At 77.8% G+C, this 46,471-nt stretch carries 41 protein-coding genes, 2 tRNA genes, 1 other RNA gene and 1 pseudogene; 22 read left to right on the plus strand and 23 right to left on the minus strand.

Features of this window, described 5'->3' with window-relative positions; genetic code table 11:
• Positions 1 to 285, plus strand: a pseudogene (locus WDZ17_RS08895) (hypothetical protein); the annotation flags it as partial.
• Between the two features lie 350 nt (positions 286 to 635).
• On the opposite strand, the gene WDZ17_RS08900 reads toward WDZ17_RS08895, so the two are convergent.
• Genes WDZ17_RS08900 through ssd form a run of 4 tightly spaced genes read right to left on the minus strand, consistent with a single transcriptional unit; the run spans position 636 to position 4,703 of the window.
• On the minus strand, positions 636 to 1,253 hold the full coding sequence (locus WDZ17_RS08900) for a type II secretion system F family protein (protein ID WP_339574794.1): 618 nt from the start codon (positions 1,251 to 1,253) through the stop codon (positions 636 to 638).
• A gap of 5 nt (positions 1,254 to 1,258) precedes the next feature.
• The gene (locus WDZ17_RS08905) at positions 1,259 to 2,038 is read right to left on the minus strand and encodes a type II secretion system F family protein (RefSeq protein ID WP_339574795.1); all 780 of its coding nucleotides are present in this window, start codon (positions 2,036 to 2,038) and stop codon (positions 1,259 to 1,261) included.
• Complete coding sequence (locus WDZ17_RS08910) at positions 2,035 to 3,426, minus strand: TadA family conjugal transfer-associated ATPase (RefSeq protein WP_339574796.1); 1,392 nt, start codon at positions 3,424 to 3,426, stop codon at positions 2,035 to 2,037. Before WDZ17_RS08910 ends, WDZ17_RS08905 begins: the two co-directional genes overlap by 4 nt.
• Complete coding sequence (ssd, locus tag WDZ17_RS08915) at positions 3,423 to 4,703, minus strand: septum site-determining protein Ssd (RefSeq protein ID WP_339574797.1); 1,281 nt, start codon at positions 4,701 to 4,703, stop codon at positions 3,423 to 3,425. Before ssd ends, WDZ17_RS08910 begins: the two co-directional genes overlap by 4 nt.
• Before the next feature lie 261 nt (positions 4,704 to 4,964).
• On the opposite strand from ssd, the gene WDZ17_RS08920 reads away from it, so the two are divergent.
• Positions 4,965 to 6,077: a hypothetical protein gene (locus tag WDZ17_RS08920; protein WP_339574798.1), complete on the plus strand. Its 1,113-nt coding sequence runs from the start codon at positions 4,965 to 4,967 to the stop codon at positions 6,075 to 6,077.
• A complete protein-coding gene (locus tag WDZ17_RS08925) occupies positions 6,074 to 7,231 on the plus strand; it encodes an endonuclease/exonuclease/phosphatase family protein (protein ID WP_339574799.1) in 1,158 nt (385 codons plus the stop codon). Before WDZ17_RS08920 ends, WDZ17_RS08925 begins: the two co-directional genes overlap by 4 nt.
• A gap of 4 nt (positions 7,232 to 7,235) precedes the next feature.
• Here WDZ17_RS08925 and WDZ17_RS08930 read toward each other — a convergent pair whose 3' ends face one another.
• Together WDZ17_RS08930 and WDZ17_RS08935 are read right to left on the minus strand one after the other, a co-directional pair.
• Entirely contained in the window at positions 7,236 to 8,363 is a 1,128-nt protein-coding gene (locus tag WDZ17_RS08930; protein ID WP_339574800.1) for a serine/threonine-protein kinase, read from the minus strand.
• The gene (locus tag WDZ17_RS08935; RefSeq protein WP_339574801.1) at positions 8,360 to 8,860 is read right to left on the minus strand and encodes a hypothetical protein; all 501 of its coding nucleotides are present in this window, start codon (positions 8,858 to 8,860) and stop codon (positions 8,360 to 8,362) included. The genes WDZ17_RS08930 and WDZ17_RS08935 overlap by 4 nt, the downstream gene beginning before the upstream one ends.
• 288 nt (positions 8,861 to 9,148) lie before the next feature.
• Between WDZ17_RS08935 and WDZ17_RS08940 the strand changes: the two genes are divergently transcribed.
• From WDZ17_RS08940 to WDZ17_RS08960, 5 genes are all read left to right on the plus strand, one after another.
• Positions 9,149 to 9,457: a DUF485 domain-containing protein gene (locus WDZ17_RS08940; RefSeq protein ID WP_422631918.1), complete on the plus strand. Its 309-nt coding sequence runs from the start codon at positions 9,149 to 9,151 to the stop codon at positions 9,455 to 9,457.
• Between the two features lie 2 nt (positions 9,458 to 9,459).
• Positions 9,460 to 11,124, plus strand: coding sequence for a monocarboxylic acid transporter (locus WDZ17_RS08945; protein ID WP_422631919.1), 1,665 nt, complete (start codon positions 9,460 to 9,462; stop codon positions 11,122 to 11,124).
• A gap of 117 nt (positions 11,125 to 11,241) precedes the next feature.
• Positions 11,242 to 13,245 (plus strand): acetate--CoA ligase, encoded by a 2,004-nt coding sequence (gene acs, locus WDZ17_RS08950; protein WP_339574804.1) that lies wholly within the window; start codon positions 11,242 to 11,244, stop codon positions 13,243 to 13,245.
• Between the two features lie 200 nt (positions 13,246 to 13,445).
• Positions 13,446 to 13,823, plus strand: a complete 378-nt coding sequence (locus WDZ17_RS08955) for a phage holin family protein (protein WP_339574805.1) — start codon at positions 13,446 to 13,448, stop codon at positions 13,821 to 13,823.
• 53 nt (positions 13,824 to 13,876) lie between these two features.
• On the plus strand, positions 13,877 to 14,857 hold the full coding sequence (locus WDZ17_RS08960; RefSeq protein ID WP_339574806.1) for an alpha/beta fold hydrolase: 981 nt from the start codon (positions 13,877 to 13,879) through the stop codon (positions 14,855 to 14,857).
• A 43-nt stretch (positions 14,858 to 14,900) separates the two neighbouring features.
• On the opposite strand, the gene WDZ17_RS08965 is transcribed toward WDZ17_RS08960, so the two are convergent.
• Entirely contained in the window at positions 14,901 to 16,130 is a 1,230-nt protein-coding gene (locus WDZ17_RS08965) for a MarP family serine protease (RefSeq protein WP_339574807.1), read from the minus strand.
• A complete protein-coding gene (locus tag WDZ17_RS08970) occupies positions 16,127 to 17,056 on the minus strand; it encodes an NUDIX hydrolase (RefSeq protein WP_339574808.1) in 930 nt (309 codons plus the stop codon). The genes WDZ17_RS08965 and WDZ17_RS08970 overlap by 4 nt, the downstream gene beginning before the upstream one ends.
• A 236-nt stretch (positions 17,057 to 17,292) precedes the next feature.
• Between WDZ17_RS08970 and WDZ17_RS08975 the strand changes: the two genes are divergently transcribed.
• Positions 17,293 to 17,817 carry a hypothetical protein gene (locus WDZ17_RS08975; RefSeq protein ID WP_339574809.1) on the plus strand — a complete coding sequence of 175 codons (525 nt, stop codon included), beginning with the start codon at positions 17,293 to 17,295 and terminating at the stop codon, positions 17,815 to 17,817.
• Positions 17,818 to 17,863: 46 nt separating this feature from the next.
• Entirely contained in the window at positions 17,864 to 18,574 is a 711-nt protein-coding gene (locus WDZ17_RS08980) for a Crp/Fnr family transcriptional regulator (protein WP_339574810.1), read from the plus strand.
• On the opposite strand, the gene WDZ17_RS08985 is transcribed toward WDZ17_RS08980, so the two are convergent.
• The 6 genes from WDZ17_RS08985 to WDZ17_RS09010 form a co-directional block, all read right to left on the minus strand.
• Positions 18,571 to 19,416: an MBL fold metallo-hydrolase gene (locus WDZ17_RS08985; RefSeq protein WP_339574811.1), complete on the minus strand. Its 846-nt coding sequence runs from the start codon at positions 19,414 to 19,416 to the stop codon at positions 18,571 to 18,573. The two genes, WDZ17_RS08980 and WDZ17_RS08985, sit on opposite strands and share 4 nt — an antisense overlap.
• A gap of 98 nt (positions 19,417 to 19,514) precedes the next feature.
• On the minus strand, positions 19,515 to 20,399 hold the full coding sequence (locus tag WDZ17_RS08990) for an NUDIX hydrolase (protein ID WP_339574812.1): 885 nt from the start codon (positions 20,397 to 20,399) through the stop codon (positions 19,515 to 19,517).
• 59 nt (positions 20,400 to 20,458) lie between these two features.
• Complete coding sequence (locus WDZ17_RS08995) at positions 20,459 to 20,962, minus strand: RidA family protein (RefSeq protein ID WP_422631920.1); 504 nt, start codon at positions 20,960 to 20,962, stop codon at positions 20,459 to 20,461.
• On the minus strand, positions 20,959 to 21,114 hold the full coding sequence (gene sp36, locus WDZ17_RS09000) for a Sp36 family protein (RefSeq protein ID WP_339574814.1): 156 nt from the start codon (positions 21,112 to 21,114) through the stop codon (positions 20,959 to 20,961). Before sp36 ends, WDZ17_RS08995 begins: the two co-directional genes overlap by 4 nt.
• 77 nt (positions 21,115 to 21,191) lie before the next feature.
• The gene (locus WDZ17_RS09005; RefSeq protein ID WP_339574815.1) at positions 21,192 to 22,052 is read right to left on the minus strand and encodes a DNA-formamidopyrimidine glycosylase family protein; all 861 of its coding nucleotides are present in this window, start codon (positions 22,050 to 22,052) and stop codon (positions 21,192 to 21,194) included.
• Between the two features lie 446 nt (positions 22,053 to 22,498).
• Positions 22,499 to 24,322: a bifunctional metallophosphatase/5'-nucleotidase gene (locus WDZ17_RS09010; RefSeq protein ID WP_339574816.1), complete on the minus strand. Its 1,824-nt coding sequence runs from the start codon at positions 24,320 to 24,322 to the stop codon at positions 22,499 to 22,501.
• A 277-nt stretch (positions 24,323 to 24,599) separates the two neighbouring features.
• On the opposite strand from WDZ17_RS09010, the gene bagA reads away from it, so the two are divergent.
• Positions 24,600 to 25,676, plus strand: a complete 1,077-nt coding sequence (gene bagA / locus WDZ17_RS09015) for an ATPase BagA (protein WP_339574817.1) — start codon at positions 24,600 to 24,602, stop codon at positions 25,674 to 25,676.
• Positions 25,673 to 26,905 carry an ArsA family ATPase gene (bagB, locus tag WDZ17_RS09020; RefSeq protein ID WP_339574818.1) on the plus strand — a complete coding sequence of 411 codons (1,233 nt, stop codon included), beginning with the start codon at positions 25,673 to 25,675 and terminating at the stop codon, positions 26,903 to 26,905. Before bagA ends, bagB begins: the two co-directional genes overlap by 4 nt.
• Before the next feature lie 19 nt (positions 26,906 to 26,924).
• Here bagB and WDZ17_RS09025 read toward each other — a convergent pair whose 3' ends face one another.
• Complete coding sequence (locus WDZ17_RS09025; RefSeq protein ID WP_422631921.1) at positions 26,925 to 27,218, minus strand: WhiB family transcriptional regulator; 294 nt, start codon at positions 27,216 to 27,218, stop codon at positions 26,925 to 26,927.
• 534 nt (positions 27,219 to 27,752) lie between these two features.
• On the opposite strand from WDZ17_RS09025, the gene WDZ17_RS09030 reads away from it, so the two are divergent.
• Positions 27,753 to 30,071, plus strand: a complete 2,319-nt coding sequence (locus tag WDZ17_RS09030) for a transglycosylase domain-containing protein (RefSeq protein WP_339574820.1) — start codon at positions 27,753 to 27,755, stop codon at positions 30,069 to 30,071.
• A gap of 90 nt (positions 30,072 to 30,161) precedes the next feature.
• On the opposite strand, the gene WDZ17_RS09035 is transcribed toward WDZ17_RS09030, so the two are convergent.
• Complete coding sequence (locus WDZ17_RS09035; RefSeq protein ID WP_339574821.1) at positions 30,162 to 30,674, minus strand: GatB/YqeY domain-containing protein; 513 nt, start codon at positions 30,672 to 30,674, stop codon at positions 30,162 to 30,164.
• Between the two features lie 29 nt (positions 30,675 to 30,703).
• Here WDZ17_RS09035 and WDZ17_RS09040 point away from each other — a divergent pair, with 29 nt between their 5' ends.
• Positions 30,704 to 31,699 (plus strand): metallophosphoesterase, encoded by a 996-nt coding sequence (locus tag WDZ17_RS09040; protein ID WP_339574822.1) that lies wholly within the window; start codon positions 30,704 to 30,706, stop codon positions 31,697 to 31,699.
• A gap of 123 nt (positions 31,700 to 31,822) precedes the next feature.
• On the opposite strand, the gene WDZ17_RS09045 is transcribed toward WDZ17_RS09040, so the two are convergent.
• The 3 genes from WDZ17_RS09045 to WDZ17_RS09055 all read right to left on the minus strand — a co-directional run bounded on the left by WDZ17_RS09045 (position 31,823) and on the right by WDZ17_RS09055 (position 34,353).
• A tRNA-Pro gene (locus tag WDZ17_RS09045) sits at positions 31,823 to 31,899 on the minus strand.
• A 67-nt stretch (positions 31,900 to 31,966) separates the two neighbouring features.
• A complete protein-coding gene (locus WDZ17_RS09050; RefSeq protein ID WP_339574823.1) occupies positions 31,967 to 33,091 on the minus strand; it encodes an aspartate-semialdehyde dehydrogenase in 1,125 nt (374 codons plus the stop codon).
• On the minus strand, positions 33,088 to 34,353 hold the full coding sequence (locus WDZ17_RS09055; protein ID WP_339574824.1) for an aspartate kinase: 1,266 nt from the start codon (positions 34,351 to 34,353) through the stop codon (positions 33,088 to 33,090). The genes WDZ17_RS09050 and WDZ17_RS09055 overlap by 4 nt, the downstream gene beginning before the upstream one ends.
• 109 nt (positions 34,354 to 34,462) lie before the next feature.
• Here WDZ17_RS09055 and WDZ17_RS09060 point away from each other — a divergent pair, with 109 nt between their 5' ends.
• On the plus strand, positions 34,463 to 35,482 hold the full coding sequence (locus WDZ17_RS09060) for an ABC transporter ATP-binding protein (protein WP_339574825.1): 1,020 nt from the start codon (positions 34,463 to 34,465) through the stop codon (positions 35,480 to 35,482).
• Positions 35,479 to 36,609 carry an ABC transporter permease gene (locus WDZ17_RS09065; protein ID WP_339574826.1) on the plus strand — a complete coding sequence of 377 codons (1,131 nt, stop codon included), beginning with the start codon at positions 35,479 to 35,481 and terminating at the stop codon, positions 36,607 to 36,609. Before WDZ17_RS09060 ends, WDZ17_RS09065 begins: the two co-directional genes overlap by 4 nt.
• Positions 36,610 to 36,655: 46 nt before the next feature.
• On the opposite strand, the gene recR is transcribed toward WDZ17_RS09065, so the two are convergent.
• Together recR and WDZ17_RS09075 are read right to left on the minus strand one after the other, a co-directional pair.
• Positions 36,656 to 37,255 (minus strand): recombination mediator RecR, encoded by a 600-nt coding sequence (gene recR / locus WDZ17_RS09070; RefSeq protein WP_339574827.1) that lies wholly within the window; start codon positions 37,253 to 37,255, stop codon positions 36,656 to 36,658.
• Between the two features lie 53 nt (positions 37,256 to 37,308).
• On the minus strand, positions 37,309 to 40,194 hold the full coding sequence (locus WDZ17_RS09075; protein WP_339574828.1) for a DNA polymerase III subunit gamma and tau: 2,886 nt from the start codon (positions 40,192 to 40,194) through the stop codon (positions 37,309 to 37,311).
• A 100-nt stretch (positions 40,195 to 40,294) separates the two neighbouring features.
• On the opposite strand from WDZ17_RS09075, the gene WDZ17_RS09080 reads away from it, so the two are divergent.
• Entirely contained in the window at positions 40,295 to 42,190 is a 1,896-nt protein-coding gene (locus WDZ17_RS09080) for an ABC transporter ATP-binding protein (RefSeq protein WP_422631916.1), read from the plus strand.
• Positions 42,191 to 42,247: 57 nt separating this feature from the next.
• Here WDZ17_RS09080 and ffs read toward each other — a convergent pair.
• An RNA gene (gene ffs / locus WDZ17_RS09085) (signal recognition particle sRNA small type) lies at positions 42,248 to 42,344 on the minus strand.
• 120 nt (positions 42,345 to 42,464) lie between these two features.
• Here ffs and WDZ17_RS09090 point away from each other — a divergent pair.
• From WDZ17_RS09090 to WDZ17_RS09105, 4 genes are all read left to right on the plus strand, one after another.
• Positions 42,465 to 42,547, plus strand: a tRNA-Ser gene (locus tag WDZ17_RS09090).
• Between the two features lie 151 nt (positions 42,548 to 42,698).
• A complete protein-coding gene (locus tag WDZ17_RS09095; RefSeq protein WP_339574830.1) occupies positions 42,699 to 42,926 on the plus strand; it encodes a hypothetical protein in 228 nt (75 codons plus the stop codon).
• 129 nt (positions 42,927 to 43,055) lie between these two features.
• The gene (locus WDZ17_RS09100) at positions 43,056 to 43,724 is read left to right on the plus strand and encodes a LytR C-terminal domain-containing protein (RefSeq protein WP_339574831.1); all 669 of its coding nucleotides are present in this window, start codon (positions 43,056 to 43,058) and stop codon (positions 43,722 to 43,724) included.
• Positions 43,721 to 44,134 (plus strand): hypothetical protein, encoded by a 414-nt coding sequence (locus tag WDZ17_RS09105; protein ID WP_339574832.1) that lies wholly within the window; start codon positions 43,721 to 43,723, stop codon positions 44,132 to 44,134. Before WDZ17_RS09100 ends, WDZ17_RS09105 begins: the two co-directional genes overlap by 4 nt.
• An 89-nt stretch (positions 44,135 to 44,223) precedes the next feature.
• Here WDZ17_RS09105 and pdxR read toward each other — a convergent pair whose 3' ends face one another.
• Positions 44,224 to 45,612, minus strand: coding sequence for a MocR-like pyridoxine biosynthesis transcription factor PdxR (gene pdxR, locus WDZ17_RS09110; RefSeq protein ID WP_339574833.1), 1,389 nt, complete (start codon positions 45,610 to 45,612; stop codon positions 44,224 to 44,226).
• A gap of 91 nt (positions 45,613 to 45,703) precedes the next feature.
• Here pdxR and WDZ17_RS09115 point away from each other — a divergent pair, with 91 nt between their 5' ends.
• Positions 45,704 to 46,441: a pyridoxamine 5'-phosphate oxidase family protein gene (locus tag WDZ17_RS09115; protein ID WP_339574834.1), complete on the plus strand. Its 738-nt coding sequence runs from the start codon at positions 45,704 to 45,706 to the stop codon at positions 46,439 to 46,441.
• Positions 46,442 to 46,471 lie beyond the last annotated feature (30 nt).

Below are 46,471 nucleotides of genomic sequence, written 5' to 3' on the forward strand. Positions count from 1 at the left end.
CACACGACCAGCAGCCCCAGCAGCAGCAGCCCCGGCAGCAGCGACAGCCCCGGCGGTAGCGGCGGCAGCAGCGGGGAGAACCCCCCGGACGACGACACCGGCTACCCCGACCACGACACCGCCGCCACCGACACCACCTGGACCCGCCAGGCCACCGCACGCCACGACACCCCACCCGACGCGCCACGTCGCTCCGAGCACGGCGACGGCACGCAGCACCCCACCGACGGCCACGACGACCAGCCCCCCGACTCCTGGCGCGACGACCGACCACCCCCCTTCTGAGGTCGGGCGGTCGTCCAGCAGGTCGGTGCGATCTCCGCGAGCACCGCCGGCACGGGCCCGCTCGCCGGCCACGAGGTCGCCGGCGTCTCCCCGTACCGACCGCCGCCCCGTGGCACGGCGAGCCCTCGGGACACCGGCGCCCGACCTGTGGACGGACATCCACCTCGGTGCGCCCCGGTGAGGTGGTCCGACCCACGAGGCGTCCCGGCAGCATCGGCGACCAGGGGCGGCCCCCGACGGACGAGCGGTTCCTCCCCGGCGCGGGCCGGCCCAAGGAGCCTCCGCGCTCCTCCACGGGAGGCTCGGCCCAGCCCGACGGTGCCCGCGGACGAGGTGCGGTCGACGTGACGTCAGCCGCCGCTGGACACCACCTGCTGCGCCAGAGCCAGGACGACGGGGAGCACGCCGACGGCGGCGAAGGCCGGCAGGGCGCAGGCGCCGAGAGGGACGACGAGGCGGACGCCGAGCGCCTGCGCCCGGCGCTGCGACTCCCGGGCGCGGTGGCGCCGCAGCTCCGTCGCCGCGTCCCGGAGCAGGCCGGCGCCCGGGGCGCCCGCCCGCAGGGCCAGGGCGAGCGGCGCGCGGAGCGGGTCGAGCCCGGGCGACGCACCGGCCCACGCCTCCTCCCACGACGCCCCCAGCCGCAGCAGCGCGCACCGTCGCCGGAGCTCCGCGTCCTGGGCCGACGGCCACGCCCCCGCCATCGCGGCCGCCGACGCGCCGAGAGCCGTGGTGGGCGTCGCACCCGCCTCCAGCGCCGCACCGGTCAGGTCGAGCAGCAGGGGGGTGTCCAGGTCCGGCAGGCCTCGACGGTGCCGACCCGCAGGACCGTCGCCGCCCTCGCGACCGGAGGAGCCCTCGGGATCGGCGGGTCGCGCCGCACCACGCACGAGGCGGACCAGTCGCCCGGGCCCTGCGGCCGGCCGGCCCACGACGACGGCCGCCAGGAGGAGGAGACCGACGAGCATCCCGGTCACCGCTGCCGCCCGGCTCGTACGCCGCGGGCAGGACGGCCACGCTGCCCGCGTGGTCCGGTCTCCGCGCCTCGGACGAGGGCTCTGGACCACCACCAGCCCACGAGGCCGAGGGCCACACCCACGACGGCCGCGAGTCGACCGACGGCCGTGGTGGTCAGCACGACGAGCGGCTCCGCGCCGACCGCCTGGCCGAGCAGGACCCCCGCCACCGGCAGCCCCAGCAGGACCCGCGCGGTCGCCCGCGGCGCCGCCAGCGCGGCCTCCCGGGCGTCGCGGGCGTCGGCCTCGTCCCGGAGCGCCGAGGCGACACCGGTGAGCACCCGCGCGGCCGGGGCCCCCGTGTGCTCGCACAGGTCCATCGACGCCGTGGCCGCGGCGAGCGCGGCAGCCGCGCCCCCGCCCTCCGCCCGCGCCGCCGGTAGGCACGCCCGCAGCGCAGCGGCCACGGAGGCACCTTCCGCCGCCGCGACCGCCGCTCCTCGCCAGGCACCACCCGGCCCCGGACCGGCGACGTCCGTGAGGTGCTGCCACGCCGCGGCGGGTGCGAGGCCCGCACGCAGCAGGACGGCCAGCTGGGCGACCTGCGCCGCCGTGTCCGGCGCCGGTGACCGCGCGTCCCGCCGCACGTGCTCGTGCCACCACGACGGCGGCTGCCGCCGGGCGCCGTCCTGCGGGGACGCCCTCGCGAGCACCCGGACCAGGCGACCTCCGGCCGACGGCCCGACGAGCACCCCCGCGCCGCCGAGGACGAGCACGGCGACGACGAGGCCGGTCACCGGTCGGCCTCGTCGTCGGCCCGTGGCGTGGCGCCCGCCCGCAGCGCCGCGGGCAGCGCCGGCACCGCGGAGCCCGTGCTCGAGGACACGCCGTCGGACGGCGACCCGTCGCCGCCCGGGGCGGGCGGGCCGGCACCGGGCACGGGCGCCGCCCCCGGGTCCAGCCCGAGCCGCGCCGCGAGGTCCGGCCACCCCGGCCCCGTCCCGGCAGCCGTGAGAGCCGGGAGGACGACGAGCTCGTCGCCGCGCCGGCCGACGACCGCCACCTCCTCGAGCCTGCGACCGCGTCCGTCGCGGCGCAGGTGCAGGACGACGTCGAGCGCGCTCGCGGCCTGGGTGGTGACGGCGCGGGCGTCCAGGCCCCCGAGGGCGCCCAGGGCCTCGAGCCGTGCCGGGACGTCCGCAGCCGCGTTGGCGTGCACGGTGCCGCACCCGCCGTCGTGCCCGGTGTTGAGGGCCGTGAGCAGGTCCCGGACCTCCGCCCCGCGGCACTCCCCCACCACCACGCGGTCCGGCCGCATCCGCAGCGCGTGCCGCACGAGCTCGGAGAGGCCCACCTCGCCCGCACCCTCGACGTTGCCGTGGCGCGCCTCGAGGCGGACGACGTGCGGCAGCCGGGGACGCAGCTCACCGGAGTCCTCGACGAGCACCACGCGCTCGCGCGGGTCCGCGAGGCCCAGCAGGGTCGCGAGGACGGTCGTCTTGCCGGTGGACGTCCCCCCGCTGACGAGAAAAGCGAGGCGCCGCTCGACCACGCGCCGCAGCACACCCGTCCAGCCGGCGGGGACGGAGCCGCTCGCCACGAGCTCCTCCAGGGAGAAGCCCTCGCGAGCGGGCACCCTGAGGGAGACGAGGGTGCCCGACGGCGAGACCGGGGGCAGCACCGCGTGCAGGCGGACCCCGTCGGCCAGCCGGGCGTCGACGCACGGGCTGGCGTCGTCCAGGCGCCGTCCCGCAGCGGCCGCCAGCCGCACCGCCATCGCGCGCACGGCGGCCTCGTCGCCGAGGTCGAGGTGGGCCCGGCGCAGACCTCGACCACGGTCGACCCAGACCTCGCTCGGCCCGTTGACGAGGACGTCGCTCACGTGCGGCTCGTCGAGCAGCACCTGCAGCGGTCCCGCGCCGACGAGCGCGGCGCTGATGGCCGGCGCCGCGCCGAGCACACCCCCGGCCCCCAGCACCTCGCCGCTGGCCCGCAGCGCATCCGCGACGGCCAGGCGCGTGACCGCGGCAGCGCCCCCCTCGGCGGGAGGGCCGTCCGACCGGCCGGCGGGGCTGACAGGGCCGGGGGCGCTGAGCGCGGCTCGCACCCGCACCAGCAGGGCGGGGTCGACCACGTGCCCCCCCGGCGCGGGAGCCGACGCCGCCGGGCGGTCCTGCGTGCTCATCGACCCGTCCCCGCACCGGTCGTGACCGCACGAGCCCCCGGGCCGGGGCCCGGGGCCGGAGCGCCGGGGGGCCTCGACGGGCCGGCCCGAGGACGCCACCCGCGCCGACCCGGGAGGTCCCCGACGGCACCGGACGGGGCGGACGTCGGGACGGACGTCGGGACGCCGACGCCCGCGGGATCGGCGCGCGCCAGGTCGCCGAGGGCGCCCCGCGCCCACCGGACGAGGGCCCCGTCACGACCGGGGAAGGGCCGACCACGCAGCTCCGCGGCCGCGACGTGCGCGTCGTGCGGCACGACGCCGTCGAGCGGTCGGCCCAGCGCCCGCGCCACCTCCACGGGTCGTGGGCCCCCGCCGCGTCCGGCGGGGGCGCGGACGACGACGCGGACGTCCGTCCCCGGCGCGCAGCGGTCCACGTGCGCCAGCAGCCGACCGGCTGCGACGCCGGCCCGCACCTGACCGGGCACCACGAGCACCAACGGCCCGACCAGGGCGAGGAGGTGCTCGACGCCGCGCAGGCCGCGCGGCAGGTCCAGCACCACGAGACCGTGGCTGCGCCGCGCCGCGTCGACGACGGCCTCCGAGGCCGGCGGCGGCACCCTCCCCCCGCCCGCCGCCGGGGCGACCTCGGTGCCCGTCGCCGGCGCCAGCACGTCGACCCCCCAGCGGCGGGGCAGCGTCCCCTCGAGGACGTCCGGGCGCAGCGCGCCCCGCACACCCGCGAGGTCGGCCCAGCGCAGGCCGGCCGCGTCCTCCAGCCCCACCAGCACGTCAGCACCCCCGCCGAGGTCGTCCAGGTCCGCGAGCAGGACGCCGCCCCGCGCGCTGCCGGTGCCGGCGCGGGCCAGCGCGACCGCCAGGACGGAGGCGCCCGCACCGCCGCACGCCCCGGTGACGCCGACGACCGTGCCGTCGGCCCCGCGGTCGTCCGCGGCCGCGAGCAGGACGTCGACGAGCTCCGCCTCGCCCGTCGGCAGCTGCACGACCCCCCGGGCCCCGACCTCGAGCGCGGCGCGCCAGACCGCGTCCGGTGCCGCGTCGGCCGTGACGACCACCCTCGGCGTGGACGTCGGCGGTGGCCCTGCCGTGTGCTCGAGCGCGTCCGCCCCCCAGACCTCGAGGGCGGCCGCGGGCAGGGCGACCCCCGGGTCCGGGGGCGCGCGCAGCACCTCGACGGACGTGCCCGCCGCCGCGGCGCACGCGCGGACCCGCTCCTCCAGCCACGCCGACCCCGTGACGAGCACGACGCCCCGCGACGACGTCCCCCGGCTCAGCACACCCCGCACCACCTCCGCACCGCGCCGCCCCGGAGCGGGCGGACCGGTGCAGCACAGCGCGGCACGGACCGGTGCGGGCCCGCGGGCGGGAGCCTGTGGAGGACGCGCCGCGGCCGGGGCCTGTGGACGCGACCGGCAGGAGGGCGGGCGCAGCGCCGCGCAGCCCCGTCCCTACGGTGACGCCGTGGAGGTCACCGTCGCCCGGGCCCGGACCGGTCGTGCCCGCCTCCACGGCCGCCCCCAGGGAAGGGGGGTCCTCCCGTGAGCCGCGACGCCCTGGGGGCCCCCGACGCCCACGGCGCCTCTCCGGGGCCCGACCTCCCCGAGCCCACCTCGACCGGGCGCGTGGACGACCTCGACACCGTCGGCTCACCGGTCGACGACGGGGGCGCAGGGGGGTGGACCAGGAGGGCCCCGACCCGTCCGACCTCCGGCCGGGGCCGCCTGCGCGGCGTGGTCGCGCTGCTCGTCGCCGCCCTCGTCGGGGCCTCGGCCGCCCTGCTCGCCGAGCGGGGCGCCGACGACGGGCCGCCGCCGCTGACCCTGCTGCTCGCCTGGGGCGGCGGCTCCCCCACCGACGCCGAGGACGACGTGGTGGTGGAGCTCGTCGTCGCCAACAGCGGTCCGGAGGACCTCGTCCTCACCGCCGCGGGGACGGGCGGGCCGTCGCGGCGCCTGGAGGGAGAGCTCGAGCCCAGCGGCCTCGGCCTCGCGGGCCGCCGGACGGGCACGGACGCGACGCCGGGCTCCGAGGTGGTCGTGCCCGCGCGCAGCACGGCCGCGCTCGGCCTCCGGCTGGAGGTGTCGTGCACCGACCCACCCCCGTGGCGGCCCTGGGTGGAGGTGCGTTCCCCCAGCACGGCGACGGAGGTCGTCGACCTGCCCGCCGTCGACGACGTCCTCGGCAGCGGCGACGACGCGCTCCTGGACGCCTGCACCGCCTACTCCCCGCTGCTGCTCACGCCGTCCGTGGTCGGCCAGCGCACGGACCCGGACGGGCTCGTCCTGCAGGTGCGCAACGACACCGACGTGCCCTACCGGGTCGAGGTCGTCGACGGCGGGGTGGCCGGGCTCTCCCTCGCCGACGCCGGCGTGCGCCTGGCCCCCGCGGCGACGACCGACGTCGCCGTCCGCGTCGCCCCCGACGACTGCGCCGCCGCCCTCGACGCCCCGGACCTCCTCGCCGACGTGTCGGTCTCCGCGGTCCGCCTCGAGGACGGTCAGGGCCCCGCACGGGCGACGCTCGTCCTCGACCCCTTCGCCGCCGGCGCCCAGGTCGGCGTCGGCGTCGGTCGCGCCTGCGCGGGGACCGCCGCCGAGGAGGGGCCGGGAGGGACGTCGGACGACGGGTCCGAGGTCAGGCGGGTGCCGTGACGGGCGCCGAGGTGGCCGCCTGCACGGCGGTGCTGGTCGCCGCGGCCGCCCTCACCGCGTCCCGCTGGTGGGACGTCGACCCCGGCCGCCCGGGCGCCCCGCTGGTCGTCCGGGCCCAGGCGCTGGTCCCCGGGGCAGGGGGCGCGGCGCTCGTCGTGCTGGCCGCGGCGCTGCCGGCGGGCGCCGGCGCCCTCGCCGCCGCCGCCGCGCTCCTCGTGGCGGTCCACGCGGCGCTGGCGGCCCCCGGCTGGTCGGCCGGTGCCGCCCCGTCGGCATCCCCCGGCCCGGAGCAGGCGCCCACGGGGCCCCGCGTCCGGCTGCTGGCGCTGAACACCTGGTACGGGCGGGCGGACGCGCGCGCCGCCGCCGCCCTCCTGCAGCGGCTGCGGCCCGACGTGGTCGCCCTGGTCGAGCTCACGCCCGCCGGCCTGGACCGGCTCGAGAGCGCCGGGGCCCTGGAGCACCTGCCCCACCGCGCCGGGCGCGCGGCCGAGGGCGGGGTCGGCACGCTGCTCGCCGCGCGCTGGGCGCTCGAGGAGGTCCTCGCCGACGACGACCTCCCGCGGCGGGGCGCGGTGCCCGGCGTCCCCCCCGCCGAGCCGGCGAGCGACAACCCCGCCGCCGTCGTGCGGGTGCCGGGGGGGTCGGGGCTGCTCGTGCGCGCGGCGCACCCCTACTACCCGGCCCTCGGCGACGTCCGTCCGTGGCGGCACCAGCTGGCGGCGCTGGAGCGCTGGTGCCGACGGAGCACCGGGGAGGCCACGCCGCACCTCGGCGGGCAGCGCACCGCGGCCGCGGCGGCCGACGCCGTGGTCGTGCTCGGTGACCTCAACGCCACGACCGACCACCCGGCGCTCCGCCGCCTGCTCCTGCCCCGCGGCCCCATGCGGCTCGCCTCCCGCGCCGCCGGCCGGGGCCGGTCCCCCACGTGGCCGGTCGTCGCGCCGCTGCCCGGCCTGCGCGGCCTGGTGGCGCTGGACCACGTGCTGGTGCACGGCGCGCAGGTGCTGCGGGCGGGGACGGCCCCGCTGCGGGGTACCGACCACCGGGCGGTCTGGGCCGACGTGCTGCTGCCCGGCGGCGGGGACGACGTGGCCCGGGACGACGTGGCCCGGGGCGCCGGGCTCGACGACCCGTCCGGGCTCGACCGGTAGGAGGTCAGCCCCCGAGGCAGCGCTGCACGTCCGCGGCGCGGCGGCGCTCGGCCTCCGTGGTGGTCTCCTCCTGCGCCCGCGCCCGGACCTCGCGCTCCCGTCGCCGCGCGGTGCCGTAGTGGCCCGGCAGGTCCCAGGCGTCGGTCGCCGCGTCGGCCGTGACCATCTGCCCGACCCCGTCCTGCGCGACGTCGGCCCCCTCCCGGTGGCCGGGGACGCGCCGTCGACCGGCGCCACCGGACGTGCGCCCGGCGCGCCCCGCCCCGAGCAGCCCGACCGCGCCCTCGCCCACGCTGGTGAGCACCCCGACCGGGTCCTCGTCGACGAAGAGCTCGAGGTGCGCCGTCGCCAGCGCGCTCGTCGCCCCGGCGCCGACGCCCACGACGGCGGCCGCCGGGAGCGGGACGAGGGCGAGCAGAGAGGCGACGGCGCTGCCGTCGGCGTAGGCGTCGACCGCCTCGGCGTTCGCCCGCACCCACTCCCCGTAGCCGTCCTGCACGCCGTCGCGCCAGAGCCGCACGAGGAGGGGGCGGTCCGGCTCCTCGCGCAGGGCGCCCCCGGACCAGGGGGCACGGAGCCCGGCGTCGACGGCGGCAGCCATCGTCCGGGCGCGCACGAGCGCCGCCTCCGTGTAGGCGACGTGGAGCGTCTCGGCCTGGGCGGCCACGGACGCCGGGCTCACGAAGGAGGGGTCACGGACCGCCGCCAGGACCGTCGTGCCGGGACGGCGGCCGTGCAGGGTGTCCTCGAGGGTCGCGCCCCGCAGGTCCAGCAGCGCGTCGGGGACCACGACCGGGGCCGCGCGCGCCTCCCGCATCTGCCGCTCGAGGTCGTCCGCCCGCGCCTGCCAGCGGACGAGCTCGTCGGACCACTCCTCCACCACCCCGGACAGCCGGCGCACGGACCCGGCGACGCACCGCAGCGAGCGCGGGAGTGCCTCGACCCGGGCGCGGTGCTGCTCGGCCGCGGGCCCGGACCACGCCGGCGCGTCCGCGAGCGCCGTGCGGGCGGCGTCCTCGAGGCGTCCGCCGAGGGCCCTCAGGTCGTCGGCGAGCGCGCGCACGCCCGCCACGTCCCCGGGGCACGGGTCCCACCCGAGGGCCGGCAGGGCCCGTGCCGCGTCGGTCCTCACGGCTGCCCGGACGGTGCCGCCGGGTCGCCGGCCCGCAGGACGGGCGCGGCCGGGACGGGGGCCGGGAGGGGGGCAGGGAGGGGTGCCGGGAAGGGCGGCGGCAGCGGGAAGAGCACCGTCGCGGCGGCGGTGCCCGGCTCGAGCGCCGTGCCCGGGGCCGCGAGGTCGGCGGCGCGGACCCGGCCCGCGGCCGTGCTCTCGCAGTCGTCGTAGCCCGAGGCGGCCGTCCCCAGGTCGCGGGCCGCGACGTCGGCCAGCTCTCGCAGGGCCCGCACGTGGGTGCCCCAGTCCTGCTGGGCCTGCTCCAGCCCGGTCACGAGCGGACGGGCGCCGAGCGCCGTCCCGTCGGCCGCAGCCATCCGCGCCCCCGCGGCCGCGAGGTCCGCCGCCACCTGCTCCAGCCGCGCCCGGACCCGCGCGAGCTCCGCGGTGTCGACGGCGAGGGCAGGTCCCGCACCGGCCGCCCCGCCGCCCGCGGCTCCCCCGGATCCCGCCATCGCCCGCGCTCCTCCCGCTCGACGTCCCCTGAGCCGCGCACGCTAGGGCGGCTCGACGGAGGGCGCCGAGACCCCTGTGGACGACGACCGGGAGGGCCCTGGGTCGGCGCGTGAGGCATCTCACATGTGGGACGTCCCGGGGCAGAGGCCGCGCGCGTGCGACCCTTCGCCGTCCCCGGGCCGCCAGGGCCCGGCCGTCACCTCCCGGCACCGCCGCCGGGGAGCAGGAGGCCCGACGTGTCCTCTCCGTCCTTCGAACCGACAGACCGGCCGCCGGCCGGCGGGGACCTGGCGACCGCCGAGGAGGTTCAGCAGACCCCCGACTTCGCCGCCCTCCGCAGCAGCTTCCGGCGCTTCATCTTCCCCGTCGCCGGCTTCTTCCTCGCCTGGTACGCGCTCTACGTGCTCCTGGCGGCCTTCGCCCCCGGCTTCATGGGCATCCGCGTCGGCGGGAGCACCATCACCGTCGGCCTGCTCATGGGCCTCGGGCAGTTCGTCACCACCTTCGTGATCACGATGGTGTACCGCTCGTGGGCCGACAAGCGGTTCGACCCGCAGGCGACCGCGCTCCGCGAGCGCATCGAGGGGGTGGCGTGAGCGTGGACGCCCGTCTCGCGGCCGCGCCGTCGACGCTCGACGTCGGCTCCCCCGTCCTCAACATCGCGATCTTCCTGGGCTTCGTCGTCATCACCCTGGCGATCGTCCTGCGGGCCAGCCGGAGCACGAGGACGGCGGCGGACTACTACGCCGGCGGCCGCAGCTTCACCGGCCCCCAGAACGGCTTCGCCATCGCCGGCGACTACCTGTCCGCGGCCAGCTTCCTCGGCATCGCCGGGGCCATCGCCGTGTACGGCTACGACGGCTTCCTGTACTCCATCGGCTTCCTCGTGGCCTGGCTGGTGGCCCTGCTCCTGGTCGCGGAGCTGCTGCGCAACACCGGCAAGTTCACGATGGCCGACGTCCTGTCGTTCCGGCTGCGGCAGCGCCCCGTCCGCATGGCCGCGGCGCTCGCCACCCTCGCCGTCTGCTTCTTCTACCTCATCGCCCAGATGGCGGGTGCCGGTGGTCTCGTGGCGCTGCTGCTGGGGATCGAGGGCCAGGCGGGGCAGTACGTCGTCGTCGCCGTCGTCGGCGTGATCATGATCGCGTACGTGCTCATCGGGGGCATGAAGGGCACGACCTACGTCCAGATGGTCAAGGCGGTGCTCCTCATCGCCGGCGCCGTCGTCATGACCGTCTGGGTGCTGGCGCGCTTCGGCTTCGACCTCACGGCCGTGCTCCAGGGCGCCGTGGACACCTCGGCCGCCCAGGGGCTGGAGGACGCCGAGCGCCTCCTCGAGCCGATGCTCCAGTACGGCACGAGCACGACGACGACGATCAACTTCCTCTCGTTGTCGCTCGCCCTCGTCCTCGGCACCGCCGGGCTGCCGCACGTCCTCATGCGCTTCTACACGGTGCCCAGCGGCAAGGAGGCCCGCCGCAGCGTCGTGTGGGCCATCTGGCTGATCGGCATCTTCTACCTGCTCACGCTCGTGCTCGGGTACGGCGCCGCCGCGCTGGTGGGCCGCGAGGACATCCTCGCCGCGCCGGGCGGCGTGAACTCCGCGGCGCCGCTGCTCGCCTTCGAGCTCGGCGGGACGGTGCTCCTCGGCCTCATCGCCGCCGTCGCCTTCGCGACGATCCTGGCGGTCGTCGCCGGCCTCGCCATCACCGCGGCGACGTCCTTCGCGCACGACATCTACGCCAGCGTCCTCAAGAAGGGCACCGTCAGCCCGGACGGCGAGCTCAAGGTGGCCCGCCGCACGGTCGTCGTCATCGGCCTCGTGGCGATCCTCGGCGGCATGGCGGCGATCGGCCAGAACGTCGCGTTCCTCGTCGCCCTGGCCTTCGCCGTCGCGGCCAGCGCGAACCTGCCGACGATCCTCTACTCCCTGTTCTGGCGGCGCTTCACCACCCGCGGGGCACTGTGGAGCATGTACGGCGGGCTCATCAGCACGGTCGTGCTCATCGCGTCCTCGCCCGTCGTCAGCGGCCGGGTCGACCCGGTGACGGGGCTGAGCACCTCGATGATCCGGGACACGTCGGTCGACTTCTCCTGGTTCCCGCTGGACAACCCGGGCATCGTCTCGATCCCGCTGGCCTTCTTCCTCGGCTGGCTGGGCACGGTCACGAGCACGCCGGAGTCCGACCACGACGCGAAGGCCGCCCAGATGGAGGTCCGGGCCCTCACGGGGGCAGGATCGGAGAAGGCCGTGCAGCACTAGCCCGCCCACCACGACGACGAGCACGACCGCAGAGCAGGTGGGTGCCGGCCCGTCCCTCGCCGGGGACGGGCCGGCACCCGCACGTGACGACGACGCACCGCTCGAGGAAGGAACCCCGTGGCCGCCCAGCAGGAGCCCCAGCAGGAGACCTACCCGCCGCCGCCGGACCTCGCGCGCGACGCCGTCGCGCAGCCGGAGCTGTACGAGCGGGCCGACGCCGACCGGCTCGCGTTCTGGCACGACCAGGCGAAGGAGCTCCTGTCCTGGGAGACCGAGCCGACCGAGGTCCTGGACTGGAGCCGGGCGCCCTTCGCCCGGTGGTTCGCCGACGGCCGGCTCAACGTCGCGCACAACTGCGTCGACCGGCACGTCGAGGCCGGCCACGGCGACCGCGTCGCGATCCACTGGGAGGGCGAGCCCGGCGACCGGCGCTCGATCACCTACGCCGAGCTCGGCCGCGAGGTGCGACGGGCCGCCAACGCCCTCGAGGCGCTCGGCGTCCGCCGGGGCGACCGCGTCGCGCTGTACCTGCCGATGATCCCCGAGGCCGTGGTCGCGATGCTCGCCTGCGCGCGCATCGGCGCCCCCCACTCCGTGGTGTTCGGCGGCTTCAGCGCCGACGCGCTGCGCAGCCGGGTCGACGACGCCGAGGCCGTCGTCGTCGTCACGGCCGACGGCGGCTACCGCCGCGGGGCCCCGGCGGGGCTGAAGGCCAACGTCGACGAGGCGCTCGGCGACCCCGCCCGCGGCGGGGGCTCGGTCCGCACGGTCCTCGTCGTGCGCCGCACCGGGCAGGACGTGGGCTGGGACGACGACCGCGACGTCTGGTGGCACGACGCCGTCGACGGCGCGAGCGAGGAGCACGAGGCGCCGGCGCTGGAGGCCGAGCACCCGCTCTTCATCCTCTACACCTCCGGCACGACCGGGAAGCCCAAGGGGATCCTGCACACGAGCGGCGGCTACCTCACGCAGGCGGCGTACACCCACCGCAACGTCTTCGACGTCCGTCCCGAGTCCGACGTCTACTGGTGCGCCGCCGACATCGGCTGGGTCACCGGGCACAGCTACATCGTCTACGGGCCGCTCGCCAACGGCGTGACGCAGGTGATGTACGAGGGCACCCCCGACACCCCGACCCGCGAGCGCTGGTGGGAGGTCGTCGAGCGCTACGGCGTCACGCTGCTCTACACGGCGCCGACGACGGTGCGGACCTTCATGAAGTGGGGCGCCGAGCTGCTCGAGGGCCACGACCTGTCGAGCCTGCGGCTGATCGGCAGCGTCGGCGAGCCGATCAACCCGGAGGCCTGGACCTGGTACCGCACGCACGTCGGCTCGGGCCGCACGCCGGTGGTGGACACGTGGTGGCAGACGGAGACCGGCGCGATCATGATCTCGCCGCTGCCCGGCGTCACGACGACCAAGCCCGGTTCCGCCCAGCGCACCCTGCCCGGCATCTCGGCCGCCGTCCTGGACGACGCCGGCGAGCCCGTCACGGACGGGCAGGCCGGCTACCTCGTGCTCACCGAGCCGTGGCCGTCGATGCTCCGCGGCATCTGGGGCGACGACGACCGCTACGTCGAGACGTACTGGTCGAGGTTCCCCGGCCGGTACTTCGCCGGTGACGGTGCCCGGCTCGACGAGGACGGCGACGTCTGGCTGCTCGGCCGGGTGGACGACGTCATGAACGTGTCCGGGCACCGCCTGTCCACCGCGGAGATCGAGTCGGCGCTCGTCAGCCACCACCGCGTGGCGGAGGCCGCCGTCGTCGGCGCCTCGGACGACACGACGGGGCAGGCGGTGTGCGCCTTCGTCATCCTCCGCGCCCGGGAGGACGCGGAGGACGCGGAGGACGCAGAGGACGAGGGGGTCGGGGGCGAGGACGGCGAGGCGCTCGTCGCCGAGCTGCGGGACCACGTCGCCAAGGAGATCGGGCCGATCGCCAAGCCGCGGCAGGTCCTCGTCGTCGCCGAGCTGCCCAAGACCCGCTCCGGGAAGATCATGCGGCGGCTGCTGCGCGACGTGGCCGAGGGCCGCGAGACCGGCGACGTCACCACGCTCGCCGACAGCTCGGTCATGGGCACCATCCGCGCCGGGATGGGCGGTCCCGCCGCGGACGGCTGAGGGGGTCCGCGGCGGTCCCGGAGGCCGCTCCGGCGGGCGTCGGGGGCGGCACCTGCGTAGGCTCCGCGCCGGTGATCACCGGTGGTCCGCGGACCGCAGGTGCCGCGGCCCGGGGGCGAGCACAGACGTGCGCGGCCCCGGCGCCGTGAGCACGAGGTCCGCGTGCGACGCGCCGCGGGCGAGACGTCTGGAGGAGTGCAGTGGCAGAGGACAAGACCGTCGGGCAGCTGGTCGTCGACGTGAAGCGGGACGTGACGGCCCTCGTCCGCACCGAGATCGCGCTGGCCAAGGCGGAGCTCAAGGACGACGCCAAGGCCGCCGGCATCGGCGCCGGGATGTTCGCGGGGGCAGCCCTCTTCGGCTTCTTCGCCCTCATGCTGCTGCTCGTCGGCGGGTCGCTCGCGCTGGCGCTCGTGCTGCCCACGTGGCTGTCGTTCCTGATCGTCGGCGTGCTCCTCCTCGTCGTCGCGGGCGTCCTGGCCCTCGTCGGCAAGGGCCGCATCTCGAAGGTCAGGCCGCCGGAGCGCACCATCGCCACGGCCAAGGAGTCGGCGCAGGCCCTCAAGGGCGTGCGCTGACCGACCCCGTCGCCGGCGGGTCCCCGGCCCGCAGCGGCGCCGTGGAGGACCCGGTGCTCGTCCCGGGGCCGTGGGAGCACCGTCTCGTGCCGGCGGGGGGTGCGCGCTTCCACGTCGCGGTCTGCGCCCCCTCACCCGGCGGACGGGCCACGGCCGGGACGGTGGGCGGCGGCGACCTCGTCGTCCTGCTCCACGGCTTCCCCCAGCACTGGTGGGCCTGGCGGCACCAGCTGGTCTCCCTGTCCGCCGCCGGTCACCGGGTCGCGGCGATGGACCTGCGGGGCTGCGGCGCCAGCGACAAGACCCCTCGCGGCTACGACACCCCGACGCTCGCCGCCGACGTCGGCGGGGTCGTGCGGGCGCTCGGCGCGACCCGGGCGGTCGTCGTCGGGCAGGGCCTCGGGGGCGCGGTGGCTCGTGCCATGCCGGCGCTGGAGCCCGCCACCACCCGGGCCGTCGCGGTCCTGTCCGCCCCGGAGGCGCCGCTCTCCGCGCTGGCGGCGCTGGGGCCGCGTCACGTCGTCACCCACCGGCACGCCGTGGGCCTCCAGCTGCCCGTCCTCGGCGGGCGCCGGCTGCGCGGCGACCTGGTCCCCGAGCTGCTCGCCCGCTGGGCGGGCCCGGGGTGGCCGAGCCCGGCCGAGGCGCAGCGCTACGCGGCGGCGATGTCGGCCCCCTGGGCCGCCCGGGCCGCCGTCGAGCGGCACCGGTGGGAGGTGCGCTCCCCCCTGCGTCGTGACGGCCGGCGGCTGAGGGCCGCCCTGGAGCGCCCGGTCGACGTGCCGTTCCTGGAGGTCCGCGGCGAGCTGGACGGGCTGACCCCGCCCGTCGCGGCTCGTCGCCCCGGCGGGCGTCACCCCGGGGGACGTCCGGGGGGACGCGCTGCCGGGCGACCGGGGCACCGGGTGGAGGTCCTGCCTGGCGTCGGGCACTTCCTCGCCGAGGAGGCGCCCGAGCAGGTCGGCACCCTCCTGCGGGACTGGCTCGCCGACCTCGACGGCGCCGGCCCGCCGCCGTCGGACCCGGCCGCCTGACGGGACCTCCCGCCGCGCCGGTGCGGCGGGCCGGTCGGCGACCTCACCCCGTCGTGCAGCCCTGGGTGTCCACGGGACCCGACGCCGACGACGCCGCCTCCAGCACGGGGGCCGACTCCTCCAGCGTCAGGGCGTAGCCCGTCCCCGCGTCGTCGACCGAGCGGGCGAAGACGACGCCCACGACGTCCCCGTCGAGGTCCACGAGCGGGCCGCCGGAGTTGCCGGGCTGCACGTCGGCGCGCAGCGCGTACACCTCCCGGACGACGCCGGGGTCGCCGTAGACGTCCTCGCCGAGCGCGCGCACCACCTGGCGCACCGTCGCCGCCTCGACGTCGTACGGCCCGTCCAGCGGGAAACCGACGACGGCCGCGGCGTCCCCGGCCGCCAGCTCCTCCCCCAGCGGCAGCGCCGGGGCCTCGAGGTCCGGGACGTCGAGGACGGCGAGGTCCCGCTCGGGGTCGTAGAGGACGACCGTCGCGCCCAGCGGCGCGCCCTCGCCACCGACCTGGACCGACGGCGCGTCGACGCCGGCGACGACGTGCGCGTTGGTGACGACCCGCCCCGGCGCGACGACGAAGCCGGTCCCCTCGACCCCGCGACGGCACTCCTGCGCCACGCCCGTGACCTTGACGACGCTGCCGCGCACCTGCCCGGCCACGGCGCGGGCCTCGGCGGACGCCGCGGGGTCGGGCGGGCTCGCCGGGGCGATGGCCTCGCGTCCGTCGGTGAAGACGCGCGGGAAGCCGCCGGCCTCCAGGGCCGACCCCAGCTCGGCGAACACGCTGCCCGCCTCGACGGGTGCGGCGTCCTCGACGGCGGAGACGACCGCGCTGCCCTCGACGGCGCGGGTGAGCACCGGCACCGGCGCGGCGCGCAGGGCGCCGGCGGCGAACCAGACGAGGACGGCGAGCACCGCCAGCGACATGAGGGCGCCCAGCAGCCCGTCGAGCACCCGCAGCGGCGTCCAGGGCACGAGGGCACGCAGCCGCACCCCCACGGCGACGAGCAGCGCCTGCCCGAGCAGGGCCGCGACGAGGACACCGCCCAGCACGAGCACCGTCCGCTGCCACGGCGGCTCCCAGCCCGCGAGGGCGTCCGGCAGCAGCGCGGCGGCGGCCCACCCCGCACCGACGAAGCCGACGAGGGACAGGGCGCCGAGCACGAGCCCGCGCCGGAAGCCCGACAGGACGGACAGCACGGCCAGCAGGGCGACGACGACGTCGGTGATGAGGCCGGCGCTCACCACGTCCGTGCCCGGCAGCGTCGGGGTCACGGCGCGACCTCACCGGCGGCGGTGGGCGCCGCGGCGGTCGGGCCCGGCGGCACCCGCGGCGGGGCGGGCGCCGGGACGACGCGCGCGTCGTCCCAGCCGGGCGCGAGCCCGGCCGCGTCGAGCAGCGCCGAGAGCAGCGCGGCGGTGAAGCCCCAGACCAGCATCGCCCCGTCCTCTTCCTCGGACGCGGCGTCCCCAGACGCGGCGTCCCCGGACGCGGCGACCACCTCGAACCCCGGGCCCTCGCCACGCTGCCGGGCGCCCTGCACGCCGTCGGCGGCGGGCACCCGCCGGTCCCAGCGCACGCGGACCCGGCGCCGCGGGTCGAGCAGCTGCGCCACCGGCACCCGCAGGACGCGCACGACCTCGTCCGGGTCGCCCGGGGCCACCGGCGAGGGCCGGGGCTCCCAGGCGAGCACGGGGGTGACGGCGAAGCCCTCGGGCGGCACCCGCAGCACCGGCATCGTCGCGAGGACGTGGACGCCGTCCGTCGCGAGCCCCGTCTCCTCCCGGGCCTCGCGCAGGGCGGCCCCCACCGGGCCGCCGTCCCCGGGGTCCACGGCTCCCCCGGGCAGCGCCGGCTGGCCGGCGTGCGTGCGCAGCCCGGCGGCGCGCTCCAGCAGCAGCACGTCCCCGGGTGGACCGACGGCGCCGCGGGGGTCGGCCGCCCGGGGGCGGTCGGCGGCCGGGGCTTCTCCCGGCGAGAGGCAGACGAGCACCGCGGCCGCCCGTCCCTCGCGCCGGCCCGCGGGCCCCCCGGCCCGGCCGAGGACGGCCAGCTCCTGCGCCGCCCTCGGCGCCCCGTCGACGACGGCCCGCACCCAGCCGGGCGGCGCGCCCGTCCCCGGCCCACCCGCGGGTCGGGAGGACGCCGGGCGCGGGGTCCGGGGACCTCGCGCGGCGGGGGGCGCGCTCTCGACGGGCACGGCTCGACCCTACGCACGCCCCCGACGTCGCCGGTGCCGTCGTCGTCCCGCCCCGGGGCCGGGTGCTGCGGGCCGCGGGTCACCGCACCGGCTGCGCCGGCAGACGCCCCTGCGCCGCAGCGGTTCCGAGGCGGGCGAGCCACCAGTCGCACCGCCGTCCCCCGGTCGCCCCGGCGCACGGGTGAGGGCCCACGGCCCCTCTCAAGCGGTATCCGGGCACCGACGACATCTGCACCATGGACGGACAGCCGGACCCGCTGCGGCGCGAGCGCGCCGAGCTCGTGGCGCGCGCCGAGCGGCTGCGCCTGTGGGCGCGCCTCGTGCGCGCCCGCACAGACCTCCTCGTGGCCCAGCTGTGCCCCCCGACGGGCGAGGAGGGGGCCGTGGACGAGGACCTCGACGACCTGGCCGCGCTCGTGCTGGACGTCGGCGGCGGCGTGGGCGGCGACGCCGCCCCCCAGCAGGACGGGCGCCCGTACGACCGCGCCGAGCACCTGCTGGCCCTGCGCGAGGCGCGCCGCGCGCTGCAGCGTCGCGAGGAGGCCCTCGCCGACCGCCTGGGCTGGTCCACCGCGCGCCTGGTCCTCGCCGGGGCCCCGACCCACGACGGCTCCCGCCGGGCCGGGGGTGGGGACGCACGCGTCCTGATGATCCCGCGTCCGCGGGGGTCCGACGTCGTCGGCCCGTCCGCCGCGGCCTCCGTCCCGAGCGCCCCGGCGGGGTCCCCCGTCGCCCTGGAGGGCTGGCACACTCCCGCGTGAGCGGGGCCGTGCGGGGCGGACGCCGCAGGACGCAGGGAGCTGGTGCGTGGACCCGGTCGTGCGCGACGCCCCGCTGCTGCGCGGGGTGGGCGACGCGGCCGCCGAGGCCCTCATGGCCAGCATGACGCCGGTGGACCTGGCCCGCGGCGACGTCCTGTTCTCCGAGGGCGACGCGGGCGACCGCCTCTACGTCGTCGTCGCCGGGACGGTGAAGCTCGGACGCCGGGCGCCGGACGGGCGCGAGAACCTCCTGGCCGTCCTCGGCCCCAGCGAGATGCTCGGGGAGCTCTCGCTCTTCGACCCCGGCCCCCGGACGGCGACGGCCACGGCCGTCACCCGCGTGGCGCTGGCCGGCCTCGGGCCCGACGACCTCGAGCGGTGGCTCGACGGCCGGCCGGAGGTGGCGCGGCACCTGCTGCGGGCCCTCGCCCGTCGCCTGCGCCGCACCAACGACTCCGTCACCGACCTCGTCTTCACGGACGTGCCCGGGCGGGTCGCCAAGATGCTGCTCGACCTGGCCGACCGCTTCGGGCACCCGGCCGCGGGCGCGTCCCCGGACGGGTCGGCGGCCGGCGACGACGGCGTGCGCCAGGTCCCGCACGGGCTCACCCAGGAGGAGCTCGCCCAGCTCGTCGGCGCCTCGCGGGAGACGGTCAACAAGGCGCTGGCCGACTTCACCGCCCGCGGGTGGATCCGGCTCGAGAGCCGCGGCGTCGTGCTGCTCGACGCCGAGCGCCTCGCCCGGCGCGCGCGCTAGGCGTCCCGCCCGACGCCGTCGGCCCGCGCTCCCGAGTGCCCTGCGTCCCCCGGTCCGACGCCCCCCGGCTCGGCGTCCCCGAGCCCGGCCTCCCCGAACCCGGCCAGCAGCGCGAGCGCCGCGGCGGCGGAGCGCTCCGCCGGCGCCCGCAGCTCGGGCGCCAGGCCCGGGTAGACGACGGCGACGACCTCGGCGGGGGTGGTGGCCCCCGCCCGCACGGCCGCCGCGACCTCCTCGACCCGGTGGCGCCGGTGCGACCGGTAGTGCGCCAGCACCGGCGACGGGTCCTCCAGGACGGGGCCGTGGCCCGGCAGCAGGAGGTCGACGTCCTCGTCCTCGACGACGCGGGCGAGCCGGTCGAGCGTCGCGAGGTAGTCGCCGAGATCACCGTCCGGGTGCGCCACGACGCTCGTCCCCCGCCCGAGGACCGTGTCACCGGTCAGCAGCGCCGCCGGGCCGTCCGGGGGCCGCAGGAGGAGGCAGACCGAGTCGGCGGTGTGGCCCGGGGTCGCCAGCACGGTGAGACGAGCTCCGGCGCAGGGCAGCTCGTCGCCGTCCACGAGCCCTCGCCCGTCGGCGACCCGCAGGTCCGCCCGCACGGCCCGCACGGGGACCGGCACGCCCGTGGCGCCCGCGGCCGTCCCGGCGAGGCGGCGGGCGCCCGCGCTGTGGTCGGCGTGGTGGTGCGTCAGCACGACGCACGCCACGCCGCCGTGCTCGTCGGTCGCCGCCCGCAGGACCGCGTCGAGGTGCGCGTCGTCGTCGGGCCCCGGGTCGACGACGACCGCCGGCCCCGCCCCGGGAGCGCCCAGCACCCAGGTGCTCGTCCCGTCGAGGGTCATCGGACCGGGGTTGGTCGCCAGGACGCACCGCGCCACCGGGGTGACGCGGCCTCCCCGCCACGGCGGCGCCAGGTCGTCCGGCCCCGCCCCTCGTCCGCTCACACGGCGCCCACGGGGTCGGGGTGCTCCGGCAGCTCGGCGAGCAGGTGCGGGTCGTCGGGCAGGCCGGCGACCCGCGGCAGCACCTCCGTCAGCGACCGGCGCGTCCCGAGCAGCGCGACGAGGTCCTCGGCGGCCGCGAGCTCCTCGAGCGCCACGCGCGTCGGCGGCAGGAGCCGGACCCGCCCCTCGGCCTCCGCGTCCAGGACGGCCGCCGGGCGCCACCAGCCGCCCTCGACGGCCTCCGCCTCGTGCCCGTCCTCGCCGAGGTGCCGCGCGCGGGCCCCCGCCGGGACGGCCGCGAGGAAGAACCAGGTGTCGTAGCGACGCTCCGCGGGCTCCGGCGTCGTCCATCGGGCCCACGGGCGGAGCAGGTCGCTGCGCAGCGCGAGGCCGCGACGGCGCAGCAGGTCGGACAGCGCGAGCTCCCGACGGGCGAGCGCCGCGCGCTCGGCGTCCTCCTGCCCGGGGGGCAGCCCGACGCCGCCGGGCGCGGCGGCGTCGGGACGCGGCTCGTCGACCTCGGCGAGCAGGACGCCGCACTCCTCGTAGGTCTCCCGCACCGCGGCGCACAGCAGCGCGGCGGCGTCCTCGTCCGGCAGCCCCAGGCGTCGACCCCAGCCGTCGACGGGCGCGCCCCGCCAGGGGACGTCCGGGTCGGCGTCCCGCGCGTCGAGGCCCCCGCCCGGGAAGGCGGTGGCGCCCGGCGCCGAGGGGAGGCCGTCGGCGCGGCGCAGCAGCCACACCTCGACGCCCGTGCCGGCGATCGCGGGCTCGCGCACGAGCATCACCGTCGCGGCGGTGACGGGCTCGGCGGGCGGCAGGGGCACGCCCCGCGCCACGCGGGCACGCAGGTCGGGCGGCAGCGGGAACCGGCGGAGCACGGGTGAGGACCTCCCCCTGGTCGTCAGCGGGGTCGTCAGCGGGGTCGTCAGCGGGGTCGTCAGCGGACGACGAGCGCCTGCAGCTCCACCTCGACGGGCGCGTCGAGGGGCAGCACGGCGACGCCGACGGCGCTGCGGGCGTGGGTGCCGGCGTCTCCGAGCACCTCGCCGAGGAGCTCGCTCGCGCCGTTGACGACGGCCGGCTGACCGGTGAAGGACGGGGCGCTGGCGACGAAGCCCACGACCTTCACGACGCGGACGTCGTCGAGCGTCTCGCCGTCGCGCAGCTGCGAGGAGACGGCGGCCAGCGCGTTGAGCGCGCAGACCCGGGCGAGCTCGGCGGCCTCGCCGGGCGGCACGAGCGCCGGGCCGGTCGGGTCCGGGACGCCGTCGCCGACCTTCCCGGTCGTCACCACGGCGCCGTCGCGGATGGGCAGCTGGCCAGACGTCCAGACGACGTCCCCGGCGCGGACGGCCGGCTGGTACGCCGCCAGGGGCGGGACGACCTCCGGCAGCGTGAGCCCCAGCTGCGCGAGGCGGTCGAGCGCGGCGACCACGCTCAGCCCTTCGGGCGCTTGAGGTAGGCGACGAGCCCGTTGCCGTCGGGCCCCGGGATGACCTGCACGAGCTCCCACCCGTCCTCGCCGAAGTTGTCGAGGATCTGCTTCGTCGCGTGGACGATGAGCGGCGCCGTCATGTACTCCCACTGCTGCATGCCCGCGACCCTAGCCGGGCCGCCCCCGGGCGACGCCTGCGAGCGGACCGCCGCCCGCCCCCCGCCCGCAGCGGTCCTCAGCCGCTGCCCGGCTCGGCCCGCACCGGCGGCTCCGGCTGGCACCGCGGGCACCACCACGTGCGGCGCTGCTCGGGGTCCCCGGCGACCTCCTCGCGCACGAGCACCGTCGTGCCGCACCGCAGGCACGGTCGCCCGGCCCGCCCGACGACCCAGTGCGAGCGCCCGCGCCGCGTGTCCCCCGTCGTCACCTGGTAGGCGCCCGGAGCCGTCGCCGAGTGCCGCAGCATCCGCGCCGCCAGCGCGACGAGCGGCGGAAGGTCCACGTCGCCGACGGGCGTCCACGGGTCGAGCCCCCGCAGGAAGCACGTCTCGTCCGCCCAGAGGTTCCCCACGCCGGCGAGGTTGCGCTGGTCGAGCAGCGCCGGCTTGATCCCGCGGGCGGGTCGGCCCGCGAGCCGCCGCACCGCCTCGTCGGGCCCGCCCCGGGCCCACCCCGGCCCCAGCAGGTCCGGCCCGAGGTGCCCGACGACGTCGTCCTCGTGCGCCGTCTCGACCAGCTCGACCACCGGCATCTGCAGCGCGGCCGCGGTCGGGCCGGGCGCCCCGTCGACCACGCCCGGGCCGCCCGTCGTCGTCAGCAGCACCCGCACGTCCGGCTGCACCCGCCGCGGCAGGACCTTCCCCGGTGCCAGGACGGTCCACGACCCGTCCATCCGCAGGTGCGTGTGCAGGGTGATGCCGCCGCCGAAGCGGGTCAGCAGGTGCTTGCCGACCGACGACGTCCCCAGCACCGCCCGCCCCGACAGGTCCGCCGTCGCGTGCCGCGGCACCCGCAGGTCGCTGCGCGCCACGACGGTCCCCCGCAGCCGCGCGTCGAGCGTCCGCGCCACCAGGTAGACGCTGTCCCCCTCCGGCACCCGGTGATCGTCACCCGCGGGACGCCGTCCGGCACGTCGCGGGCGGGGTGCCGGACGCGTCTGGTCGGGTCCGCGGGTGGGGACGGGCACGCTCTGGCACTGGCTCGGCGCTCTCGGGTCGGCTGCCGCTCGGGTCCGGGCGCCGGCCTGACGTGCCTGCCGCGTCCCCGTCCCCACCCGCTCGCCGGGTCGAGCCACGCCCAGCACCACGGCGACCCACGGCGACCCACGGCAGTCCACTGCCCCTGCTGCGCCTGGGCGGGTCCGGAGCCTCGCTGAGGTCACGACGAGCGGGCGGGGACGTGCGCGCGGAGAGCACGTCAGGCCGGCGCCCGGACCACCGCGTCACCCGGCCGCAGAGCGCCGAGCCAGTGCCGGAGCGCGTGCGTCCCCGTCCGCACCCGGCCACCGTCGGCACGGCGACAGCCGCAGAGGCACGCGGTGCGTCAGCCGAGCAGCGGCTCGCCGTCGGCGACGAGGCGCCAGTCGGTCTCGGCGAAGTCGGCGGGGTCGATGGACCCCGTCTCCTGGGCGCGGTCGATGAGGAGCTGGCGGATGTCCTGCTGGCGGTCGTAGACGAGCGGGGCGGTCGCGACGTGCGGGAAGCCGCCCCCGCCGCTGCGGCGGTAGTTGTTGACGGCGAGGACCACCTCGTCGTCGGGGCCCAGCACCCGGCCGTCGACGACGAGCTCCCCGACCCGCGAGCCGACCGGCTGCGCGAGGTCGACGTCGTAGGAGACGCCCGCCATCTGGTCGAGGTTGTAGTCCGGGGTCGTGCCCGCGCTCAGCGACGACGGGTCGGCCGGGTCCCCCGGCGGCACCTGCGCGTAGTACCTCGCGGAGTACTCGAGGTAGTCGTGCAGCTCGGCGCCGCTCATCCGGACGGCCTGGAGGGTGTTGTCGTAGATGTAGAGGCCGGCGACGTCGCGGATCGTCACCTCGCCGGCGGGGAAGACGGCGTCGGCGCGGAAGGGCGCGGCGACCGAGACGACGGGCAGGTCGGCGTCGGGCGTCCCGGCGAGGCCGGTGCGGACGGCGTCGCGCTGGACGTCGTGGACGAAGTCCATGATCGCGGTGTCGCGCCAGCGGGCGTCCTGGGCCGACAGCTCCGTCGCCGAGGTGGCGACGACGGTGTCGACGTAGTCCAGCGTCCGCTGGTGCCACGGCTGCATCAGTGCCGTGAAGGCCTCGTCCTCCGGGACGTCGCCCGCCCGGAGCTCCTCGACGTCGGCGCCCGTCACCCGGTAGGTGCCGCGGGTTCGCTCCAGGTGCAGGTCCGCGGCGGTGATCGACGCGCCGTAGCGGTAGGGCTGCGTGACGAGGACCTTCGTGCCGGGCGTCGCCTCGGAGGCGATCCACGCCTCGGGCAGGTCGCGATGGCTGTGGCCCGCGACGACGACGTCGACGCCCGGCACCTGGGCGGCGATCGCGTCGCTGACGTTCTCGGGCGGGAGCACGGAGTCGTCGTAGGAGGACGCGCCCGAGCGGCCCGAGTGCGACAGGACGACGACGACGTCGGCGCCCGCGGCGCGGACCTGCGGCACGTACCGCTTCGCGGCCTCGACCATGTCGCCGAAGGCCAGGCGCCCCTCGACGTTCTGCTTGTCCCACACCTGGGAGCCCGGGGTGGTCAGGCCGACGATGCCCACCTCGACGGGCACGCCGCCGCCGGTGGGGCGGACGCGCTGGATCGTCCACGGCTGCAGCGCCGGCTCCCCCGTGGCCACGTCGGTGACGTTGGCGCCGAGCAGCGGCATGTCGAGGTCGCTCTCGTACGCGTGCAGCAGGTCGAGGCCGTAGTTGAACTCGTGGTTGCCGACGACGCCGGCGTCGTAGCCGATGGCGTCGAGCGCCGTCGCCATCGGGTGCTCCTCCCCGGTCTCGGTGACCGGGCCGGCCGTGGCCGTGCCGCGCGCGGCGGCGTAGGTCAGCGGCGTCCCCTGGATCGTGTCGCCGTTGTCGACGACGAGCACCGAGCGCTCGCCGCGGTCCGCGCGGACGGCGTCGACGGCGGAGGCCACGTGCGAGAGGCCCTGCTCGCTACCGGCGGGGTACGGCCGGGACCGGAAGTAGTCCCAGTCGAGGACGTTGCCGTGCACGTCCGTCGTGGAGACGAGCGTGAAGGTCGCGCCGCGGGCCTCCCGGGCGCCGGGGACGTCGCCGGAGGCGGCCGGCGCCGCCGCGAGGACGAGCACCCCCGCCCCCGCTGCGGCGACGGCGCGGGCGGCCCCGCTCGTCCGTCGGCGTGCTCGTCGTCGTCCTGCGGCCACGGGTCCTCCTCGGGTGCCGCTCATGACGGCTCGGCGGGGTCGTGCGCGACGGTGGTGCCGGCGCGCGTCGCCGGCACCACCCGTCGGTCGGTCGGAGCACCGACCGTCGCAGGGGGTCACCGGCGGCGACGACGGTAGCCGTTCCGTCCCCTCTGCCGGGTGCGCCCGAGGTGTCCGGCCGACGTCGGCGCGGTGCCCGGACGCCGTCGGGCGCCCCGCGCCCGGCTGCCTCCCGGCTGTCCTGCACCCGCGGGGAGCCGTGCGTAGGTTGACCGCCATGCCGCCGGATGCCGACGCCCGAGCGCCCCGCGGGGGCATCGCCCCGGCCGGCGCGGGCGAGGACGACGACCGGCTCCTGTTCCCCGGCACGCGGCTGCACGTCGTCACGGGCAAGGGCGGGACGGGCAAGACGACGACGGCGGCCGCGCTGGCGGTCGCGCTCTCGCGGGGCGGGCGCCGCGTGCTGCTCTGCGAGGTCGAGGACCGGCAGGGGATCGCCCGGCTCTTCGGCGTCCCGCCGCTGCCCTACGAGGAGCGCTCGGTCGCCGCCACCGCCGACGGCGGCGAGGTTCTGGCCCTGGCGATCGAGCCGCGGGCGGCCCTGCTGGAGTACCTCGCGACCTTCTACAAGCTGGGTCGTGCCGGCCGCGCGCTGGACCGCGTGGGCGCCGTCGACTTCGCCACGACCGTGGCGCCCGGGGTCCGCGACGTGCTGCTCACGGGCAAGGTCTACGAGGCCGTGCGCCGCCGCGGCCGCGGCCGGGGGACCGAGCGCGAGCACACCTACGACGCCGTCGTGCTCGACGCCCCGCCGACCGGACGCATCGGCCGCTTCCTCAACGTCAACTCCGAGGTCTCCGGGATCGCACGCATGGGACCGATCGCCGGCCAGGCCGACTCGGTGATGCGCGTGCTGCGCTCCCCGCACACCCGCGTGCACCTCGTCACGCTGCTCGAGGAGATGCCCGTGCAGGAGACGCTGGACGGGGCCCGGGAGCTCGCGGCCGCCGGGCTGCCCGTCGGCGCCGTCGTCGTCGACCAGATCCGCGGCGACACCATGCCGCTGGACCTGCTCGACGGGGCGCTCTCGGGCGCCGTGCCCGCCTCCGCCGTCCGCGACGGGCTGGTCGAGGCGCGCCTCGTGCGCGGCAGCGCCCCCGGCACGGCCCTCGTCGACGGCCTCCTGGCCGAGGCCCGTGAGCACGACGAGCGCCTGGCCCTGCAGGACGCCCAGCACGCGGTGCTCGAGGCCGCGGGGCGCCCGCTCGTCGAGCTCCCCCAGCTGCCGGGCGGGGTCGACCACCGCGGCCTGGAGGTCCTGGCCGACCGGCTCACCGAGCAGGGGCTCGCGTGAGCCCCTCGGCCGCGGCGGCGACCGACGCCGCCCACCTCGACGTCGACGCCCTCCTCGACGACCGCGGCACGTCGGTGCTCGTCTGCTGCGGCAGCGGCGGCGTCGGCAAGACGACGACGGCGGCGGCGCTGGCGGTCCGCGCGGCCGAGCGGGGGCGGCGCGTCGTCGTGCTGACGATCGACCCGGCGCGGCGGCTGGCGCAGTCGCTCGGGCTCACGGAGCTGGACAACACCCCTCGTCCGGTCGAGGACGTGGGCACGGGGGCCGGCGGCCGGCTCGACGCGATGATGCTGGACATGAAGCGGACCTTCGACGAGGTCGTCGAGGCCCACGCGAGCCCGGAGCGGGCCCGCGCGATCTTCGAGAACCCGTTCTACGAGGCCATGTCCTCGTCCTTCTCGGGCACGAGCGAGTACATGGCGATGGAGAAGCTGGGCCAGCTGCGCTCGCGGGCCAGCGTGCCCGGCGGCGACGGCAGCGAGCCGTGGGACCTCGTCGTCGTCGACACCCCCCCGAGCCGCTCGGCGCTGGACTTCCTGGACGCCCCGCGACGGCTGTCGTCCTTCCTCGACGGGCGCTTCATCCGGCTGCTGCTGGCGCCCGCCCGGGCCGGGGGCCGCGCCTACGTGAAGGTGCTCTCGGGCGCCGTGAGCAGCATGACGGGTGCGATGTCACGCGTCCTCGGGGCGCAGTTCCTCGACGACCTCCAGGCGTTCGTCAGCGGGCTCGACGCCGTCTTCGGGGGCTTCCGCGACCGCGCCGAGACGACGTACGCGCTGCTGGCCAGCCCGGGCACCGCCTTCCTCGTCGTCGCGACGCCGGACGAGGACGCGCTGCGGGAGGCCGCCTACTTCGTCGAGCGGCTCGGGTCCGAGGGCATGCCGCTCGCCGGCCTCGTCCTCAACCGGGTCCAGACCACGGAGCTGCCGCGGCTGTCGGCGGAGCGCTCCTGGGCCGCCGTCGTCCACCTCGAGGACCTGGAGGAGGACGACGACGAGGACGGCACGGCCCCGGAGGCGCTCTCGCGCGGCGACCACGCGCTGACGGCCGGCCTCCTGCGCCTGCACGCCGCGCGGATGCGACGGCTGGAGCGCGAGCAGGAGCTGGCGGCGGGCTTCACCGCCGACCACCCGGGCATCGCGGTCGTCCAGGTGCCCGCCCGCTCCCGCGACGTCCACGACCTCGCCGGCCTGCGCGAGGTCGCGGAGCACCTCGGCGCGACCGGCTGAGGTGCTCCGGCCCGCCGGGTCAGGCGCGGCGGGCCGCCCGGGGGGCCGGCAGCGAGGCGCGCTCGAAGTCCTCGCGGGCCGTCATGAGCAGGCTGGTCCAGGACCCGACCTCGGGACGACGTCGCAGCAGGGCCCGGCGCTCGCGCTCGGTCATGCCGCCCCAGACGCCGTGCTCGGTCCGGCTGTCGAGGGCGTCGGCCAGGCACTCGACGCGGACGGGGCACAGGCGGCACACCTGCTTGGCGGAGTTCTGCTCGGCCCCGCGGACGAAGAGCGCGTCGGGGTCGACCCCGCGGCAGGCCGCGGCGTCCATCCAGCTGCGGTCGACGCCGAGCCGGGCCGCCGCGGGGCGGCCCTCGGTCGCGGCGGTGGTCACCGTGGTGGCGCTGGTGCTCAGGTCGGTCATCGTGCTTCCCCCGATGTCGCTCGTGGTGCCCTGTCGCGGTGTGCCCGGTCGCGGTGTGCCTCGTCGCGCTGTGCCTCGTCGCGCTGTGTCCTGTCGTGGTGTGCCCGGTCGGTGCCGTGCGGTGCCTCGCGGCGCCCCGTGCTGGACGCCCCGGTGTGCGCCGGTCGACGACCTCGACGACCGGCCGCCGGGTGACGACCCCGCCTGCGCGGTCCGGCTGCTGCGACCGTAGGGGCGACCGGCGACCACGCACAGGGCGCGTCCGGGCCACCTCCAGGGTCATCCGTCACCCCCTCGGCGTAGTTCCCCCCTGGTCCGGACGGACTAGTCACCGCACGGACGCTGGTCGACGTGCGGTGGGGCGGGCGGCGGGCGCGCGAGGCCGTGCGCCCGGGCGGCGGGTCCTCGGCCCCGGAGGAGCGGCCACGTACCCTGGCTGGTATGGCAGGAGACTCGAGCAGCCCGTCGGGGGCCACGGGCCCCCGGGACACCCGCCCCACCGACGACCACCCCACCGAGGACCGCCCCGTCGGCCGGCGCCGCGGCAGCATCGCCTTCGCCGCCGCCCGGCGCCCGGCCGGGTCCGCGGGGTCCGTCGGCGCCGGGCTGGCGACCCTCGTCGGGGGCGGCGTCGTCGCCGGCCTGCTGGTGGCGGGCCTGGCCGTCCCGGTCGTCGCGACCGCCGGCGCGGGCGCCGACGCCGCGGTCGAGACCTTCGAGGACCTCCCGACCCAGCTGGACCCCTCGGCGCTGCCGATCCGCTCCACGATCCGGTACGCCGACGGCACCCCGATGACGGGCTTCTACTCCGAGAACCGCGTCCTCGTGCCGCTGGACGCCGTCGCCCCCGTCATGCGGGACGCCGTCATCGCCATCGAGGACTCCCGCTTCTACGAGCACGGCGGCGCCGACCCCCGCGGCATCACCCGGGCGTTCTTCAACAACCTGGCGGGCAGGGCCACCCAGGGGGCCTCCACGCTGACGCAGCAGTGGATCAAGAACGTCCTGCTCCAGCAGGCGCGGGAGGCGGACGACCAGGAGGCCATCGACGCCCTCACGTCGCCCAACGAGGCGCGCAAGGTCCGGGAGATCCGCCTCGCCATCGCGGCCGAGGAGGACTACTCGAAGGACGAGATCCTCGGCAACTACCTCAACATCGCGCTCTTCGGCGCCAACACCTACGGGGTCGAGGCGGCGTCGGAGTACTACTTCAGCAAGCCCGCCTCCGAGCTCGAGCTCGTGGACGCGGCCCTCCTGGCGGGCATGATCCAGAACCCCTCGCTCTACGAGCCGACGCAGAACCCGGAGGGCGCGCAGGAGCGCCGCGACGTCGTGCTCGCCCGGATGCTCGAGCTCGGGAAGATCGACCAGGCGCAGCACGACGCGGCCGAGGCCGTGCCCGTCGGGGACCAGCTCCGCATCAACCCGCCGGACAACGGCTGCAGCCCGGCCGGCGCCTCGGCGTACTTCTGCGACTACGCGGTCCACACCATCCTGCAGGACCCCGCCTTCGGCGAGGACCGCGACGCCCGGGTCCGCGCCCTGTACCGCGGCGGGATCGACGTGACGACGACCCTGCAACCACCTCGGCAGAAGGAGGCCTGGGACGCCGTCCGGGACACGGTCCCGGTCGACGACCGCTCCCAGGTCGGCGCGACGATCGTCTCGGTCGAGCCGGGGACGGGGAAGGTGCGGGCGATGGCGCAGAACCGCATCTACACGACCGCCCCGACCGACGAGCGCGGGTACACGAACATCAACTACAACGTCGACCAGTCGCTCGGTGGCGGACGCGGCTTCCAACCCGGCTCGAACTGGAAGCCGTTCACGCTGGCCACATGGCTCAAGGAGGGCAAGACGCTGCGGGAGACGGTCGCGGCCGCGCCGGTCGAGAAGACCTTCCCGGCCTCGGACTTCCGGGCCTGCGGCAACCGCCTCGTCGACAGCTGGGACGTGCGCAACAGCGAAGGCAGCGGCACGGGACGCATGTCGGTGCTCCAGGCCACCTACGACTCCGTCAACACCGCGTACGCCTCGATGGCCACCGAGCTCGACCTCTGCGACATCCGCGCGACCGCGGAGAGCCTGGGGGCGCACCCCGCGTCTCCGGAGTCCGTTCCCGCGTACCAGGACGGGCGCCTCGGGGTGAACCCCGCCAACGTCCTCGGCTCCGACCCCGTCGCGCCGTTGACCATGGCCGCCGCCTTCGCGACGTACGCGAGCGGCGGGACGTACTGCCCGCCGCGCCCGCTCGAGAACGCCGTCGACCGCGACGGCCAGCCGATCCAGCCGACGGTCGGTTCGTGCACCCAGCCGCTCGGCAACGACGACTACACGAGCGAGGAGATCGCGAACACGGTGACGTACGCCCTCGAGAACGTCTTCACCCGAGGGACGGCCGAGCGGGTGGGAACCCCTGACGGGCGCCCGGCGGCGGGGAAGACCGGGACGACGAACAAGATGGTGCAGACGTGGTTCTCCGGGTACACCCCGCAGCTCGCCACCACGGCGTGGGTCGGGCACCCGGACGAGTCCGGGACGTCGCTCAGCGACGAGACGATCGACGGCGTCAAGCGAGACGTGTACGGGTCGACGTACGCCGCACCGATGTGGCGTGACTACATGGAGGAGGCCCTCGACGGCCTGCCCGAGGAGGACTTCGGCCCGCCGGACTGGAGCCTCGTCGGCCAGTCGACGTCCACCAGCGGCTCGGACGACGACGAGGACAGCTCGGACTCCTCGTCCCAGGGCCAGGACTGAGCGCCCGTCCGACGCCCCGAGGGCGCCGCACCCGACCGGGTGCGGCGCCCTCGGCGTACCGCGGCTCGGCTCGTCCCCGCTCCGGTGCCCCTACGAGCCGGCGGACAGCTGCCGGCGCACCTCCGCGGCGACGCGCCCGCCCTCGGCGAGCTGGCCCACGCGGGGCCGGACGGCCCCCATGACCTGGCCCATGGCGCCCATGCCGGTCCGTCCGGCGGCCGCCGCGGACGCGACCTCCTCGGCGACGAGCGCCGAGAGCGCGGCGTCGTCGAGCTGGGCGGGCAGGTAGGCGGCGATCACCTGCTCCTCGGCGGCCTCGCGATCGGCCCGCTCGGGGCGTCCCGCGTCGGCGAAGGCGGCCGAGGACTCACGGCGCTTCTTCGCCTCCGAGCGCAGCACCCCGAGCACCTCGTCGTCGGCGAGCTCGCGGGCGCTCGTCCCGGCGACCTCGGCGGTGCGCACCGCCGTGAGCAGCGAGCGCAGCGTCGTGGTCCGCAGCTCGTCGCGGGCACGCATGGCGCTCGTGAGGTCGGACCGCAGGCGACCGGCGAGGCCGCCGTCCCGGGCGGCGCTGGAGGAGGTGTCGGGGGTCGGAGCGCTCATGGCGGCGATCCTCCCAGCAGACTGCACCGGTGCCCACGCGACTCCGCCCGCCCCCGACGACCCGGTCGTCCTCCGCGCTCCGCACCACCGGCCTGACCGCCGCCGCCGTCGCCGGCACGGGCGCCGCCGCCCTCGCCTGGGGCGCCGGCTACGAGGTGCGCTCCCCCCGTCTGCGGCGCGTCGAGGTGCCGGTGCTCCCGCCGGGGCAGCGACCGCTGCGCGTGCTGCACCTGTCGGACCTGCACCTGACCCCCGACCAGCGGCGCACCCAGCGCTGGGTCGAGGGCCTGGCCGACCTCCGGCCCGACCTCGTCGTCGACACCGGCGACAACCTGGCGAGCCCGCACGCCGTCCCCTCGGTGCTCCGGACCCTCGACCGCCTCCTGGACCTCCCGGGGGCCTTCGTGCTCGGCAGCAACGACCGCTACGGGCCGAAGCCCGTCAACCCGCTGAAGTACTTCACGGGCCCCTCGCGGCTGGCACCGACGCGGGAGCCCCTGCCGGTGGACCGCCTCGTCGAGGGGTTCGTCGAGCGCGGGTGGGCCGACCTCGACAACGCCCGGACGGTCCTGGAGGTCGACGGCCGGCGCGTCGAGCTCGTGGGCACCGACGACGCCCACATCGGGCGGGACCGCTACGACGACGTCCGCCGGGAGCGGGCGGCCGACGTCGACCTGTCCCTCGGCGTGCTGCACGCCCCCTACCGCCGCGTGCTCGACCCCATGGCCGACGACGGCCTCGACCTGCTGCTCGCCGGGCACACCCACGGCGGGCAGGTCTGCGTCCCGCTCGTCGGCGCGCTCGTCACGAACTGCGACGTCCCGCGGCGGTGCGCGAAGGGCCTGCACCGCTGGCGCTCGGGGCTGGGGCCCGTCGAGCCGTCGCTGATCGGCTCCGCCGGACCGACGCGGGGCGAGACGTGGCTGCACGTGTCGGCCGGGCTGGGCACGTCGCCGTACGCGCGGGTCCGCGTCGCCTGCCCGCCCGAGGCCACCCTGCTGCGCCTGGTCCCGCGCAGCGCCTGACGGCCTCGAGCACCGGTCTCTGGGCTTCGTCCTGCGGCCGTCCGACAACCCCGTCCGGCGACCCCGTCCCGGGCCCGCAGACGACGACGGCCGGTCCCCGTGGAGGAGACCGGCCGTCGGACGTGGTCGGGGTGACAGGATTTGAACCTGCGACCTCCTCGTCCCGAACGAGGCGCGCTACCAAGCTGCGCCACACCCCGGTGGAGCCCGGCAAGCCTAGCGGAGCCGCGGGAGTGCCTCGCACGGACGGCCGGCGCCCGACCCCGGTCAGGCGTCGGTCAGCTCGGCGGCCACGAGCTCGGCGATCTGCGCGGTGTTGAGCGCAGCCCCCTTGCGCAGGTTGTCGCCGCAGACGAAGAGCTCGATCGTGTCGGGGAAGTCCTTGGACTGGCGCAGGCGGCCGACGAACGTCGGGTCGGCGCCGACGACGTCGGCGGGCGTCGGGAAGTCGCCCTGCTCGGGGTCGTCGAGGACGACCACGCTCGGCGCCTCCACGAGCGCCTGACGCGCCTCGGCGACCGTGATGGACCGCTGGAAGGTCGCGTGCACGGCGAGGGAGTGGGTCGTGACGACGGGCACCCGCACGCACGTCGCCGAGACCTTGAGGTCGGGGATGCCGAGGATCTTGCGCGACTCGTCGCGGACCTTGAGCTCCTCGCTGGACCACCCGCCGTCGCGCAGCGAGCCGGCCCAGGGGACGACGTTGAGCGCCAGCGGGGCCGGGAAGGGCGACGGCGCGGAGCCGAGCTTGTCCTCCAGCGCGCCGCGCACGTCCCCGGACCGCTGCCCGAGCGAGCGGTCGCCGCCGACGACGGCGAGCTCGTCGTACAGCCGGTCGACGCCGGGCTGCCCCGCGCCCGAGGCGGCCTGGTAGGACGCGACGACGAGCGCGGTCAGGCCCCAGCCGTGGTGCAGGGCACCGAGCGCGTCCATCATCGTCAGCGTCGTGCAGTTGGGGTTGCTGATGATCCCGCGCGGGCGGTTGCGCGCCTGGGCAGGGTTCACCTCGGGCACGACGAGCGGCACGTCGGGGTCCATCCGGAACGCCCCGGAGTTGTCGACGACGACGGCACCCCGCGCGGCCGCGACGGGCGCCCACTGCGCGGAGACCTCGTCGGGGACGTCGAACATGGCGACGTCGACGCCGTCGAAGACCTCGGCCGCCAGCTCCTGGACCACGACCTCCTCGCCGCGCACCCGCAGCCGGGTGCCCGCCGAGCGCGCGGAGGCGACGAGGCGGATCTCGCCCCACACGTCCTCGCGCTGGGACAGGATCCCGAGCATCACGGTGCCGACGGCGCCCGTCGCGCCGACGACGGCGAGGGTGGGGCGCCCCTCCCGGCCGGTCCGCCGGCCGTCCTGCCCCGCCCCGTGCGTGGTGGGCTCGCTCATCGTCCGGTCCCTCCGTACACGACGGCCTCGCCGTCGGCGCTGTCCAGGTCGAAGGCCGTGTGCAGCGTGCGGACGGCCAGGTCGAGGTCGTCGGCCCGCGTCACGACCGAGATGCGGATCTCGGACGTCGAGATCATCTCCATGTTGACGCCCGCGCTGCTCATCGCGCGGAAGAACTGCGCGGACACCCCCGGGTTGCTGCGCATGCCGGCGCCGACGAGGGAGAGCTTGCCGATCTGGTCGTCGTACTGGAGCTGGGCGAAGCCCACGTGCTCCTGGATGGCCGTGAGTCGCTCGACGGCACGCGCGCCGTCCGCCTTGGGCAGCGTGAAGGAGACGTCCGTGCGCCCCGTCGTCGCCGCGACGTTCTGCACGATCATGTCGATGTTGACGCCCTCGGCGGCGACGGCCTCGAAGATCTCCGCGGCCTTGCCGGGGCTGTCCGGCACGCCCACGACGGTGATCTTCGCCTCGCTGCGGTCGTGCGCGACGCCCGAGATGATCGCCTGCTCCACGGGGAGGTCCTCCATCGATCCGGTGACGGTGGTGCCGGGCTTGGTCGAGAAGCTCGACCTCACGTGGATGGGCACGCCGGAGCGGCGTCCGTACTCCACGCAGCGGAGCATGAGCACCTTGGCGCCGCAGGCGGCGAGCTCGAGCATCTCCTCGTAGGTGACGGTGTCGAGCTTGCGCGCCGTCGGCACGATGCGGGGGTCCGCGGTGAAGACGCCGTCCACGTCGGTGTAGATCTCGCAGACGTCGGCGTCGAGCGCCGCGGCGAGGGCGACGGCGGTCGTGTCCGAGCCGCCGCGGCCGAGCGTGGTGATGTCCTTCGACGTCTGGCTGACGCCCTGGAAGCCGGCGACGATCGCGACGTGCCCGTCGTCGAGGGCGTCGCGGATGCGGCCGGGGGTCACGTCGATGATCCGCGCCCGCCCGTGGACGGCGTCGGTGATGACGCCCGCCTGGGAGCCGGTGAAGGACCGGGCCTCGAGGCCGACGCTGGCGATGGCCATGGCCAGCAGCGCCATCGAGATCCGCTCCCCCGAGGTGAGCAGCATGTCGAGCTCGCGCGCCGGGGGCAGCGGCGAGACCTGGCGGGCGAGGTCGAGCAGCTCGTCGGTGGAGTCACCCATCGCCGACACGACGACGCAGACGTCGTCGCCGCGGCGGCGGGTCTCGGCGATGCGGCGGGCCACGCGCTTGACGCCCTCGGCGTCCGCGACGGAGCTGCCGCCGTACTTCTGCACCACGAGCGCCACGGGGCCGGAGTCTAGGGGGACGGCGCCCGGCGCCCCCCGTCCGCGCGCCGGCGGCGCGCCCACGGGGCAGGAGCCGCACCGCTATGCCCGGCTCCCCTACCGTCGCGTCATGACGTCGGGGGACGAGGACGAGCGGGCCGCGCGCGAGAACGGTGCCGGACGCGCGGCCGCGGTCACCGGGAGGACGCACGGCAGCGGCCTCGTCGTGCGCGGCGTCCGCCGCTCGTTCCGCGGTGTCGTCGCCGTCGAGGAGGCGGACCTGGAGGTGCCGGCCGGCTCGGTGACCGCGCTCGTGGGTCCGAACGGCGCGGGGAAGACGACCCTGCTCCTCGTGCTGGCCGGTCTGCTCGCCCCGGACCGCGGCACCGTCCTGCTCGACGGCGTCGACCTGGCGGCCGACCCGGTGGCCGCCCGCGCCCGGACGGGGTGGATGCCGGACGCCCTGGGCTCCTGGGAGTCCCTCACCGGGCGCGAGCTGCTGCGGGCGATGGCCGACGCCCACGGCGTCCCCCGCGCGCAGGCACGCCGGCGCGTCGACGAGCTGCTCGCGCTGGTCCACCTCGAGGACCTCGCCGACGCCCGCGCGCAGGTGCTCTCCCGCGGCCAGAAGCAGCGGCTGGGGCTGGCCCGGGCGCTCGTGCACTCCCCCGCCGTCCTCCTGCTCGACGAGCCCGCGTCGGGTCTGGACCCGCGCTCGCGGGTCGAGCTGCGCGACACGCTGCGGCGTCTGGCGGGCGAGGGCGTCGCCGTCCTCGTCTCCTCGCACGTCCTCTCCGAGCTCGACGAGCTCGCCGACCGGGCCGTCCTCGTCGCGGGCGGGCGCACCGTCGACGTCGTCGAGGACGTCGGCGCCGGGGGGCGCGGCGCCGACGACGGGACGGCACGCCCGACGCGGCCCTGGCGGCTGCGCGCCCTGGACGCCGACCTGCTGCGGCGCGCCCTCGCCGACCGTGGTCTGCCCGTGCGCGAGGGGCCGGGCGGGCTCGACGTCGTGCTCGGCGGCGAGCTCGCCGCCGCCCGCCTGCTCGCGGAGCTCGTCGCCGACGGCGTCCCGGTCGTCGCGTTCGCCCCCGCCACGGGCCTGCTGGAGCAGGCGTACCTGGAGCTCGACGAGAGGAGCCGGCGATGACCGCCCCCGGCGGCACGAGCGGCACGGACCTCGACGCGCCGACCGCCGGCCGCCCCCGCCGGCGGCCGGACCTGCGCGTGTCGGCGCGAGGCGTGCGGACGGTGGCACTCCTCGAGCTCCGCCAGCGGCTGCGGGCCACGCGCTGGTTCGTCGTGCTCGCCGTCTGGGTCGCCGTCCTCGTCGGCGTGAGCCTGCTCGTGCGGGCGGCGGCCGCCGCCACCGGGGACCTCGACGAGCTCGGCTCCCTGCTCTTCTCGGCGGTCGCCTTCCTCGTGCTCGGCATGGGCCTGCTCGTCGTGCCGGCCCTCACCGCCACGAGCGTCAACGGGGACCGGGCCGACGGCGTCCTCGCCCCGCTGCAGGTGACCCTGCTGAGCCCGCTCGACGTCGTCCTCGGCAAGCTCGTGACGGCGTGGCTCAGCGCCCTGGTCCTGCTGGCGGCGGCCGCGCCGGTGCTGTTGTGGGCCGTGCTCGCCGGCGGGGAGAGCCTGCTGCGCGGTCTCGTCGTCCTCGTGGTCCTCGTCGTCGTGCTGGCGGCCGTCTGCGCGCTCGGCCTCGGGTGGTCGGCCCTCGTCGCCCGGCCGGTCGCCTCGGCGGTGCTGACCTACGTCACCGTGGCCGCCCTCACCGTGATGGCACCCGTCCTCTTCGGGCTCACGACGGTGCTCGCCGAGGAGCAGGCGCAGGTGCAGGTCCGCCAGCCCGTCTCGTACTCGGAGTCCGGCGAGCCCCAGGGCTGCGAGGAGCAGACGTACGACCAGCCCGTCTACCGCACCGACCGCACGTGGTGGCTGCTCGCGGCGAGCCCCGTCGTCGTCCTCGCGGACGCCACGCCGCGGCCCGCCGACACGACCACCGAGGCCGGCGTCGAACGCGTCGACCCGCTCGCCGCGATCCGCACCGGCGTCCGGACAGCTCGCCGGGGGCCCGAGCTCGAGCAGGACTACTGCGCGGCCGCGACGGCGGAGGAGCTCCTCGCCGACCAGCAGGAGGCGGACGCCGCCGGTGCCGTCTGGCCGTGGGGGCTCGGCGGGCTGGTCCTCCTCGGGGCGGGCGCCGCGGCGCTGGCCGCCCGGCGGCTGCAGGTGCCCTACGGCGAGCTGCCGCGCGGGACCCGGGTGGCCTGACGGACGGACGGGCGCCGCCCCGGGCGACGGGCCCGCGCGGGCCGGGTCAGACGTCGAGCAGGCGACGCCCCTCGAACGCCCGGCCGAGGGTGACCTCGTCGGCGTACTCGAGGTCGCCGCCCACGGGGAGCCCGGAGGCGAGGCGGGTGATGCGCAGGCCCATCGGCTTGCACAGGCGGGCCAGGTACGTCGCCGTCGCCTCGCCCTCGAGGTTGGGGTCGGTCGCGAGGATCAGCTCGGTGACCTCCCCTGACGCCAGGCGGGTCATGAGCTCACGGACGCGCAGGTCGTCGGGCCCGACGCCCTCGATCGGGCTGATGGCGCCGCCGAGCACGTGGTAGCGGCCGCGGAACTCCCGCGTGCGCTCGATGGCGACGACGTCCTTGGGCTCCTCGACGACGCAGACGACGGTGCCGTCGCGCCGGTCGTCGAGGCAGATCCGGCAGCGCTCCCCCTCGGCGACGTTGCCGCACACCTCGCAGAACCGGACGCGGCGCTTGACCTCGGTGAGGGCCGTCGCCAGCCGCTGCACGTCCTCGGCGTCCGAGGCGAGCAGGTGGAAGGCGATGCGCTGGGCGCTCTTGGGACCGACGCCGGGCAGCCGCCCGAGCTCCTCGACCAGGTCCTGGACCGCTCCCTCGTACACCCCGCGAGCCTACGCGCGCGGCCGGCTGCGCCCCGACGCGCGACCGGGGGCGCTCACCCCCCGTCGATGACGCGCCCGCCGAGCACCTGCTCGACGAGGCGTGCCCCGACGAGGCCTTCGTCCTCGGCGTCGGCGTCGTCCCGGCTCGGCTGGTCGTCGGGGTCCGGCGCGGCGCCGGCTGCCGGAGCACCGCCCGCGGACGGGACGTCCGTGGGGGCGGGCGCCGCGCCGGGACGCCGGCGCGAGGCCGCCGCCGCGGCGCGCGCGGCGGCGGCGCCCGTCAGCGCCGCCGACGACGCCCCGGGGACGGCGCTCGCCGGCTCACCGGTCGGCGACGTCACGCCCGGGACCGGGGGCGGCACCTCCGCGACCCCGGGCACCCGCACGGGCTCGGGCCAGTCCTCGTCGTCCCGGCCGTCGCGGCGGTCCTCGTCCCCGACCGCCCCGCGCTGCGGCGCCTCTCCGGGCTCGCGCGCCCCACCGGGCTGCGGCCCCGCGTCGGGCTCCCGCGACGAGGCCTGCGGGACCGGCGCGGGGGGACCGCCCTCCTCCTCGGCGGGGGCGGTCCGCGGCGCCGGACGGCGCGCGGGGGCGTCGTCCGGCTCCGGGGGCGCGTCCTCGTCGGGCGGCTCGGCCGGTGGCAGGTCGTCCCAGTCCGACGGGGGTGCGGGCGCCCGGGACGCCGGGCCCGGGTCCTCCGCCGGCGCGCGGCCGGGCTGCCCCGCGCCGCGCCGACCCCGCACGGGCGGTCCGCCGTCGCCTCCCGCCCTGCTCGCCGCGCCCCGGGGACCTCCCTCGTCCCGACCGGTCCCCGCGCCGCGCGAGCGCGTGGTCTCCGGCGTCCCCGTCGCACCGTCGTCGCCGCGGGAGTCCTCGCTGCGGGCGGCCGCCTCCCGTCCGGCGGGGGCGTCCGGTCGCGCGCCCGAGGCGCCGCGCAGGTGCTCCGCGGCACCCGCGGCCGTGCGGCCGCCGCCGGGGGTGGCCGGTTCCGGCCAGTCGTCGTCGGTGGTCGAGGACGGGCGAGACGGCGGGGCGGCCGGCGGGTCGTCCCCTAGGGGGCCGCGTGTGGGACCTCGCGTGGGGCCTCGCGCGGGCCCGCCGTCACGGGCGCCCCCAGGGTCCCCGCCGTCGGCGCCCCCCGCGACGACGGCCACCACCGGCAGGTCCAGCCCGAGCACGTCGACGAGCGCCCGGCGCACGACGTCCGCGCTGGGGCCGCGGGAGAAGGTCTCGGCCAGCCCCGCGGACGAGAACGCGAGGCGGACTGCGCCACCGCTCACCTCGTGCACGCGCGCGTGCTGGCTCAGGAGCGACCACGTGGCCCGCCGGAGGGTCCCCACCCGCTCGAGGACGTCGGGCCACATCCGGCGCACGGTGTCGACGTCGCCGCCGGCGCCGCCCTCCGGCGCGACCGGCGCGTCGCGGCGAGCCGCCGGGGCTCCGGCGTCCCCGTCCGACGACCGCTGCCGGTCGACGCCGCCGACGGGGTCGGTGCCGGCACCGGCGCCCGTCCCGGCGCCACCGCCGTCCCGGCGGGCGGTCGGGACCGCTGCGGCCGCCGCCGGCTCCTGCGACCCGCGCGACGGCGACGCCCCCGTCGCGTCGGCGCGCCCTGGTCCCGGCGCCTGGTCGCGCGCCGACGCGTCGGCGGGCGGCGCGTCGGCGGGCGGCGCGTCGGCGGGCGGCGCGGCGGCCTCGCCGCGCACGGGCGGTGCCGGCTCGGCCCGCCCTCCCGCCGGGCCCGTGACCGGCACGCCGAGACGCCGTTCGAGCCGGTCGAGGCGGGCGCCGAGGCCGCGGTCGCCGACGTCGGCGACCGGCAGCAGCAGCCGGGCGCAGAGCAGCTCCAGGTGCAGGCGCGGCGACGTCGCCCCGACCATCTCGGTGAGCGCGGCGTTCGTGACGTCCGCGGCCCGGCTCAGCTCGGCCGCCCCGAGCGCGTCGGCCTGGCCGCGCATCCGCTGCAGCTGGTCCTCCGGGACGGTGCGCAGCACCGACCGCGCGCCCTCCCCCACGGCCCGCACGACGACGAGGTCCCGCAGGCGCTCGAGCAGGTCCTCGACGAAGCGGCGCGGGTCGTGGCCGGACCCGATGACGCGGTCCACGACGCGGAAGACCGCACCGCCGTCCCCCGCGGCCAGCGCGTCGACGACGTCGTCCAGCAGGCTCGCGTGGGTGTAGCCGAGCAGCGAGATCGCGCGCTCGTAGTCCACGCCGCTCTCGTCCGCCCCGGCGACGAGCTGGTCGAGCACCGACAGCGAGTCGCGCACCGAGCCACCGCCCGCGCGCACGACGAGCGGCAGCACGCCCTTGCCGACGTCCACGCCCTCCGCCGCGCACAGCTCCTCGAGGTAGCGCTGCAGCGGCTCGGGCGGGACGAGGTGGAACGGGTAGTGGTGGGTGCGCGAGCGGATGGTGCCGAGCACCTTGTCCGGCTCGGTCGTCGCGAAGACGAACATCACGTGCTCGGGCGGCTCCTCGACGAGCTTGAGCAGCGCGTTGAAGCCCTGGGGGCTGACCATGTGCGCCTCATCGACGACGAAGACCTTGTAGCGGTCGCGCGCCGGCGCGAAGGTCGCCCGCTCGCGCAGCTCGCGGGCGTCGTCGACGCCGCCGTGGCTGGCCGCGTCGATCTCGACGACGTCGAGGCTCCCCGGACCGCCACGGGCGAGCTCCACGCAGCTGGGGCACACGCCGCACGGGGTGTCCGTCGGGCCGGTGGCCTGCCCGTCGGGCCCGGCGCAGTTGAGGCAGCGGGCGAGGATGCGCGCCGACGTCGTCTTCCCGCAGCCGCGCGGCCCCGAGAAGAGGTAGGCGTGGTTGACGCGCCCGGTCCGCAGCGCCTGGCGCAGCGGGGCGGTCACGTGCTCCTGCCCGATGACGTCCTCGAAGGTCTCCGGCCGGTAGCGGCGGTAGAGCGCGAGCGTCGGTCCGGCCACGTCTCCGACACTAACCGCGCCCGCCGACAGCGGGTCCTCCTCGTCCACCTCCTCCGGGCCTGCGGGGCCACGGCACGGGCAGCGCCCGCGGCGGCGCACCATGAGGCGTGTGAGCGACGAGCGCGGCGGCCCCCCCGGACCGGCCGGCGGCCGACGAGCCGACGGCGCAGGACCCGACGGCGCAGGACCCGACGGCTCAGGACCCGACGGCTCAGGTGCCAGGCTCGGGCTGCGGGCGCTCGGGCCGTACCTGCGCGAGCACCGGACCGCCCTCGTCGTCGTGGCGCTCGTCTCGCTCGTCGGCGCGGCGGCCTCGCTGGCCCAGCCGCTCCTCGTGGGGGCGATCATCGCCGCCGTCTCGGCCGGGGCGTCCGTCGCGGCGCCGGCGTCGGTCGCCGTCGTGGTGCTCGTCGCGGGCGCCCTCCTCGGCGGGGCCCAGCGGTACCTGCTGCAGCGCACGGCGGAGGGCGTGGTGCTCAGCACCCGTCGCCGCCTCGTCGACCGTCTGCTGCGCCTGCCCGTCGCGGAGTACGACCGGCGACGCACGGGCGACCTCATGTCCCGCGTGGGCGCCGACACGACGCTGCTGCGGGCGGTCGTCACGTCCGGCCTCGTCGAGGTCGCGAGCAGCGCGCTCGTCGTCGTCGGCGCGGTCGTGGCGATGGCGCTCGTCGACGTCGTGCTGCTGGCCGTGACGCTGGCCGGCGTGCTCACCGGGGTCGCCGCGGGCGTGCTCGTGGCCCGACGGGTGCGGGCGCTGTCGCTGGCCGCGCAGACGCGCGTCGGGGAGATGAGCGCGGCCGTCGAGCGTTCGCTGTCCGCCGTCCGGACCATCCGGGCGAGCGGCGCCACCGACCGGGAGGCCGCGGCCGTCGTCGCGAGCGCCGTCGCGGCACGGGACGCCGGCGTGCGCGCCGCGAAGGTCGGCGCGGTCGTCTCCCCCGTCATGGTCGTGGCCGTCCAGGGCGCCCTCGTCGCCGTGCTGGCCGTCGGCGGCGCGCGCGTGGCGAGCGGGGCGCTCACCGTCGCCGACCTCGTGCAGTTCGTGCTCTACCTCTTCCTGCTCGTGCTGCCGCTCGCCTCCACGCTGCAGGCCTACACGCTGCTGCAGCAGGGCCTCGGGGCGCTCACCCGGATCGAGGAGGTCGTCCGCCTGCCGCTCGAGGACGACGACGGCCCGGCGACCCCGGCGCCCGCCCCGTCGGTGCCCGCCGCCCGCACCGCCCCCCGGGAGGAGGTCGCGGCGCGGCGGCCCGCGGACGCGCCCCTCCTGGAGCTCGAGGGCGTGTCCTTCTCCTACCCCGACGGCACGCCCGTGCTCCACGAGGTGGACCTCGTCGTCCCGCGCGGCAGCCGGACGGCGCTCGTCGGCCCGTCCGGGGCCGGGAAGTCCACGCTGCTCGCGCTGGTCGAGCGGTTCCACGACGTCTCCGCCGGGGCGCTGCGCCTGGGCGGCGTCGACGTGCGCGGGCTGCCGCGCGCCGCCGTCCGCTCGCGCCTGGGCTACGTGGAGCAGGACGCGCCCGTCCTCGCGGGCACCCTCGCCGACAACCTGCGCCTGGCCGCCCCCGCGGCGACCGGGGACGACCTGCGCCGGGTGCTGGCCGCCGTGAACCTCACCGCGCTCGTCGACCGCTCGCCCGAGGGCCTCGACGCCCAGGTGGGCGAGGACGGCGTCCGGCTCTCCGGCGGTGAGCGGCAGCGCCTCGCCATCGCCCGCTCGCTCCTGGCGCGTCCCGAGCTGCTCCTGCTCGACGAGCCGACGGCGAGCCTGGACGCCCGCAACGAGGAGTCGCTGCGCGCGGCGCTGGCCGCGGCCGCCCGCGAGAGCACGCTGCTCGTCGTCGCGCACCGGCTCTCGACGGTGGTCGACTCCGACCAGATCGTGGTGCTGGAGGCGGGGCGCGTGGTCGGGACGGGCACCCACGAGGAGCTGCTCGACGCGTCCCCGCTCTACCGGGGGCTGGCTGCGGCGCAGCTGCTCGTCGCCCGCTGACGCCTGGGGCCTTCCCGGCGTCCGGCCGGGGACCGCCGGTCTCCCGGGGTGGGACGAGGTGAGGACCCCCCGCGCACCCGCCAGAGCCCGCCTGCCCTTGCTGCCTTCCGGCCCTGGGGGAGTTCAGCAGGGTGACGCCGCGCGAGGGGCCACCTCCACTGTAGGGGACGGCCGGGTGGGCGCGGCCCCGCCGTCGCGGCGCGCGGGGCGGGCGGCCGAGAGGGCCGTCGAGGGGCGGCACGGGGCGGCACCCGTCTCCGCTACCCTCGTCCGCGGAGGATTCGCCTAGTGGCCTATGGCGCACGCTTGGAAAGCGTGTTGGGGAGACCCTCGGGGGTTCGAATCCCCCATCCTCCGCCGCCGGCCGACGCGCTCGGCCCCGCAGGCCCCGTCCGACCCGGGCGGGGCCTGCGGCGTCCCGGGGTGCCGCCCGGGTGCCGGGGGCCCGCCGGGGGCCGCACCGCCGCGCCTGCGCACCGTTGTCGGACCCTCGTGGCACCGTCGGGACATGGCCACCACCACCGCGCGTCGAGCCGCGCTCGCCACGCCGCCCGCCCGCCTCGCGCCGACGTCCGTGCTGGACGACATCGACTGCTCCGTCTGCGGGCGCGCCGTCCCGCACGAGCTGGTCGAGTGCGTCGACGGCCACGGCGAGGACTGCCCCGACCGGGTCTGCACCGACTGCGGCAGCGTCCTCGTCGTCGGGTCGGCACCGGCGCTGCGCCGGACCGCCTGACGCGCCGGACCCGGTCGTCCCGCCGGTCGGGCCGTCCGGCGCCCTAGGCTGGCCGGATGATCTTCCGGGCCGCGGACGAGGAGCCGCCCCGCGACGACGTGACCCCCGACGCGCCCCGGGAGACCTGACATGGCCGACGGCTACCTGCCCCGGGACCCGGCCCGCCCGCCGGACGCGGACGCCGAGGCGGCGGCCCTGGCTGCCGCCGAGCGGCGGCGACGGCACAAGCGCGCGCGGCAGAGCCTCGTCTTCGTGGCCCTGTTCCTCGTCGTCCTCGGCATCGGGATCGGCGCCGCCGGCGTGAACCAGGGGTGGTGGGCCGGGCCGTTCGCGGTCGACGAGGAGCCCTCGGCCGGCCCCTCCGCCGCGGCCTGCCCCACCCCCACCACCGTGCCGGTCGACGCCGCCGGCGTCGACGTCTCGGTCCTGAACTCCACCGACCAGCAGGGCCTCGCGGGCGGCGTCGCCGACGAGCTGAGGGCCCGGGACGTCGCGGTCGGCGCCGTCGCCAACGCCCCGGAGGGGACCACGGTGGACGGGAGCGCGCAGATCCGCTTCGGCCCCGAGGGACGGCGCTCGGCGCTGGGCCTGGCGAGCATCACGCCCGGCGCCGAGCTCGTGCAGGACGACCAGCGCGCCGGCGCAGCCGTCGACCTCGTCCTCGGCGCGTCCTTCTCGGGGCTCGCGCCGGCGGACACGCCGCTCACGGCGACCGTCGAGCCCGACCCCGCGTCGCTGCCGGCGGGGTGCGCCTCGGCCGCCCCGACGACGGGCGCCCCGACGACGCCGGCGCCGTGACCCCTCCCCCCGAGGACGCCGGCACCACACCCCCGCCCGGCGGGGGCGACGACCCCCGGACCGGTGGCGGTGACGCGGCGTCGCCGACGACCGGACGCGCTCGCGACCTCGTCCGCGGACGGCGCCGGGCACCGCGACGGCCGGACCCGGGCGGCCGTCGCCACCACATGGGCGACGTGCCCGACCGCATGCCCGTGCTGCGCCCCGACGGCTCGCAGGGGACCACGCGCACCTCCGTGGTCCAGCTGACGGCGGCCACCCCGTACCGGCTGCACGCGCTCGAGGCCGAGCTCGACGCCGAGATGCGCGACCTCGCCGGGCAGGGCCGCTACGAGGAGGCCGCCTGGGCCCGCGACGAGCTGGCCGCCGTACGGGGCGAGCTGGAGCGACGCGGCGGCGGGCAGCCGTAGCCGGCCGTCGCACTGTCCGTCGTGGCCGCAGCTCGTGGCGGGGTCGCGGCACCGACCGGGGCCGACGTCGTCCCCGCGGTGACGGGCTCTCACCCGGCCGGGGACGAGCGCGCTCGTCCGTCGAGCACCGCGGTGAGCAGCGGCAGCGCGGCCACCAGCTCCTCCCGTCGCGGGGCCGCCCAGCCGACGACGACGCCGGCCCGCGGCGACACCAGGCAGCTCTCGGCCAGCCCGGAGAGGGCGATGCCGGCCCTGCGGGCCGACGACACGACGTCCTCCTCCTCGGAGCGGGAGGGCAGGGGCACCACGAGGTGTGCGCCGGCGGCGTCGCCGACCGGCTCCCGACCCGCCGCCACCACGGCCGCACGCACCAGCTCTCGGCGGCCGGACAGCTCTCGCCGCAGCCGCCGCAGGTGGCGCGCGAGGTCCCCGCTCGCCGCCATCGACGCGAGCACGCGCTGCCCCGCGCGCGGCGGCCTCGTGCCGGTCGTCGTGCGGACCTCGAGCAGCGCGTCCCGGAGCGGGGCCGGGGCCACGAGCCACCCCGCACCGAGGGTCGGGCTCACGGTCTTGGACGTCGTCCCGAGGTGCACGACCACGTCCGGGGCGAGGGACGCGAGCAGCGGCAGCGGGGCGACGTCGTAGCGGAGCTCGCCGTCGTAGTCGTCCTCGAGGACGACGAAGCCCTCGGCGCGGGCCCGCTCCACCAGGAGCGCACGGCGCACCACCGGCATCCGTCCGCCCGTCGGGAACTGGTGCGCGGGCGTGCAGCACACCGCCGCGACGCCCGCGGGGACGGCCCCGACCACGAGACCGTCGTCGTCGACGGGCACGGGGACCGGGACGAGCCCCGCGGCACGCAGCGCCGCGACGGCGCGCCGGTACCCCGGGTCCTCGACGGCGACGCGGGCGCCGGCCGGCAGGAGGGCCGCGACCTCGGCGACGGCCGCCGACGTCCCGGTCGTCGCCAGCACGTCGTCCGCGCCGACGACGAGGCCGCGGTGGCGCAGCAGGTCCCCGGCGACGGCCGCGCGGAAGGCGAGGTCACCGCGCGCGTCCGGCCGGGCGTCGGGCGGCCGGTCACCGGCGGCTCGCCAGGCGCGGCGCCACGCCGCCCGGTCGAGGACCTCCGCGCAGGGCGCACCGGCGCGCAGGTCCACGAGCGGGACCACGCCGCCGGTCGGCGCCCGTGGCACCCGGACCTCCTGCGGCGGGACCCGCACGGGCGCCGGGTGCCGCACGACGAAGGTCCCCACCCCACGACGCCCCTGCACCCAGCCCTCGGCCAGGAGCTGGTCGTACGCCGCCGCCGTCACGGTGCGGCTGACGCCGAGCGCCCGGGCCAGCTCCCGTGTGGAGGGCAGGCGCTCACCGGCCGCGAGCGTCCCGGCCACGGCGGCGTCCCGCAGGCCGGTGGCCACCTGGACGGGCAGCGGCGCGGCGGCGGTGCGGTCGACGGCGATCGGCGGGACCTCCACGCGCACTCCCCCGTGGCGAGTCGGGTGGCCTGCTCGGAGGCGGCCGTCCTGGCCCTCGCAGGATGCCACTGCGCCCGTCGAGGCTGGCGGCATGACCGAGCGCCCGCCTGCCCACGCCCCCTCGACCCCGCCCGCCCCCGGCGCGGACGCCCCGCTGCAGCCGACCGAGCGCTCGACCGTCCGGCGGGGCGCCCGGCGCGCCCGGACGGAGCGCGCCGACCTGCACGCCGTCCTGGACGCCGGTCTGGTGAGCCACCTCGGCGTGGTCGTCGACGGCGCCCCGCGCGTCCTGCCCACCGGCTACGGCCGGGTCGGCGACGTGCTGTACCTGCACGGCTCCACCGGCGCGCGCTCGCTGCGGGAGGCCGACGGCACGCAGGTGTGCCTCACCGTCACGCTCGTCGACGGCGTCGTCCACGCCCGCTCGGCCTTCCACCACTCGATGAACTACCGGTCCGCCGTCGTCCACGGCGCCGCGCGCGCCGTCACGGACCCGCAGGAGAAGGAGGCGGGGCTGCGCGCGCTCACGGAGCACCTGGCCCCCGGGTCGTGGGACGCGACCCGGCGCCCCGACCGCCGGGAGCTCGCCGCGACGGCGGTCCTGGCGCTCGACCTCGCCGAGGCGGCCGTCAAGGTGCGCACCGGCGGGCCGGTCGACGACCCCGACGACATCGCCGCGGCCGGGGACCGCGTGTGGGCGGGCGTCCTCCCCCTCGTCACCGGGTGGGGGACGCCGGTGCCGAGCGGCGACCTGCCCGTCGGCGTCCCGGTCCCGGCGCACGTGCTGCGCCGCGCGACGGGCGGGAGCACGGAGGCGACGAGGTCGTGACGCACCAGGGGCGGCCGTCCTGCTGGACGG

It is taken from the genome of Pseudokineococcus basanitobsidens, assembly GCF_037482545.1.
GTDB classification, from domain to species: domain Bacteria; phylum Actinomycetota; class Actinomycetes; order Actinomycetales; family Quadrisphaeraceae; genus Pseudokineococcus; species Pseudokineococcus basanitobsidens.

Bases quoted from the DNA above. Each gene is read 5' to 3' on its own strand.
- WDZ17_RS08975 (WP_339574809.1), top strand. From the start codon at position 17,293: ATGGACGGACAGCCGGACCCGCTGCGGCGCGAGCGCGCCGAGCTCGTG.
- WDZ17_RS09080 (WP_422631916.1), top strand. From the start codon at position 40,295: ATGAGGCGTGTGAGCGACGAGCGCGGCGGCCCCCCCGGACCGGCCGGC.
- bagA (WP_339574817.1), top strand. From the start codon at position 24,600: ATGCCGCCGGATGCCGACGCCCGAGCGCCCCGCGGGGGCATCGCCCCG.
- WDZ17_RS09035 (WP_339574821.1), bottom strand. From the start codon at position 30,674: ATGAGCGCTCCGACCCCCGACACCTCCTCCAGCGCCGCCCGGGACGGC.
- WDZ17_RS09060 (WP_339574825.1), top strand. From the start codon at position 34,463: ATGACGTCGGGGGACGAGGACGAGCGGGCCGCGCGCGAGAACGGTGCC.
- WDZ17_RS09095 (WP_339574830.1), top strand. From the start codon at position 42,699: ATGGCCACCACCACCGCGCGTCGAGCCGCGCTCGCCACGCCGCCCGCC.
- WDZ17_RS09065 (WP_339574826.1), top strand. From the start codon at position 35,479: ATGACCGCCCCCGGCGGCACGAGCGGCACGGACCTCGACGCGCCGACC.
- WDZ17_RS08985 (WP_339574811.1), bottom strand. From the start codon at position 19,416: ATGACCCTCGACGGGACGAGCACCTGGGTGCTGGGCGCTCCCGGGGCG.
- WDZ17_RS08900 (WP_339574794.1), bottom strand. From the start codon at position 1,253: ATGCTCGTCGGTCTCCTCCTCCTGGCGGCCGTCGTCGTGGGCCGGCCG.
- WDZ17_RS08910 (WP_339574796.1), bottom strand. From the start codon at position 3,426: ATGAGCACGCAGGACCGCCCGGCGGCGTCGGCTCCCGCGCCGGGGGGG.
- WDZ17_RS09050 (WP_339574823.1), bottom strand. From the start codon at position 33,091: ATGAGCGAGCCCACCACGCACGGGGCGGGGCAGGACGGCCGGCGGACC.
- WDZ17_RS09115 (WP_339574834.1), top strand. From the start codon at position 45,704: ATGACCGAGCGCCCGCCTGCCCACGCCCCCTCGACCCCGCCCGCCCCC.
- WDZ17_RS09100 (WP_339574831.1), top strand. From the start codon at position 43,056: ATGGCCGACGGCTACCTGCCCCGGGACCCGGCCCGCCCGCCGGACGCG.
- WDZ17_RS09025 (WP_422631921.1), bottom strand. From the start codon at position 27,218: ATGGACGCCGCGGCCTGCCGCGGGGTCGACCCCGACGCGCTCTTCGTC.
- sp36 (WP_339574814.1), bottom strand. From the start codon at position 21,114: ATGCAGCAGTGGGAGTACATGACGGCGCCGCTCATCGTCCACGCGACG.
- WDZ17_RS09030 (WP_339574820.1), top strand. From the start codon at position 27,753: ATGGCAGGAGACTCGAGCAGCCCGTCGGGGGCCACGGGCCCCCGGGAC.
- WDZ17_RS08935 (WP_339574801.1), bottom strand. From the start codon at position 8,860: ATGGCGGGATCCGGGGGAGCCGCGGGCGGCGGGGCGGCCGGTGCGGGA.